Source organism: Bradyrhizobium sp. B025, assembly GCF_042257955.1.
GTDB lineage: Bacteria > Pseudomonadota > Alphaproteobacteria > Rhizobiales > Xanthobacteraceae > Bradyrhizobium > Bradyrhizobium diazoefficiens.
Genome location: NZ_CP170150.1, coordinates 8,702,010 through 8,756,377 on the forward strand (window position 1 = coordinate 8,702,010; position 54,368 = coordinate 8,756,377).

Annotated in this window: 58 protein-coding genes and 1 pseudogene (2 of these 59 cut by a window edge); 33 read left to right on the top strand and 26 right to left on the bottom strand. The window is 65.1% G+C overall.

Features of this window, described 5'->3' with window-relative positions; all coding sequences use genetic code 11:
• From sucD to ACE10W_RS41185, 7 genes are all read right to left on the bottom strand, one after another.
• Positions 1-605, bottom strand: partial view of a succinate--CoA ligase subunit alpha gene (gene sucD, locus ACE10W_RS41155; protein WP_011083285.1) — the 5' portion only. It extends 280 nt beyond the left edge of the window; 605 of the gene's 885 nt are visible here — the first part of the coding sequence; its start codon is at positions 603-605; its stop codon lies beyond the left edge, outside the window.
• Positions 606-639: 34 nt separating this feature from the next.
• Positions 640-1,119: a DUF1579 domain-containing protein gene (locus tag ACE10W_RS41160; protein ID WP_011083286.1), complete on the bottom strand. Its 480-nt coding sequence runs from the start codon at positions 1,117-1,119 to the stop codon at positions 640-642.
• 4 nt (positions 1,120-1,123) lie between these two features.
• Entirely contained in the window at positions 1,124-2,320 is a 1,197-nt protein-coding gene (gene sucC / locus ACE10W_RS41165; RefSeq protein WP_011083287.1) for an ADP-forming succinate--CoA ligase subunit beta, read from the bottom strand.
• A 224-nt stretch (positions 2,321-2,544) separates the two neighbouring features.
• Positions 2,545-3,513 carry a malate dehydrogenase gene (gene mdh, locus ACE10W_RS41170; protein ID WP_008145224.1) on the bottom strand — a complete coding sequence of 323 codons (969 nt, stop codon included), beginning with the start codon at positions 3,511-3,513 and terminating at the stop codon, positions 2,545-2,547.
• Between the two features lie 262 nt (positions 3,514-3,775).
• Positions 3,776-4,960, bottom strand: coding sequence for a cell division protein ZapE (zapE, locus tag ACE10W_RS41175; protein ID WP_304549626.1), 1,185 nt, complete (start codon positions 4,958-4,960; stop codon positions 3,776-3,778).
• Positions 4,961-5,062: 102 nt separating this feature from the next.
• Entirely contained in the window at positions 5,063-5,599 is a 537-nt protein-coding gene (gene thpR, locus ACE10W_RS41180; protein ID WP_011083289.1) for an RNA 2',3'-cyclic phosphodiesterase, read from the bottom strand.
• 174 nt (positions 5,600-5,773) lie between these two features.
• Positions 5,774-6,418, bottom strand: coding sequence for an arylesterase (locus tag ACE10W_RS41185; protein ID WP_304549628.1), 645 nt, complete (start codon positions 6,416-6,418; stop codon positions 5,774-5,776).
• 55 nt (positions 6,419-6,473) lie between these two features.
• Between ACE10W_RS41185 and ACE10W_RS41190 the strand changes: the two genes are divergently transcribed.
• The 4 genes from ACE10W_RS41190 (at position 6,474) to ACE10W_RS41205 (ending at position 11,585) form a co-directional block, all read left to right on the top strand.
• Positions 6,474-7,196, top strand: coding sequence for an ABC transporter ATP-binding protein (locus tag ACE10W_RS41190; protein ID WP_011083291.1), 723 nt, complete (start codon positions 6,474-6,476; stop codon positions 7,194-7,196).
• Complete coding sequence (locus ACE10W_RS41195) at positions 7,193-9,763, top strand: ABC transporter permease (RefSeq protein WP_304549630.1); 2,571 nt, start codon at positions 7,193-7,195, stop codon at positions 9,761-9,763. The genes ACE10W_RS41190 and ACE10W_RS41195 overlap by 4 nt, the downstream gene beginning before the upstream one ends.
• Before the next feature lie 270 nt (positions 9,764-10,033).
• Positions 10,034-10,825 (top strand): Bax inhibitor-1/YccA family protein, encoded by a 792-nt coding sequence (locus tag ACE10W_RS41200; protein ID WP_028174871.1) that lies wholly within the window; start codon positions 10,034-10,036, stop codon positions 10,823-10,825.
• Positions 10,826-11,054: 229 nt separating this feature from the next.
• Positions 11,055-11,585, top strand: a complete 531-nt coding sequence (locus ACE10W_RS41205) for a GNAT family N-acetyltransferase (RefSeq protein ID WP_060909709.1) — start codon at positions 11,055-11,057, stop codon at positions 11,583-11,585.
• Between the two features lie 125 nt (positions 11,586-11,710).
• Here ACE10W_RS41205 and ACE10W_RS41210 read toward each other — a convergent pair whose 3' ends face one another.
• The 3 genes from ACE10W_RS41210 to acnA all read right to left on the bottom strand — a co-directional run bounded on the left by ACE10W_RS41210 (position 11,711) and on the right by acnA (position 16,547).
• Positions 11,711-12,082, bottom strand: coding sequence for a DUF2794 domain-containing protein (locus ACE10W_RS41210; protein ID WP_011083295.1), 372 nt, complete (start codon positions 12,080-12,082; stop codon positions 11,711-11,713).
• Positions 12,083-12,829: 747 nt separating this feature from the next.
• Positions 12,830-13,606: a thioredoxin family protein gene (locus ACE10W_RS41215; protein WP_011083296.1), complete on the bottom strand. Its 777-nt coding sequence runs from the start codon at positions 13,604-13,606 to the stop codon at positions 12,830-12,832.
• A gap of 220 nt (positions 13,607-13,826) precedes the next feature.
• On the bottom strand, positions 13,827-16,547 hold the full coding sequence (gene acnA / locus ACE10W_RS41220; protein ID WP_011083297.1) for an aconitate hydratase AcnA: 2,721 nt from the start codon (positions 16,545-16,547) through the stop codon (positions 13,827-13,829).
• A gap of 242 nt (positions 16,548-16,789) precedes the next feature.
• Here acnA and ccmA point away from each other — a divergent pair, with 242 nt between their 5' ends.
• The 5 genes from ccmA (at position 16,790) to ACE10W_RS41245 (ending at position 20,017) form a co-directional block, all read left to right on the top strand.
• Positions 16,790-17,392, top strand: coding sequence for a heme ABC exporter ATP-binding protein CcmA (ccmA, locus tag ACE10W_RS41225; RefSeq protein WP_028174874.1), 603 nt, complete (start codon positions 16,790-16,792; stop codon positions 17,390-17,392).
• Between the two features lie 310 nt (positions 17,393-17,702).
• Positions 17,703-18,371, top strand: a complete 669-nt coding sequence (ccmB, locus tag ACE10W_RS41230; protein WP_011083299.1) for a heme exporter protein CcmB — start codon at positions 17,703-17,705, stop codon at positions 18,369-18,371.
• Positions 18,372-18,462: 91 nt separating this feature from the next.
• On the top strand, positions 18,463-19,254 hold the full coding sequence (locus tag ACE10W_RS41235) for a heme ABC transporter permease (protein WP_304549635.1): 792 nt from the start codon (positions 18,463-18,465) through the stop codon (positions 19,252-19,254).
• Positions 19,251-19,436 carry a heme exporter protein CcmD gene (ccmD, locus tag ACE10W_RS41240; protein WP_304549637.1) on the top strand — a complete coding sequence of 62 codons (186 nt, stop codon included), beginning with the start codon at positions 19,251-19,253 and terminating at the stop codon, positions 19,434-19,436. The genes ACE10W_RS41235 and ccmD overlap by 4 nt, the downstream gene beginning before the upstream one ends.
• Positions 19,433-20,017, top strand: coding sequence for a DsbE family thiol:disulfide interchange protein (locus ACE10W_RS41245; RefSeq protein WP_011083302.1), 585 nt, complete (start codon positions 19,433-19,435; stop codon positions 20,015-20,017). Before ccmD ends, ACE10W_RS41245 begins: the two co-directional genes overlap by 4 nt.
• A 113-nt stretch (positions 20,018-20,130) precedes the next feature.
• On the opposite strand, the gene ACE10W_RS41250 is transcribed toward ACE10W_RS41245, so the two are convergent.
• Positions 20,131-20,733 carry a septation protein A gene (locus tag ACE10W_RS41250; RefSeq protein ID WP_011083303.1) on the bottom strand — a complete coding sequence of 201 codons (603 nt, stop codon included), beginning with the start codon at positions 20,731-20,733 and terminating at the stop codon, positions 20,131-20,133.
• A 2-nt stretch (positions 20,734-20,735) separates the two neighbouring features.
• Positions 20,736-21,683, bottom strand: a complete 948-nt coding sequence (ftsY, locus tag ACE10W_RS41255; RefSeq protein ID WP_271554585.1) for a signal recognition particle-docking protein FtsY — start codon at positions 21,681-21,683, stop codon at positions 20,736-20,738.
• 222 nt (positions 21,684-21,905) lie between these two features.
• On the opposite strand from ftsY, the gene ACE10W_RS41260 reads away from it, so the two are divergent.
• Together ACE10W_RS41260 and ACE10W_RS41265 are read left to right on the top strand one after the other, a co-directional pair.
• A complete protein-coding gene (locus ACE10W_RS41260) occupies positions 21,906-22,607 on the top strand; it encodes an RluA family pseudouridine synthase (protein WP_028174878.1) in 702 nt (233 codons plus the stop codon).
• Between the two features lie 163 nt (positions 22,608-22,770).
• Positions 22,771-23,880: a DUF2336 domain-containing protein gene (locus tag ACE10W_RS41265; protein ID WP_304549639.1), complete on the top strand. Its 1,110-nt coding sequence runs from the start codon at positions 22,771-22,773 to the stop codon at positions 23,878-23,880.
• A gap of 172 nt (positions 23,881-24,052) precedes the next feature.
• On the opposite strand, the gene mtaB is transcribed toward ACE10W_RS41265, so the two are convergent.
• Both mtaB and dapF read right to left on the bottom strand, forming a co-directional pair.
• Positions 24,053-25,306, bottom strand: a complete 1,254-nt coding sequence (gene mtaB, locus ACE10W_RS41270) for a tRNA (N(6)-L-threonylcarbamoyladenosine(37)-C(2))-methylthiotransferase MtaB (RefSeq protein ID WP_271554587.1) — start codon at positions 25,304-25,306, stop codon at positions 24,053-24,055.
• Positions 25,306-26,181: a diaminopimelate epimerase gene (gene dapF, locus ACE10W_RS41275; RefSeq protein WP_060909701.1), complete on the bottom strand. Its 876-nt coding sequence runs from the start codon at positions 26,179-26,181 to the stop codon at positions 25,306-25,308. The genes mtaB and dapF overlap by 1 nt, the downstream gene beginning before the upstream one ends.
• Positions 26,182-26,416: 235 nt before the next feature.
• Here dapF and ACE10W_RS41280 point away from each other — a divergent pair, with 235 nt between their 5' ends.
• Both ACE10W_RS41280 and ACE10W_RS41285 read left to right on the top strand, forming a co-directional pair.
• Complete coding sequence (locus ACE10W_RS41280) at positions 26,417-27,178, top strand: GyrI-like domain-containing protein (protein WP_271554589.1); 762 nt, start codon at positions 26,417-26,419, stop codon at positions 27,176-27,178.
• 5 nt (positions 27,179-27,183) lie between these two features.
• Positions 27,184-27,885 carry an SIMPL domain-containing protein gene (locus ACE10W_RS41285; protein ID WP_038965070.1) on the top strand — a complete coding sequence of 234 codons (702 nt, stop codon included), beginning with the start codon at positions 27,184-27,186 and terminating at the stop codon, positions 27,883-27,885.
• Positions 27,886-28,108: 223 nt separating this feature from the next.
• Here the strand turns inward: ACE10W_RS41285 and ACE10W_RS41290 are convergent, their stop codons facing one another.
• Positions 28,109-29,173, bottom strand: a complete 1,065-nt coding sequence (locus tag ACE10W_RS41290; protein WP_304549640.1) for an MBL fold metallo-hydrolase — start codon at positions 29,171-29,173, stop codon at positions 28,109-28,111.
• 392 nt (positions 29,174-29,565) lie between these two features.
• Here ACE10W_RS41290 and ffh point away from each other — a divergent pair, with 392 nt between their 5' ends.
• From ffh to rimM, 3 genes are all read left to right on the top strand, one after another.
• Positions 29,566-31,113 (top strand): signal recognition particle protein, encoded by a 1,548-nt coding sequence (gene ffh, locus ACE10W_RS41295; RefSeq protein WP_028174885.1) that lies wholly within the window; start codon positions 29,566-29,568, stop codon positions 31,111-31,113.
• Between the two features lie 85 nt (positions 31,114-31,198).
• Entirely contained in the window at positions 31,199-31,531 is a 333-nt protein-coding gene (rpsP, locus tag ACE10W_RS41300) for a 30S ribosomal protein S16 (protein WP_011083313.1), read from the top strand.
• Between the two features lie 9 nt (positions 31,532-31,540).
• A complete protein-coding gene (gene rimM / locus ACE10W_RS41305; RefSeq protein WP_304549641.1) occupies positions 31,541-32,062 on the top strand; it encodes a ribosome maturation factor RimM in 522 nt (173 codons plus the stop codon).
• Between the two features lie 6 nt (positions 32,063-32,068).
• Here the strand turns inward: rimM and ACE10W_RS41310 are convergent, their stop codons facing one another.
• Complete coding sequence (locus ACE10W_RS41310) at positions 32,069-32,980, bottom strand: LysR substrate-binding domain-containing protein (protein ID WP_038965078.1); 912 nt, start codon at positions 32,978-32,980, stop codon at positions 32,069-32,071.
• 124 nt (positions 32,981-33,104) lie between these two features.
• On the opposite strand from ACE10W_RS41310, the gene ACE10W_RS41315 reads away from it, so the two are divergent.
• From ACE10W_RS41315 to ACE10W_RS41335, 5 genes are all read left to right on the top strand, one after another.
• Entirely contained in the window at positions 33,105-34,328 is a 1,224-nt protein-coding gene (locus tag ACE10W_RS41315; RefSeq protein ID WP_304549642.1) for an MFS transporter, read from the top strand.
• A 48-nt stretch (positions 34,329-34,376) separates the two neighbouring features.
• Positions 34,377-35,144 carry a tRNA (guanosine(37)-N1)-methyltransferase TrmD gene (gene trmD, locus ACE10W_RS41320; protein ID WP_011083317.1) on the top strand — a complete coding sequence of 256 codons (768 nt, stop codon included), beginning with the start codon at positions 34,377-34,379 and terminating at the stop codon, positions 35,142-35,144.
• A gap of 110 nt (positions 35,145-35,254) precedes the next feature.
• Positions 35,255-35,635, top strand: coding sequence for a 50S ribosomal protein L19 (gene rplS / locus ACE10W_RS41325; protein WP_011083318.1), 381 nt, complete (start codon positions 35,255-35,257; stop codon positions 35,633-35,635).
• A gap of 328 nt (positions 35,636-35,963) precedes the next feature.
• Positions 35,964-37,370: a 3-isopropylmalate dehydratase large subunit gene (gene leuC, locus ACE10W_RS41330; protein ID WP_304549643.1), complete on the top strand. Its 1,407-nt coding sequence runs from the start codon at positions 35,964-35,966 to the stop codon at positions 37,368-37,370.
• A gap of 94 nt (positions 37,371-37,464) precedes the next feature.
• Positions 37,465-37,674, top strand: a complete 210-nt coding sequence (locus tag ACE10W_RS41335; protein WP_028174890.1) for a hypothetical protein — start codon at positions 37,465-37,467, stop codon at positions 37,672-37,674.
• A gap of 128 nt (positions 37,675-37,802) precedes the next feature.
• Here the strand turns inward: ACE10W_RS41335 and ACE10W_RS41340 are convergent, their stop codons facing one another.
• Positions 37,803-38,336 (bottom strand): hypothetical protein, encoded by a 534-nt coding sequence (locus tag ACE10W_RS41340; RefSeq protein ID WP_304549644.1) that lies wholly within the window; start codon positions 38,334-38,336, stop codon positions 37,803-37,805.
• Between the two features lie 186 nt (positions 38,337-38,522).
• On the opposite strand from ACE10W_RS41340, the gene ACE10W_RS41345 reads away from it, so the two are divergent.
• Entirely contained in the window at positions 38,523-38,822 is a 300-nt protein-coding gene (locus ACE10W_RS41345) for a DUF1330 domain-containing protein (RefSeq protein ID WP_038965080.1), read from the top strand.
• 4 nt (positions 38,823-38,826) lie between these two features.
• On the opposite strand, the gene ACE10W_RS41350 is transcribed toward ACE10W_RS41345, so the two are convergent.
• A complete protein-coding gene (locus ACE10W_RS41350) occupies positions 38,827-39,108 on the bottom strand; it encodes a hypothetical protein (RefSeq protein WP_304549645.1) in 282 nt (93 codons plus the stop codon).
• A 226-nt stretch (positions 39,109-39,334) separates the two neighbouring features.
• On the opposite strand from ACE10W_RS41350, the gene ACE10W_RS41355 reads away from it, so the two are divergent.
• Complete coding sequence (locus tag ACE10W_RS41355; RefSeq protein ID WP_304549646.1) at positions 39,335-39,544, top strand: hypothetical protein; 210 nt, start codon at positions 39,335-39,337, stop codon at positions 39,542-39,544.
• A gap of 8 nt (positions 39,545-39,552) precedes the next feature.
• Here ACE10W_RS41355 and ACE10W_RS41360 read toward each other — a convergent pair whose 3' ends face one another.
• Entirely contained in the window at positions 39,553-39,843 is a 291-nt protein-coding gene (locus ACE10W_RS41360) for a hypothetical protein (protein ID WP_304549647.1), read from the bottom strand.
• Positions 39,844-40,005: 162 nt separating this feature from the next.
• On the opposite strand from ACE10W_RS41360, the gene ACE10W_RS41365 reads away from it, so the two are divergent.
• Together ACE10W_RS41365 and ACE10W_RS41370 are read left to right on the top strand one after the other, a co-directional pair.
• Positions 40,006-40,404: a metallopeptidase family protein gene (locus ACE10W_RS41365; RefSeq protein WP_304549648.1), complete on the top strand. Its 399-nt coding sequence runs from the start codon at positions 40,006-40,008 to the stop codon at positions 40,402-40,404.
• Positions 40,405-40,466: 62 nt separating this feature from the next.
• On the top strand, positions 40,467-40,661 hold the full coding sequence (locus ACE10W_RS41370; RefSeq protein ID WP_039186418.1) for a hypothetical protein: 195 nt from the start codon (positions 40,467-40,469) through the stop codon (positions 40,659-40,661).
• Here the strand turns inward: ACE10W_RS41370 and ACE10W_RS41375 are convergent.
• Positions 40,653-41,447: a helix-turn-helix transcriptional regulator gene (locus tag ACE10W_RS41375; protein WP_304549649.1), complete on the bottom strand. Its 795-nt coding sequence runs from the start codon at positions 41,445-41,447 to the stop codon at positions 40,653-40,655. The two genes, ACE10W_RS41370 and ACE10W_RS41375, sit on opposite strands and share 9 nt — an antisense overlap.
• A 101-nt stretch (positions 41,448-41,548) precedes the next feature.
• On the opposite strand from ACE10W_RS41375, the pseudogene ACE10W_RS41380 reads away from it, so the two are divergent.
• From ACE10W_RS41380 to ACE10W_RS41395, 4 genes and pseudogenes are all read left to right on the top strand, one after another.
• Positions 41,549-42,117: pseudogene (locus ACE10W_RS41380) on the top strand (pyridoxamine 5'-phosphate oxidase family protein).
• Positions 42,118-42,203: 86 nt separating this feature from the next.
• Positions 42,204-42,809, top strand: coding sequence for a 3-isopropylmalate dehydratase small subunit (gene leuD, locus ACE10W_RS41385; protein WP_011083326.1), 606 nt, complete (start codon positions 42,204-42,206; stop codon positions 42,807-42,809).
• 78 nt (positions 42,810-42,887) lie between these two features.
• Positions 42,888-43,673, top strand: a complete 786-nt coding sequence (locus tag ACE10W_RS41390; protein WP_304549650.1) for a hypothetical protein — start codon at positions 42,888-42,890, stop codon at positions 43,671-43,673.
• Between the two features lie 240 nt (positions 43,674-43,913).
• Positions 43,914-44,333 (top strand): hypothetical protein, encoded by a 420-nt coding sequence (locus tag ACE10W_RS41395; protein WP_304549651.1) that lies wholly within the window; start codon positions 43,914-43,916, stop codon positions 44,331-44,333.
• Between the two features lie 49 nt (positions 44,334-44,382).
• Here the strand turns inward: ACE10W_RS41395 and ACE10W_RS41400 are convergent, their stop codons facing one another.
• On the bottom strand, positions 44,383-46,098 hold the full coding sequence (locus ACE10W_RS41400; RefSeq protein WP_304549652.1) for a caspase family protein: 1,716 nt from the start codon (positions 46,096-46,098) through the stop codon (positions 44,383-44,385).
• 67 nt (positions 46,099-46,165) lie between these two features.
• Complete coding sequence (locus ACE10W_RS41405; RefSeq protein ID WP_028174903.1) at positions 46,166-47,047, bottom strand: CoA ester lyase; 882 nt, start codon at positions 47,045-47,047, stop codon at positions 46,166-46,168.
• A gap of 111 nt (positions 47,048-47,158) precedes the next feature.
• Here ACE10W_RS41405 and ACE10W_RS41410 point away from each other — a divergent pair, with 111 nt between their 5' ends.
• Positions 47,159-47,803, top strand: coding sequence for a carbonic anhydrase (locus ACE10W_RS41410; protein ID WP_060909692.1), 645 nt, complete (start codon positions 47,159-47,161; stop codon positions 47,801-47,803).
• A gap of 239 nt (positions 47,804-48,042) precedes the next feature.
• Here ACE10W_RS41410 and ACE10W_RS41415 read toward each other — a convergent pair whose 3' ends face one another.
• A complete protein-coding gene (locus ACE10W_RS41415; protein ID WP_011083332.1) occupies positions 48,043-49,077 on the bottom strand; it encodes an aspartate-semialdehyde dehydrogenase in 1,035 nt (344 codons plus the stop codon).
• Positions 49,078-49,193: 116 nt separating this feature from the next.
• Between ACE10W_RS41415 and ACE10W_RS41420 the strand changes: the two genes are divergently transcribed.
• Entirely contained in the window at positions 49,194-49,973 is a 780-nt protein-coding gene (locus ACE10W_RS41420) for a hypothetical protein (RefSeq protein WP_304549654.1), read from the top strand.
• Between the two features lie 156 nt (positions 49,974-50,129).
• On the top strand, positions 50,130-50,516 hold the full coding sequence (locus ACE10W_RS41425) for a hypothetical protein (protein WP_028174905.1): 387 nt from the start codon (positions 50,130-50,132) through the stop codon (positions 50,514-50,516).
• Positions 50,517-50,636: 120 nt separating this feature from the next.
• Here the strand turns inward: ACE10W_RS41425 and leuB are convergent, their stop codons facing one another.
• Positions 50,637-51,749 carry a 3-isopropylmalate dehydrogenase gene (leuB, locus tag ACE10W_RS41430; protein ID WP_011083334.1) on the bottom strand — a complete coding sequence of 371 codons (1,113 nt, stop codon included), beginning with the start codon at positions 51,747-51,749 and terminating at the stop codon, positions 50,637-50,639.
• A gap of 240 nt (positions 51,750-51,989) precedes the next feature.
• On the opposite strand from leuB, the gene ACE10W_RS41435 reads away from it, so the two are divergent.
• Complete coding sequence (locus ACE10W_RS41435) at positions 51,990-53,192, top strand: YbfB/YjiJ family MFS transporter (RefSeq protein WP_304549656.1); 1,203 nt, start codon at positions 51,990-51,992, stop codon at positions 53,190-53,192.
• A 124-nt stretch (positions 53,193-53,316) separates the two neighbouring features.
• Here ACE10W_RS41435 and ACE10W_RS41440 read toward each other — a convergent pair whose 3' ends face one another.
• Complete coding sequence (locus tag ACE10W_RS41440; protein ID WP_028174907.1) at positions 53,317-54,099, bottom strand: molybdopterin-binding protein; 783 nt, start codon at positions 54,097-54,099, stop codon at positions 53,317-53,319.
• A gap of 12 nt (positions 54,100-54,111) precedes the next feature.
• Positions 54,112-54,368, bottom strand: the final stretch of a protein-coding gene (locus ACE10W_RS41445; RefSeq protein ID WP_304549657.1) for a cytochrome b/b6 domain-containing protein. It continues 373 nt past the right edge of the window; 257 of the gene's 630 nt are visible here — the last part of the coding sequence; its start codon lies off the right edge, out of view; it ends in the stop codon at positions 54,112-54,114.

Here is a 54,368-nt window from a genome sequence, read left to right on the forward strand (position 1 = left end):
TCCGTCTTGGGGTCGGCGAGCAGCATTTCCAGCACGTCGATGAACTCGGTTCCCTTGACCGGGTCGCCGCCGATGCCGACCGCGGTGGTCTGGCCGAGGCCTTCCTGCGAGGTCTGGAACACGGCTTCATAGGTCAGCGTGCCGGAGCGGGAGACGATGCCGACGCTGCCGGTCTTGAAGATGTTGGCCGGCATGATGCCGATCTTGCATTCGCCGGCGGTCATGACGCCCGGGCAGTTCGGCCCGATCAGGCGGGACTTGGAACCGGCCAGCGAGCGCTTCACGCGGACCATGTCGATGACCGGAATGCCTTCGGTGATGCAGACGATCAGCGGGATCTCGGCGTCGATGGCTTCGCAGATCGCATCGGCCGCGCCCGGCGGCGGCACGTAGATCACCGACGCGTCCGCGCCGGTCTTCTCACGCGCGTCGCGCACGGTGTCGAACACCGGCAGGCCCAGATGCGTCGAACCGCCTTTGCCCGGCGAAGTGCCGCCGACCATCTTGGTGCCGTAGGCAATCGCGGCCTCCGAATGGAAGGTGCCGTTCTTGCCGGTGAAGCCCTGGCAGATGACCTTGGTGTTCTTGTCGATCAGGATGGACATGAGGTCTGCTTTCGCGAAACTAACGAGTGAGAGGTCAGTGGATGCGGCGGTAGACGCCGGTGAGCACGTCAGCCCAGCCTTCCGCGTCCGGCGAGAACTGGATCTTCAACGAGTAGGAATTGTCGTCGATGATCTCGTAGACGTGGCGCGCATTGCCGCGGAGCGAGCCGCGCACCAGCGTCAGGGTCTTGCCGACCCACCCGCCGGAGGCGGGCGAAGGCGGCGTGTAGCCGAGCGAGTCGTACCAGAACAATTTGTAGGTCCGGTCCTCGCGGTCGAAGGTGAAGATGCCGTGGGTGGCGAAGATCTGCTTGCCGTCGCGCATCTGCACCGAGTCCTGGATCAGGTAGAACCCGTTGAGATCCATGCGCGCGACGGTGTGCGAGGTGGCCGGCCCGCCCGCCGTCCAGCGCGACGGGAAGACCACCTCTTCGCCATCCCATTCGCCGGCGAACGCGGCGAGACGCGCGTGCTCTGCAAGCGGAGATGATGCGGCGAGATGGTCCTGGGCCATGGCGTTAGCCTCCCTTGACGGCCTTCACGATCTTCTGCGCGGCGTCGTCGAGATTGTCGGCCGGCACCACGTTCAGACCGGATTCAAGGATGATCTTCTTGCCGAGCTCGACATTGGTGCCTTCGAGGCGAACCACCAGCGGCACGCTGAGGCCGACCTCGCGCACGGCGGCCGTGACGCCCTCGGCGATCACGTCGCACTTCATGATGCCGCCGAAGATGTTGACCAGGATGCCTTTCACGTTGGGATCGGCGGTGATGATCTTGAACGCGGCCGCGACCTTCTCCTTGCTGGCGCTGCCGCCGACGTCGAGGAAGTTCGCCGGCGCCATGCCGTAGAGCTTGATGATGTCCATCGTCGCCATCGCGAGACCGGCGCCGTTGACCATGCAGCCGATGTTGCCGTCGAGGGTGACGTAGTTGAGGTCGTACTTGGACGCCTCGATTTCCTTGGCGTCTTCCTCGGTCTCGTCGCGCAGCGCGAGCACCTCGGGATGACGGAACAGCGCGTTGTCGTCGAACGACACCTTGGCGTCGAGCACGCGGAGCTGACCCTGCTTGGTCACGACCAGCGGGTTGATCTCCAGCATCGACATGTCCTTGGCGACGAATGCCGCGTAGAGCTGCGCGGTGAGCTTCTCGGCCTGCTTGGCGAGATCGCCCGAGAGCTTCAGCGCGTTGGCGACGGTGCGGCCGTGATGGCCCATGATGCCGGTCGCGGGATCGACCGAGAAGGTGACGATCTTTTCGGGCGTGTTGTGCGCGACGTCCTCGATGTTGACGCCGCCTTCGGTCGATACGACGAACGAGACGCGCGAAGTCTCGCGGTCGACCAGCAGCGAGAGATAGAACTCCTTGTCGATGTCGGAGCCGTCCTCGATGTAGAGGCGGTTGACCTGCTTGCCGGCAGGGCCGGTCTGGATCGTCACGAGCGTCGCGCCGAGCATCTGCTTGGCGAATTCGGAGACCTCGGCGGCCGACTTGGCGATGCGGACACCGCCCTTGTCGCCGGCGGAGGCTTCCTTGAACTTGCCCTTGCCGCGGCCACCGGCATGGATCTGGCTCTTTACCACATAGACCGGACCAGGTAGCGCCTTGGCGGCGGCCTCCGCGTCTGCGGCTTTAAGGACCGGCACGCCCTTGGAGATTGGAACGCCGAACTCGCCCAGCAGCGCTTTGGCCTGATATTCATGGATATTCATATGGTCGCTCCCTGAATCCGCGGGCGGTGACCTCGTAGGCCCACCTCAGTCTTGTGGCTGGCATACCATATACCACAGGAACTGCAACCCGGATTCTTTGACATCGAGATCTTTGGACTGCTGAGCCGGAACCCGCCAGGCCTTCAACAAGAGTTGCTGCCGGGCCCCAGAAGTGAAACCGCCGAAGACCGGTTTTCCGATCTTCGGCGGGATTTGTTTGCGCCTTAGCGGCCGAGAAGATCGGGGGCGATCTTCTTGCAGGCGTCGACCAGGCCCTGCACCGCGCCGACCGACTTGTCGAAGGCCTCGCGGTCCTTGCCGGCGAGCTCGATCTCGACGACGCGCTCGACACCCTTGGAGCCGATCACGACGGGCACGCCGACATACATGTCCTTCACGCCGTATTCGCCGTTGAGGTAGGCGGCGCTGGGCAGCACGCGCTTCTTGTCACGCAGATAGCTCTCGGCCATCGCGATCGCGGAAGCGGCCGGGGCGTAGAAGGCCGAGCCGGTCTTGAGCAAATTGACGATCTCGGCGCCGCCGTTGCGGGTGCGGTCGACGATCTCGTCGAGGCGCGCCTGCGAGGTCCAGCCCATCTTGACGAGGTCAGGCAGCGGGATGCCGGCGACGGTGGAGTACTTCACCAGCGGCACCATGGTGTCGCCGTGGCCGCCGAGCACGAAGGCGGTGACGTCTTCAACGGAGACGTTGAATTCGTCGGCCAGGAAGTAGCGGAAGCGCGCCGAGTCCAGCACGCCGGCCATGCCAACGACCTTCTTGTGCGGCAGGCCCGAGGCCTTCTGGAGCGCCCACACCATGGCGTCGAGCGGGTTGGTGATGCAGATGACGAAGGCGTCGGGGGCATACTTCTTGATGCCGGCGCCGACCTGCTCCATGACCTTGAGGTTGATGGAGAGGAGATCGTCGCGGCTCATGCCGGGCTTGCGCGGGACGCCGGCGGTGACGATGCAGACCTTGGCGTTGTCGAGCGCCTCGTAGGAGTTCGCGCCGGTGTAGTGGGCGTCGAAGCCGTCGACCGGGGAGGACTGCGCAATGTCGAGCGCCTTGCCCTGCGGCACGCCCTCGGCGATGTCGAACATCACGACGTCGCCCAGTTCTTTCAGGCCGATGAGGTGAGCCAGCGTTCCGCCGATCTGACCGGAGCCAATCAAAGCAATCTTGTCGCGCGCCATGTGAACCTGTCCTTTAGACACGTAAGGAGGGGAAAACTGACAGGGTGGTTATCCCTTTCGCTTCGCCCGTTCAAGTCGGTGGATGCCCAATTGTCGGGCTTGCCGAGATCGCAGCCAGCATACCCCCGTCCGTCATTCCGGGATGCGCCGACAGGCGCAGGCCCGGAATCCATCGGGCTGCAGAGTTAGTGGCGCGATGGATTCCGGGCTCGCGACTTTGTCGCGCCCCGGAATGACGGCGGAGAAAATGGTGAAATAGGACTTAAGTCTCCACCAGGCCCTTGGTGGAGCCGCTGGCGGTGGAATCCTTGCGGCCGTGAGGCAGCGCCAGATAGGATTCCGAGCTCATTTCGATCAGCCGCGAGGCGGTCCGCTTGAACTCGTTGGCCTCGTTGCCCTCATCGGCGAGGTACAGCGAGATCGGGTTGGCGTCGGCCGAGGCCATCAGCTTCACGGCATTGTCATAGAGCGTATCGATCAGCGTGATGAAGCGCTTGGCGGCGTTGCGCTGGGAGAAGTCCATCACTGGAATATGGTCGACCAGGATGGTGTGATAGTCGTGCGCGAGCCTGAGGTAATCCGATGCGCCGAGCGGCTTCTCGCAGAGATCGGCGAACGAGAACCGCGCCACGCCATGGGCCGAGCACGGCACGTGCAGGATGCGGCCCTTGATCAAAATATCGCGCGACTTGCATTTGGCGCTGCCGCTCATCCGCGACCAGGCGCGGTCGAGGGCTGCGTCCGCATCGCCATCCGCCGGCGTCAGCCACATCGGCACGCCCTGAAGCTTCTCCAGCCGGAAGTCGGTGCGCGCATCGAGCCGCGCCACGTCCATGTGGTCGGTGATCTGCTTGATGAAGGGCAGGAACAGCGAACGGTTGAGGCCGCCCTTGTAGAGATCGTCGGGCGCGACGTTGGAGGTTGCGACCACCACGGTGCCGAGCTCGAACAGCTTTGCGAACAGGCGGCCGAGGATCATGGCGTCCGCGATGTCGGTGACGTGGAATTCGTCGAAGCAGAGCAGCCAGCTCTCCTCGAAGATCGCGTTCGCGGTCAGCGCGATGACGTCGCCGTCGGCGATCTCGCCGCGCGCGATGCTCTGGCGATAGTCGTAGATGCGCTCGTGCACATCGGCCATGAATTCGTGGAAATGCGCGCGGTGCTTGTGCTCGACCGAGGAGTGCTGGAAGAACAGGTCCATCAGCATGGTCTTGCCGCGGCCGACCTCGCCATGGATGTAGAGCCCGTGCGGCGCCTCGTCCTTGTCACTGCTGAACAGACGGCTGAGCAGGCCCTGCTTGCGCTGCGGCTTGTAGCTGCCGAGCCGCTGGTCGAGCGCCGCATAGGCTTCGGCGACTTCGGCCTGCGCGGCATCGGGCTCGATCGCGCCGTCGGCGATCTGGGCCTGATAGGCCTCGCGGAATGGGGAACTGGGGGTCGAGAGCATGGCTCTTTACCGCCAGAGACGGACGGAAATTGCAAGCCGTGAATTGGTGTCAGGGGTATGCGAATTTCCTCACTCTCCCCGCAGGCGGGGAGAGGTAAAGACCTACTCACACAGCTCGTAGGCGTCCTCGACCACATACGGTCCGCCGCCGGTCGATGCACGGGACGAGAACAAGACAAAACGTTCGGCCATGAACGCCTTGCTCGGGAAGTAGCCGCGCAGCGACAGATAGTCGGCGACGTCACGGTCGGTGGCGTCGTGCAGTCGCGCCAGCGTGACGTGCGGGATGAACTTGCGTCCCTCCGGATTAAGGCCGATCCGCTGCATCATCCGCTCGAGCTCGGCCTGCAATTCGATCAGCGGCTTGCTCGGCGCGATGGTGGCGACCACCGCGCGCGGCTTGCGGCCGCCGAAGCTCGTCAGCCCCTGCACCTTCACCTCGAACGGTTTGCGGTTGACGCGAAACAGCATCGAGGCGATCTCGTTGGCGGAGACGCCGTCGATATCGCCGATGAAGCGCAAGGTGACGTGATAATTTTCGGGATCGATCCAGCGGGCGCCGGGAAGGCCGCCCCTCAAGTTGGAAAGCGTCTGGCCGATCTCGGCCGGAATTTCCAGACCAGTGAACAAACGCGGCATCGTTTCGCACTCCCGATGCTTGGGTACGGTCCCTTGAAGCAGGACCTTATCCAAATTAGAGCCGGCGACGAATCACCGGTACCCTGATTCCTATCGCAGTTGTGTGACTCTGCGAAGCATCGCGCGGGCCACCCCGGGAAAACCCTGGGAATTAGGGTTAGCGTTGCCTGCTTTTCAACGGCGTTGCTCGCTTATGTTGCGCAGGAATGCCTCCACCGTGGGCATCATGTTGCCGACGATGATGTCGACGCCCGCCGCGGTCGGATGGATGCCGTCAGCCTGGTTGAGCTTGGCGTCGGCCGCAACGCCGTCGAGAAAGAACGGATAGAGCGGCACATCGAATTGTTTCGCAAGATCCGGATAAATCGAATTGAATCGGGCGGCGTAGTCGGCGCCGTAATTCGGCGGCGCCAGCATGCCGCACAGCATCACCGGAATCCTGCGCGCCTTCAGCCGCTGGACGATGTCGGTCAGCGCGGTGCGCGTCAGGCCGGGATCGATGCCGCGCAGCGCGTCGTTGGCGCCGAGCTCGACGATCACCCCCTCGGTTCCCTCAGGGACCGACCAGTCGAGCCGGTCGCGGCCGCCGGAGGCGGTGTCGCCGGACACCCCGGCATTGGTCATGTCAACCTCTATGCCTTTGGCCTGCAAGGATTTTTGAAGTTTCGTGGGGAATGCCTCCTGGGCCGGGAGGCCGAGGCCGGCGCTCAGGGAATCGCCGAGGACCACCAGCTTGAGCGGTTTGGCGGCCGGCTGGGCCTGTGCCGACGCATTTGTCGCAATTGTCATCACGGCGAGCACCAACACGGCTATGTGCATGAACAATCCGTAACGCCTCTCGACCGCGCTATCGGAGTTGCCATATGACCGGACCATGGACACTCGCATCGAATCCTCTTCGCTCGCCGGCACCACGCCGGACACCATCGCTATCTCCAACGTCAATCTCTCATTGGGTACGGGCGCGGCACGCGTTCACATCCTCAAGGATATCAGCTTGCGGGTCGCCTCGGGCGAGACGATTGGCCTGATCGGCCCGTCAGGCTCGGGCAAATCCACGCTGCTGATGGTGATGGCGGGGCTGGAGCGTCCTGATAGCGGAGAGGTGGTGGTGAACGGCACGCCTTTCAATGCCCTCGACGAGGACGCGCTCGCCCGCTTCCGCGGCCGCCAGGTCGGCATCGTCTTCCAGTCCTTCCATCTGATCCCGACCATGACGGCGCTGGAGAACGTCGCCGTGCCGCTCGAGCTTGCCGGCAATCCCGACGCCGCGAAACGCGCGGCGCAGGAGCTGCAATCGGTCGGGCTCGGCGACCGCCTGCATCATTATCCGACGCAGCTTTCCGGCGGCGAGCAGCAGCGCGTCGCGCTCGCGCGCGCGCTGGCGCCCGATCCCGCGATCCTCGTCGCCGACGAGCCGACCGGCAATCTCGACGAGGCGACGGGAAAACAGATCGTCGACCTGCTCTTCACCAAGCATGCCGAGCGCGGCATGACCTTGGTGCTGGTCACGCACGATTCCTCGCTCGCGCATCGCTGCGATCGCGTCATCCGCCTGCGCTCCGGCCGCATCGACACGCAGTCTGCGCCGGCATGAGCGCCGCGGCCCAACCGTTCGTGCGGCCCAACGCCGCCGCGTTGTCGCTCCGCTACGCCTTACGCGAATTGCGCGGGGGCCTGCGCGGCTTCTACGTCTTCATCGCCTGCATCGCGCTCGGCGTGATGGCGATTGCCGGCGTCGGCTCGGTGTCGGCGAGCCTCTCCGACGGTCTCGCCCGCGAAGGCCGCACGCTGCTCGGCGGCGACGTCTCCTTCGTGCTGTTCCAGCGCGAGGCCAAGCCCGAGGAAGTCGCCTTCCTGCGTTCGCGCGGCACCGTCTCGACCGCCGCGACCCTGCGCGGCATGGCGCGCTCGGCCGACGGCCAGCTCGCGCTGGTCGAGATGAAGGCGGTCGACGACACCTATCCGATGCTCGGCCAATTGACGCTGGCGCCACAGCTGCCGATGTCCGACATCCTTGCGGAGCGTGACGGCGCGTTCGGCGCGGCTGCCGATCCGACGCTGCTGGCGCGGCTCTCGCTCAAGACCGGCGACCGCGTCACCATCGGCTCGGCCACCTTCCAGATCCGCAGCACGGTCGAAGCCGAGCCCGACAAGCTCGCCGGCGGCATCGGCTTCGGCCCGCGCTTCCTGATCAGCGAGGCGGGCCTGCGGGCCACCGGCCTGATCCAGCCCGGCAGCCTGGTGCGCTGGGTCTACCGGGTGAAGCTGCCCGATACCGCCAACAACGAGCGCGCGACCGACGCCTTCATCGCCGATGCGCGCAACGCCGCGCCGCAGGCCGGCTGGGAAGTCCGCAGCCGCTCCAACGCCTCGCCGCAGCTCGAGCGCAACATCAGCCGCTTCACGCAGTTCCTGACGCTGGTCGGCCTCGCCGCGCTGCTGGTCGGCGGCGTCGGCGTCGCCAACGCGGTGAAGAGCCATATCGACCGGAAGCTCGAGGTGATCGCGGCCTTCAAGGCCGTCGGCGCCACGGGCCGCGACGTGTTCGGCATCTATCTCGCCCAGGTCATCCTGCTGGCCGCGATCGGGTCCGTGATCGGGCTCGCGCTCGGCGCCGCCATGCCCTTCGCCATCGTCGGTCTGTTCGGCAAGTTGCTGCCGCTGCCGGTGGTGCCGGCCGTGCATGCCGACGAGCTCGCGCTGTCCTTCGTCTACGGCCTCTTGACCGCGCTCGCCTTCGGCCTGTGGCCGCTCGGACGGGTGCACGACGTGCCGGTCGCCGCACTGTTCCGCGACACCATCAGCTCCGAATGGCACCGGCCGCGCTGGAGCTATCTCGTGTTCATGGGCGTCGTGATCGCCCTGCTCGTCGCGGTCGTGATCGGCCTGTCCTTCGACAAGCGCATCGCGGCGGTGTTCGTGGCCTCCTCGGTCGTCGTGTTCGCGCTGCTGCGCGGCATCGCCGCCCTGCTGATGACGATCGCGCGGCGGATGCCGCGGACGCGGCTGCCGATGCTGCGGCTCGCGATCGCCAACATCCACCGGCCGGGCGCGCTGACGCCCTCGGTCGTGCTGTCGCTCGGCCTCGGGCTCGCCGTGCTCGTCACCATCACCCAGATCGACGGCAATCTGCGCCGGCAGTTCCTCGCGGCCCTGCCGGACCAGGCGCCGTCGTTCTTCTTCATCGACATTCCGAGCACGCAGGCCGCGCAGTTCGACGGCTATCTGCGCCAGATCGCGCCCGGCGCCAAGGTCGAGGACGTGCCGATGCTGCGCGGGCGCATCGTCGCCGCACGCGGCGTCCGCGCCGAAGAGCTCAAGCCGACGACCGATTCCGAGTGGGTGCTGCAAAGCGACCGCGGCCTCACCTATACCGGCGAGCTGCCGAAGGGCTCCAAGGTGGTCGAGGGCGAGTGGTGGAGCGCCGACTATTCCGGCCCGCCGCTGGTCTCGATGGAGAAGAAGATCGCCGACGGGCTCGGCCTCAAGCTCGGCGACGAGGTCGTGGTCAACGTGCTCGGCCGCGACATCCCGGCGAAGATCAGCAATCTGCGCAACATCGACTGGCAAGGCCTCGGCATCAATTTCGTCCTGGTGTTCTCGCCGAACGCCTTCAAGGGCGCGCCGCATACCCATATCGCGACGCTGACGGAAGCCGGCAGCAATGCCGAAGGCGACGGCAGGATCATCAAGCAGGTGGCCGACACCTACCCGATGGTGACGAGCGTGCGCGTGCGCGAGGTGATGGAGACGGTCGGCTCGGTCGTGACCAATCTTGCGCTGGCGATCCGCGGCGCCAGCGCCGTGACCCTGATCTCGGCGATCCTGGTGCTGGGCGGGGCGCTCGCGGCCGGCCATCGCCACCGGGTCTACGATGCGGTGATCCTGAAGACGCTGGGCGCGACGCGGTTGCGGCTGCTCGGCGCCTATGCGCTCGAATACCTCCTGATCGGGCTTGCAACCGCGGTCTTCGGCGTGATCGCCGGCAGCATCGCCGCCTGGATGATCGTGACGCGGCTGATGACGCTCAGCTTCGTCTGGCAGGCCGGCAGCGCGGCCGGCGTGGTCGTGGCCGCCCTGGTCGTCACTGTCGGGCTCGGGCTCGCCGGCACGCTCCTGGCGTTGAACAAAAAGCCCGCCACGGTGTTGCGGAATTTGTGACAAAAGGTAGCGGGCCGCCGCGCGGGTGCGGAAACGCACGATTCTTGCGATTAACCACGTCCGCTCGCCAGGATTGCCGGCGAGGGCGACATTCGGCCGCGCGTGGACGGTTGCAGCGAATGTGTTAGTTTCCCACATATCCAATGGGTTCGGACCCCCGATTGTTAGCCAAAATTTAGTCGGCAGACATCGGTATCCGAGATAGAGTTTGACGAACCGGCGGCATGGCGACCCTCATGCCGGATCCGGCCAACCAACGGGAATTCGACCATGTCGGACCTAGACCGTAACTACGCTTCTCCTTTCGGCAGGGCCGCCGGGCGTGTTGACGCCGCGACGGTCGATGCCGGCCTGCGCGCCTACATGCTGCGCATCTACAACTACATGAGCATTGGCCTCGCCATCACGGGCCTTGCCGCACTCGGCGTCTACATGGCCGCCGTGACCGACGTTCCGACCCCGGAAGCCGTCCGCGTCGGCAAGCTGTTCCTGACGCCGTTCGGCTATGCGATGTTCGTCAGCCCCCTGAAGTGGCTGTTCATGCTCGCGCCGCTCGCCATGGTGTTCGTGATCTCGGCAGGCATCAACCGTCTGGCGCCCTCGACCGCCCAGATCCTGTTCTGGGTGTTCTCGGCGCTGATGGGCATCTCGCTGTCGTCGATCTTCCTGGTGTTCACGCACACCTCGATCGTGCGGGTGTTCTTCATCACCGCGGCGACCTTCGGTGCGCTCAGCCTCTACGGCTACACCACCAAGCGTGATCTGACCGGGATGGGCTCGTTCCTCTTCATGGGCCTGATCGGCATCATCATCGCGAGCCTGGTGAACCTGTTCCTGGCGAGCTCGATGCTGCAGTTCATCGTGTCGGTGGTCGGCGTGCTGGTGTTCGCGGGCCTCACCGCCTGGGATACCCAGCGGCTGAAGAACGACTACATCTACGGCTACGCTGCGGCCGGCGGTGACATCGCAGAGCGTGCGGCCATCACCGGCGCGCTGTCGCTGTACCTGAACTTCATCAACCTGTTCACGCTGCTCCTGCAGCTCCTCGGCCAGCGCGATTAAGCGATCGGCGAGAGAGTGGACGACACGAACCCCGGCCGAGAGGCCGGGGTTTTTGTTTGAGCCGGGTGCCTCCACGAACACCGTCATTGCGAGCGCAGCGAAGCAATCCAGAGTGCTTCCGCGGATGCATTTCTGGATTGCTTCGTCGCAAGGGCTCCTCGCAATGACGGAGTATATGGAAACGATGTTGCCTCTTCCGGCCGCCGCGGGAAGGCTCTAATCTTCCCCCATGTCCGCACCTGAAATCAGGCCCACCCTTGAGGCCGACCTCCCCACCATCACCGCCATCTACCAGCAGGCCGTCCGCGAGGGCACGGCGACGTTCGAGCTGGAGCCGCCGGATCTTGCCGAGATGACGCGGCGCTACCGCGCGCTGGTCGACGGCGGCTATCCCTATTTCGTCGCCATCCTCGACGGCCGCGTTGCCGGCTACGCCTATGCCGGCGCCTACCGGCCGCGGCCGGCCTATCGCTTCACGGTCGAGAACTCGATCTATCTCGACCCCTCCTTCCACCGCCGCGGCGTCGGCTCGTTGCTGCTGGAGCGGCTGATCGCCGAGTGCGAGGCGCGCGGCTTCCGCCAGATGATCGCGGTGATCGGCGATTCCGCCAATGCCGGCTCGATCGGCGTGCACACCAAGGGCGGCTTCAGGATGATCGGCACGCATCCCAATGTCGGGCTGAAATTCGGCCGCTGGCTCGACACGGTGATGATGCAGCGCGAGCTCGGCGAGGGCGCCAGCACGGTGCCGGGGAAGTAAGCGTTTCTTCATCGTCATTCCGGGGCGCGACGAAGTCGCGAGCCCGGAATCCATAACCACAGGCCAGGGTTATGGATTCCGGGCCTGCGCCTATCGGCGCATCCCGGAATGACGAGAGGAGTTTGCTACACCACGGCCAGCTTGCGATCGATCACCAGCAGCACGCGCTCGAGCTCGTGGCCGCGGCGCAGGATCAGGCCGGTCGCCGAGATCACGCTGTACATGCCCTGCTTGCGCGCGAGGCGCGGGTCCTTCTCGATGCGATAGATCGGCACTTCCGAGGCACGGCGATAGACCGAGAACACCGCACGGTCCTTCAGGAAGTCGATGGCATAGTCGCGCCACTCGCCGTCGGCGACCATGCGGCCGTAGAGATTGAGAATTCGGCGCAGCTCGAGCCGGTTGAAGGTCACCTGGTTCGGCTGCGCATTCGCAGCGGGGGGACGCGCCGCCGCGCGCTGCTCGCTCGGATCGGCATCCTCCGACGTCAGACTCATGGAGCGCCTCCTGATCGCACGGCATGATCGCGTCCGCGAAAACCGTCCCCGGAACCGCGGATCATGACAATCGCATGATTGCGCCAACCGTTCCCCACCGCAAGGGGCTCTCGAGGGCTGTTTGAAGAGCTCTCGGTGCAACCCATTGAACCGGGGGCGAATCGGAACACACGCAACGGTGGAACTCTGTCGCGACGAACCGTCACGGGATCGTTAGCAGGAATCATAGTATCGCCGCTTTTCCGCCCAGCGCCTGCCGCCCTGCACTGCGAAAAGAGCTGTGTGCGTTGACCCGGTCCTTTCGGTTCCGGATTCCTCAGCCCCCAGCCCCCCGGGGTCGACGGGATCGGGTCTGTACGCGCGACAAGGAGGGCCAACGCGAGTTGGTCCTTTTTTGTTTGCGTCGGGATGTTTCTTCCCCCGCTGTCATTCCGGGACGCGCGAAGCGCGGGCCCGGAATCCATCAATCCAAGGTTCCCAGTTGAGAAATGGATTCCGGGCTCGCGCCAAAGAGGCGCGCCCCGGAATGACGAGGGACAAGATTTTTCCGACACGATCTTGCGTACGCTCTCTCCCTCATCCTTCGCGCGGCGTCCCGAAGGATCGAGGCCCGAGCGGCATCAGCGGGGCCTTTCATGGTTCTCGCGGCGATGCGCAGCATCGTCCGCCGCGCGCGCAAGGGGCGCGCTCCTCACCATGAGGAGATAGAGCCAGACCGCGCATCAGGAAGAATGCGAAGCGTGCGCGTCAGTGCAGCGACGTGTATGCCGCGCCCAGCATCGGGCCGGGTTTCTCGCGGCTGCCGTCCTGGACATAGACCACCGCGCCATCGACGCCGTCGCGCGTGAGGTTCTCGATCGGCACCGTCCAGCTTTCCGGACGACCGTTCCAGTCGCCGACCTTGAGCAGGTTGCGCACCACGTTGTGATAGGTGATCTGCTGTCCGCGATTTTCGCCTTTGGCGATCGCGATCGGCACTGACTTCGCAATCGAGCAGATCCAGACTTCGCCGTGCGAGATCGCCGGCTCCTTGCTCGCGGCCACCGACACGTTGATCTGCTTGCCCGAGAGCGACATCGTCACCGGCACGCTCATCACGCCCATGCCTTTGTCGGTCTTGCCGATCGCACTCTCGATGCCGGCACGATCACTGCCGACGACATGCGTCGAGCCGTTCACCACGACCTGCGGGGTGTAGACCTCGCGGTCGCCGCGCATGCGCGAATAAGCGCGCTGCCGCGCCGAGAAGCGCGAATCCGCCAGCGTGTCCTTCCAGCCGAGATAATCCCAATAATCGATCGGCATGCTCAGCGCGATGATCGAGGGATCGCTGGAGAGATCGCCGATGATCTTGTCGGCGGGCGGGCAGGAGGAGCAGCCCTGCGAGGTGAAGAGCTCAACCACGGCGCGGGGATCAGCCTCAGCGGGACGGATGACGGCGACGATCGCACAGATGCCGAGTGCTCCCGACCAGAAGGCACCGGACCAACGTGAAATCAGATGAGAAGCCGTCATTGCTGTCATGTCGAACGCCGCACACCGTTGCTCGTGGGAAGGGAAATCTTATCGCCTGATGGTCACCGTAGTCTTACGGGCACGGCACATTCGACCGTCCAGGGCGGAGTTTCCGCCGGGCGGGCCCATCCGAAGCATGCCGCAAACGCGCGAAGGCGGCCTTGTGATAGGCCGCCTTCGTTTAACCTTCTACTCACTTCGCAGTGAGCCACCGTTCACAAATCCGCGCTTAAGCCGCGAGCTTGCGCAGCACGTAGTGCAGGATGCCGCCGTTCCGGTAGTAGTCGAGCTCGTCCAGCGTATCGATGCGGCAAAGCAGCGAAACGCGCTGCAACGAACCGTCGCCGGAGACGATCTCCGCGGTCAGCTTCTGGCGCGGCTTCAGATCGCCGACGAGACCACGCAGCGTGACCTTCTCGTCGCCCTTCAGGCCGAGCGACGACCAGGAGGTGCCTTCCTCGAAGGTCAGCGGCAGCACGCCCATACCGACAAGATTGGAGCGATGGATGCGCTCAAAGCTCTGGCAGATCACCGCGCGCACGCCGAGCAGGCGCGTGCCCTTTGCAGCCCAGTCGCGCGAGGAGCCGTTGCCGTATTCGGCGCCGGCGAACACCACCAGCGGCACCTGCTCCTGCTGGTACTTCATCGCGGCGTCGTAGATCGACATCTGCTCGCCGTCGGGCCAGTGCTTGGTGAGGCCGCCTTCCGGGATGTTGCCGTCGGCGCCCTTGAGCATGAAGTTCTTGATGCGGATGTTGGCGAAGGTGCCGCGCATCATCACTTCATGGTTGCCGCGCCGGGTGCCGTACTGGTTGAAGTCGGCGGGACGCACCTGGTGCTCGCTGAGATACTTGCCCGCGGGCGAGGTGAGCTTGATCGAACCGGCCGGCGAGATGTGGTCGGTGGTGATCTTGTCGCCGAACATGGCGAGGATGCGCGCCTCGACGATGTCGGTGACCGGCTCCGGCTCCTTCTTCATGCCTTCGAAGTAGGGCGGGTTCTGCACGTAGGTCGAGCTCATGTTCCAGCGATAGGTCTCGCTCTCGACGGTCTTGATCTTGCGCCAGTTGGTGTCGCCCTTGAACACGTCGGCATACTTCTTCTTGAAGATCGACGCGGTCACGAACTTCTTCATGAAGGCGTTGATCTCCTTCGACGTCGGCCAGATGTCCTTGAGGTACACCGGCTTGCCGTCCTTGCCTTCACCGAGCGGCTCGACGGCGAGGTTCTTGGTCACGCTACCCGCGAGCGCGTGAGCGACGACCAGCGGCGGCGAGGCCAGATAGTTCGCCTGCACGTCCGGCGAGACGCGGCCTTCGAAGTTGCGGTTACCGGAGAGCACGGCGGCGGCAACGATGCCGTTGTCGTTGATCGACTTCGAGATCTCCTCCGGCAGCGGACCGGAATTGCCGATGCAGGTGGTGCAGCCGAAGCCGACCAGGTTGAAGCCGACCTTGTCGAGGTGGGCCTGGAGGCCGGAATCGGCGAGATAGGCCGCGACCACCTGGCTGCCCGGGGCAAGCGAGGTCTTCACCCACGGCTTGGCCTTGAGGCCCTTCGCCGCGGCATTGCGGGCCAGGAGCCCGGCGCCGATCAGCACGCTCGGGTTCGAGGTGTTGGTGCAGGAGGTGATCGCCGCGATCACGACGTCGCCATGGCCGATCTCGTACTTCTTGCCTTCGACGGCAAAGCGCTTCGCCGGCTCTTCGGTCTTCTTGTACTCATTGGCGAGCGCGACCGAGAAGCCTTCCGCGACCGACGGCAGCGCGATGCGGCCTTCGGGACGCTTCGGACCGGCCATCGACGGCACGACGTCGGCGAGGTCGAGCGTCAGCGTTTCCGTGAACACCGGATCGGCCGACTTGGCGGTGCGGAACAGCCCCTGCGCCTTGGCATAGGCCTGCACCAGCGCAACGCGCGGTGCGGCGCGGCCGGAGGTCTTGAGGTAGTCGATCGCCGCGGCGTCGACCGGGAAGAAGCCGCAGGTCGCGCCATATTCGGGCGCCATGTTGGCGATGGTCGCCTTGTCGGCGACGGAGAGATGATCGAGGCCGGGGCCGAAGAACTCGACGAACTTGCCGACGACGCCGAGCTTGCGCAGCATCTGCGTCACGGTCAGCACGAGGTCGGTCGCGGTGACGCCTTCCTTCATCGCGCCCTTCAGCTTGAAGCCGACGACGTTAGGCAGCAGCATCGACAGCGGCTGGCCGAGCATGCAGGCTTCCGCCTCGATACCGCCGACGCCCCAGCCGAGCACGGCGAGACCGTTGACCATCGTGGTGTGGGAATCGGTGCCGACCAGCGAGTCGGGATAGGCGACCTCGAAGGTGCCGGTCTTCTTGCCGACCGTCATCTTCTCCTTCTTGGTCCAGACCGTCTGGGAGAGATATTCGAGATTGACCTGGTGGCAGATGCCGGTGCCGGGCGGCACGACGGAGAAGTTCGAGAACGCCGCCTGGCCCCACTTCAGGAACTCGTAGCGCTCCTGGTTCTGCTTGTATTCCTCGGTGACGTTCTTGGCGAAGGCCTTGTTGTCGCCGAAGAAGTTCACGATCACGGAATGGTCGATGACGAGATCGACCGGCACCAGCGGGTTGATCTTCTCGGCATCGCCGCCGAGCTTCTGCATCGCGTTGCGCATCGCGGCGAGATCGACCACCGCGGGCACGCCGGTGAAGTCCTGCATCAGCACGCGCGCCGGGCGGAACGCGATCTCGTGCTCCAGCGACTTCTTGCGCAGCCATTTGGACACCGCGACGATGTCCGCCTTCTTGACCGAGCGGCCGTCCTCATTGCGCAGGAGGTTCTCGAGCAGGACCTTCATCGAATAGGGGAGTTTCGAAATTCCCTTCAGACCATTCTTCTCGGCCGTGGGCAGGCTGTAATAGACATAGGTCTTGGCGCCGACCTTGAGGGTCTTTTTGCATTTGAAGCTGTCGAGCGAGGTCATGTAGGAAATCCCAATTGTTAGTTATACCCGGCAAGGGGTATTTTAACACCGTCAGCGAGTCCGGCTGGGTCGCTTGCAGGGGCAGGTTGAGTTGCTGCATCAAGTAGTTCCGGGCTTATAGAAGCTTTCTAACCGCGCCGCCACAGCCACAAACGTGCCGCAGCAATCCGCGAGCCAAAAATTCCCATGCGCTACCCCAAGTTTTCCTGAGGCCTGGTTTGAACGGGTTGATACGAGGCAAGATGCAGCTTTCCGGACGTGGGGTGATCTGTGTGCGGGGCGGCCGCGAGGTGTTTGCCGGGCTCGATTTCGAGGCCGTCTCCGGCGAGGCCGTGGCGGTCGTCGGCCGCAACGGGTCGGGCAAGACCTCGCTGCTGCGGCTGATCGCGGGGCTGCTCATTCCGGCTGGCGGGACGATCGCGCTCGATGGCGGCGATGCCGAGCTGACATTGCCTGAGCAATGCCACTATCTCGGCCATCGCGACGCCCTGAAGCCGGCACTGAGCGTGGCGGAAAATCTGTCATTCTGGGCTGATTTTCTGGGCGGCGAGCGACTTGATGCCCACGAGAGCCTCGCCACGGTCGGGCTCGACCACGCCACCCACCTGCCGGCAGCGTTCCTGTCGGCCGGCCAGCGCCGCCGGCTCTCGCTGGCCCGGCTGCTGACGGTGCGCCGCCCGATCTGGCTCCTGGATGAGCCGACCACGGCGCTGGACGTCGCCGGCCAGGACATGTTCGGCGGCCTGATGCGCGACCATCTCGCCCGCGGCGGCCTGATCATCGCGGCGACCCACATGGCGCTGGGGATCGAATCACGCGAGCTGCGGATCGGGGGTGTGGCATGATTCTGACCGACCCTCAGCTTTTCGAGCGGCAAAGCTCCGCTCTACCCGTTCCCTCCCCCCCTGTGGGGGAGGGTCAGGGAGGGGGGTGCCACACAGGGACCCTCTCGATCTGCCGAAGTCCTTCCCTGAACCCAAGCACACCTTTTCCGGGGCCACCCCTCTCCCATAGCCGAAGCTTCGCTTCGGCGTCTCTTAAGAGGACGGCCGCCGGAGGCGGCCTACGCCTCCCCCGCAAGGGGGGAGGGAGCGCAGATTGCCTGTGGCGCGAGTCGGGCTCTTACGATCGTCTCGAAGCCGAAAAGGCAGCCCCATGACCGCCCTGTCCGCCCTCATCCGCCGGGATATCCGGATCGCGCTCCGCGTTGGCGGCGGGGCGCTGATCGGCGTGCTGTTCTTCCTGACCGTGGTGGTGCTGATGCCGTTCGCGGTGGGGCCGGACCTCGCGTTGCTGTCGCGGCTGGGGCCGGCCATTCTCTGGCTCGGCGCCCTGCTGGCGAGCCTGCTGACGCTGGACCGGCTGTTCATGGCCGACCATGAGGACGGCTCGCTCGACCTGATCACGATGAGCCGGACGCCGCTGGAACTCGCCTGCGCGGCGAAAGCGCTGGCGCATTGGCTGGCGGCGGGCCTGCCGCTGATTGTCGCAACCCCCGTGCTCGGGCTCTTGCTGAACCTCGACATGGTAGCGACCGGCGCGGTGGCCCTGACGCTGCTCGCGGGCACGCCGGCCCTGACCTTTACCGGCATGATCGGCGCCGCGCTGGCGGTGACGCTGCATCGCGGCGGGCTTTTGATGGCGGTTCTGGTGCTGCCGCTGTCGATCCCGGTGCTGATCTTCGGGGTCGCGGCCTCCCAGGCCGTGATCGTCGGTCCCATGTCGTTCGGCGCACCGTTCTCGATCCTGTGCGCGCTGTCGCTGGTCAGCCTCGTGATCGGCCCCTTCGCCGCGGCGGCGAGCCTGCGGCATGGTCTCGACTGAGATGAGCTCGACCGACCTTGACCCCGATCAACTTTCGCTGCCCGCTTTTATGCTGATTGCGTGAGTGCTGACCTGTGATTATCAGAATACCATGACGCTGATCGACCTCGCCAACCCGACACGGTTCCTCGCGCTGACGGCGCGGGTGTTGCCGTGGCTTGCGGCCGCGACCGTCATCCTGCTCGCGATCGGCCTCTACCAATCCGCGCTAGCGCCCGACGACTACCAGCAGGGCGCGACCGTGAAGATCATGTTCATCCACGTGCCCAACGCCTGGCTGTCGATGTTCGTGTGGGGCGTGATGAGCGTCGCCTCGTTGGGCACGCTGGTGTGGCGGCATCCGCTCGCCGACGTCGCCGCGAAGGCGGCAGCTCCCATCGGCGCCGCCTTCACCTTCCTCGCGCTGCTGACCGGTTCGCTGTGGGGCCGGCCGATGTGGGGCACCTATTGGGAATGGGACGCTCGCCTGACCTCGGTGCTGATTCTGTTCCTGATGTATCTCGGCCTGATGGCGCTGTGGCGCGCGGTCGACGATCCCTCGCGCGCGGCGCGCGCTGCCGCGGTGCTGACGCTGGTCGGCGCGATCAACCTGCCCATCATCAAGTTCTCGGTCGACTGGTGGAACACGCTGCACCAGCCGGCCTCGGTGATGCGCATGGGCGGTTCGTCGCTCGACAAATCGTTCCTGATTCCGCTGCTGGTGATGGCGATCGCGTTCACCCTGCTGTTCGTCACGCTGCACCTGGCGGCGATGCGCAACGAGATCCTGCGCCGCCGTGTCCGCTCGCTGCAGATGATGCAGGCGAGCCGCATGGCGTTTTCGAGCGAAATGGGCGCCGGTTCGCGTCAAAACAACGCGTCAAACGAAGTCGGGGCCGCATGATCATGTCGCTCGGTCCCTATGCCTCCTTCATCGTGACGTCCTATGCCGCAGCCGCGCTCGTGGTCGCGATCCTGATCGGCTGGATCGCGACCGACTATCACAGCCAGACCCGCCGCCTGCGCGACCTCGACCGCAGCGGCATCACCCGCCGCTCGGGGCGCAGCGCGATGGATCGGCCATGAGCGAGCAGTCGACTTCCGCGAACCCGCAGCGCCGCACCTTCCTGATGGTGCTGCCGCTGATCGCCTTCATCGGCCTGGCGCTGCTGTTTTGGTTCCGGCTCGGCAGCGGCGATCCTTCGCGGATTCCCTCCGCGCTGATCGGACGGCCGGCGCCGCAGACCGCCCTGCCGCCGCTCGAGGGATTGCAGGCCGACAACGTCCAGGTGCCGGGTCTCGATCCCGCCGCGTTCAAGGGCAAGGTCAGCCTTGTCAACGTCTGGGCCTCCTGGTGCGTACCCTGCCATGACGAGGCGCCGCTTCTGACCGAGCTGGGGAAAGACAAGCGCTTCCAGCTCGTCGGCATCAACTACAAGGACGCGGCCGACAACGCCCGCCGCTTCCTCGGCCGCTACGGCAACCCGTTCGGCCGCGTCGGCGTGGATGCCAACGGCCGCGCCTCGATCGAATGGGGCGTCTATGGCGTGCCGGAGACCTTCGTCGTCGGACGTGAGGGCACCATCGTCTACAAGCTGGTCGGCCCGATTACGCCGGATAATCTGCGGAGCGTGCTGCTGCCGCAGATGGAGAAGGCGCTGAAGTAGTTACTGTCATTCCGGGGCGGCTCGCAGAGCCGAACTATGGTGCGCACTTGCGCACCTGAGAATCTCGAGATTCCGGGTTCACGCTTCGCGTGCCCCGGAATGACATTAAACAGTCACCCCTTCCTCACATCCCCCGCATCCGCCTCGCTCGCTTCCAGCGAGACCGGCTCGAGGTGATAGCGCTTGGTCAGCGGCATCTGGGCGATGGCGAAGATCATCGTGATCGGCGTCACGCCGAACACCTTGAAGTTCACCCAGAAATCCGTGCTCTGGGTGCGCCAGACAATCTCGTTCAGCACCGCCATGCCGGCGAAGAACAGCGCCCAGCGCAGCGTCAGGATGCGCCAGCCCTGCGGCGTGAGGTTGAACATCTGGTCGAACATCACGGCGATGAAGGAGCGGCCGAACAGCAGGCCGCCGCCGAGGATGGCGGCGAACAGGCCGTAGATGATGGTCGGCTTGACCTTGATGAAGGTCTCGTCGTGCAGCACCAGCGTCAGCGTGCCGAACACCAGCACGATCACGCCCGTCACGATCGCCATGATCGGGATATGGCGCGTCACCACATAGGAGGCGATCATCGCCGCGACGATCGCGACCATGAAGGCGCCGGTCGCGGCGAACAGATTGAACTTCGCATTCACGAAGAAGAAGACGAGCAGCGGACCGAGTTCGGTCGCAAGCTTGAACAGCGGATGCGGCTGGGTCTTGTCCATTCTCAGCTTTCGATTCCGGCGATCGCACGGGCGAAATCGCGCGCGGTGAAGGGCGCGAGATCGTCGACGCCCTCGCCGACGCCGATGAAATGCACCGGCAGTTTGAATTTCTCCGCGAGCGCCACCAGGATGCCGCCACGCGCAGTGCCGTCGAGCTTGGTCATCACGAGGCCGGTGACGCCCGCCGTGCGATGGAAGGCCTCGACCTGCGACAGCGCGTTCTGGCCGACGGTGGCGTCGAGCACGAGCAGCACCGCATGCGGCGCGGTGTCGTCCACCTTGCGGATGACGCGCACGACCTTTTCGAGCTCGTTCATCAGCTCGGCCTTGTTCTGAAGCCGCCCGGCGGTGTCGATCAGGAGCACGTCGGTCTTCTGCTCCTTCGCCGCCGTCAGCGCGTTGAAGGCGAGGCTCGCCGAGTCGGAGCCTTGCGTGCCCGCGATGACCGGTGTTTTCGTACGCTCACCCCAGACCTTGAGCTGCTCAATCGCCGCTGCGCGAAAAGTGTCGCCGGCGGCCAGCATCACCTTCCGGCCTTCGGACGCGAATTTTTGCGAGAGCTTGCCGATAGTGGTGGTCTTGCCGGAGCCATTGACGCCAACGACGAGGATGACGAACGGCTTCCTGGCCGTATCAATCTCGAGCGGCTTTGCCACCGGCGCCAGCACCTTCTCGACCTCGGTCGCAACGACGTCCTTGACCTCGTCCGCCGAGATCGCCTTGTCGTAGCGCCCGGTGCCGACGGCGTCGGCGATGCGCACCGCGACGGATGTGCCGAGATCGGCGCGCAGCAGCACGTCCTCGATGTCGTCGAGCATGGCGCGGTCGAGCTTGCGCTTGGTGACGAGGTCGGCGACCGCGGTCCCGAGCGAGGACGAGGTGCGCTTCAGCCCGTTGGACAGGCGGCGCCACCAGCTCAGCTTGGGGGGATCTGACGTGGTATCGTTCATGATGCTCGTGCCGACGATTTGAAGTTCCTACTCTCTTGCCGCAAGTCCGGTTAGGAACTTCAAATCGAAGAGCGGCACGAGAAAATATTGTTGCCAGTGCGGCCCTGGATTTGGCATTCGCTTCACATTTCGCGGCAGCCGCTGAGCGAATGCCAAATCCACCGCACTGGTGTGTTAGCCGTTCCGGCTCCCAAACGAAAGTCTTGACCGAAAGTCCTGCAATTGCTCGATGTTCCCGAATTGACCGCCGACGAAATCCTGGGCCGCGTGCTCCATCGCGACGGATTGATGCTGGTCATCGACAAGCCGGCCGGTCTGCCGGTGCATCGCGGCCCCAAGGGCGGCGCCAATCTGGAGGCATCCTTCGACGCGCTCCGTTTCGGCCTGCCGCGGCCGCCGGTGCTGGCCCACCGGCTGGACAAGGACACCTCCGGTTGCCTCATCCTCGGCCGCCATCGCAAGGCGACCGCCTCGCTCGGCCTGCTGTTCAAGCACGGCAAGATCGGCAAGACCTACTGGACCGTGGTCGAAGGCGGGCCCGCCGAGGACGAAGGCACCATCGATATGCCGCTCGGCCGGCTCAATGCCGAGCGCGGCTGGTGGCAGAAGCCCGATCCCGAAGGCCAGAAGGCGATCACCAACTGGAAGGTGATGGGCCGGGGTGACGGTTTCACCTGGCTCGCCATGGAACCGGTGACGGGGCGGACCCATCAATTGCGGGTGCATTCGGCCGCGACCGGCTGGCCGATCTTCGGCGATAACATTTACGGCAACGGCCCGCGCTTCGGCGAGCCGAAGCTGCACCTGCACTCCCGCGAGATCGTAGTGCCGATCTCCCGGAACAAGGAGCCGGTCCGCGTGGTGGCCCCGGCCCCGCCGCACATGCATGAGAAGCTTCGGGCCTGCGGGTGGAATGGGGAGTAGGTGCCGTTCACCTCTCCCGCTAGCGGGAGAGGGAGCGCAGCGCCGCCGCGGCAGCACTTCGTTCTCCTCGGCCATGGTTTACGAAACGTTCAGGGCTCGCCTCTAATGATAGCGGTCGCTTAGAACAAGCTTCCGTCAATCCGCTCAGGACGAGCCGCGCGTCATGTCCAAGGCCGAGCTATCGATCATCGACGAGGTCGAATCCGCACTTCGGATTGGCTCGGCGGAAAAGGGCCTGGAGACGGCCCGCCGCGTCACCGACCTGTTCCTGTCCTCCGCCGGCAGTTTTGACGACGAGCAGATCGCGCTGTTCGACGAGGTGCTCGAGCGCCTGATCGGCACCATCGAGCTTCGCGCCATCGCCGACATGGGCGCACGCGTGGCGCTGGCCGAGATCAGCGCACAGCTGGCGCCGATCGCACAGGCGCCGCCCTCCGTCATCCGCCGCCTTGCCAACAGTGACGAGATCCGCATCGCCGGACCCGTGCTCCAGGAATCCGCGCGCCTCGACGACGGCGAGCTGGTGAAGATCGCATCATCCAAGGGCGAACCGCATCTGCTCGCGGTCGCCGGGCGCTGGTGGCTGAAGGAGATCGTCACCGACGCGCTGCTGGCGCGCCGCTATCCCAGTGTCAGCCGGCGGCTTGCCGCCAATCCGGGCGCACGCGTCTCCGGAAACGGATTTGCCGTCATCGTCGGACAGGCGGAGAGTGATCCGGAGCTCGCCGTCAGCGTCGGCGTCCGCGTCGATCTGCCATCGGAGCTGCGCCGCCAGTTGCTGCGCTCGGCGACGGACACGGTTCGCACCCGCCTGCTGTCGCGCGCGCCGCCGCATCTGTTCGAGGAAATCCAGAGCGCGATCGCCGCCGTTACCGCCGGCGTCACGCGCGAGATGTCCGGTGTCCGCGATTTCGAAGGCGCCAAGCGCGCCATCGCAGGTCTCAAGGCATCCGGCCAGCTCAACGAGGCGACGCTGTTCAGCTTTGCCAAGCAGCGGCGCTATGAAGAAACCGTCGCGGCGCTGGCGGTGTTGTCGCAATCCACCGTCGAGGTGATTCGCCCGCTGATGCAGAGCCTGCGCGAGGACGGCCTGCTGGTGCCGTGCAAGGCGGCGCAGCTCAGCTGGGAAACCACCGCCGCCGTGCTCGAAAGCCGCTTCGCCACCGGCGCGATGAAGCCGGCGGATCTTGCGAGAGCGCAGGGGCATTACGCACGAATGACGCCGGAGAACGCGCGGCGCACGCTGCGGTTCTGGCAGGTGCGGGCGTCGTAGCGGAGCGGGTTTGAGGCGCGCTGCGGGCCACGCCCTCCGCTGTCGTCCTGGCGAAAGCCAGGACCCATAACCACCGAATTCAATTTGGCGAAGACTGGTGGTTGGCAATCCCGTGCAACAACTTCTCCCTGGGGTAATGGGTCCTGGCTTTCGCCAGGACGACGACGGCAAATTACGTGGTCAACCGCTCACCATCGCTGCCGACGATCATCCGCGGCACCACGCTCCCCACGCGCGCGCCCGCGATCGCCACCGGCAGATAGTGCTCCGTGCGGCCCTGGCTCTCACTTTCGATCAGCACATCGCGCGTTGCGCCAATTTCGGCTTGCAGCCTCTGACGCAATGCTGCCTCTCCAGCCGCACGCAGCCGCCGCGCGCGTTCCTTGATCTCAGGCCCCGCAACCTGCGGCATCCGTGCGGCGGGCGTGCCGGGGCGCGGGGAATAGGGGAAGACGTGCAGGAAGGTCAGGCCGCATTCCTCGACCAGATCGAGCGAGCGGGAAAACATCGCCTCGGTCTCGGTCGGAAAGCCCGCGATGATGTCGGCGCCGAAGGCGACGTCCGGGCGCAGGCGCCGCACCTGGTCGCAGAAGGCGATCGCATCGCCCCGCAAATGCCGCCGCTTCATGCGCTTCAAGATCATGTCGTCGCCCGACTGCAGCGACAGATGCAGATGCGGCATCAGCCGCGCATCGTCGGCGATCGCGTCGAGCAGATCGTTGTCCGCCTCGATCGAATCGATCGAGGAGATGCGCAGGCGCTTCAGCTCCGGCACATGCCGCAGGATCTGCTTCGTCAGCATGCCGAGCTTCGGCGCACCCGGCAGGTCGGCGCCATAGCTGGTGAGGTCGACGCCGGTCAGCACGATCTCGGCATGGCCGCGCTCCGCCAGCGCCCGCACCTGCTCGACCACGGCGCCCATCGGCACCGAGCGCGAATTGCCGCGGCCGAACGGGATGATGCAGAAGGTGCAGCGATGGTCGCAGCCGTTCTGCACCTGCACGAACACGCGCGGCAGACCGCTTGCGAAGCCGTCGATGAGATGCGGCGCCATCTCCTTCACCGCCATGATGTCGCTGACGGCAATCTTCTCCCTGGCGCCGATGTCGAAGGCATCGCGCGCCTCGCGCCAGGCATCGCTGCGCATCTTGTCGTCATTGCCGACGACGCGATCGACCTCGGCCATATCGGCGAACATCCGGCTTTGCGTCTGTGCGGCGCAGCCGGTGACGACGATGCGCGCCCCCGGCCGCTCGCGCTTCAGCTTGCGGATCGACTGCCGCGCCTGCGCCACCGCCTCGTTGGTGACGGCGCAGCTGTTGATGACGATGGTGTCTACGAGACCTGCGCCTTCGGCTTTGCTGCGGATCACCTCGGCCTCGAAGGCGTTGAGGCGGCAGCCGAAGGTGACGATATCGACGGACATTATCCGACCGGCGCGAACAGCGCCGGATCGAAATTGCCCTCATATTCGAAGGTCGCGGTGCCCGTCATCAGCACGTGGTCGTCGCGCTCGCGCCATTCGATGCCGAGCTTGCCGCCGGGCAGCGTGATCTCGACGTTGCGATTGGCGCGCTTCAGGCGTGCTGCGGCGACGGCCGTCGCGCAGGCCGCCGACCCGCATGCCCTGGTGAGGCCGGCGCCACGCTCCCAGGTGCGGATCGTGATGTGGTCGCGGTCGACGATATGAGCGAGCGTGATGTTGGCGCGCTCGGGGAAGATCGGATGGTTTTCCAGCAGCGGACCAAAGCGCGCGAGGTCATAGGCGTTGACGTCGTCGACCCAGAAGATCGCGTGCGGGTTGCCCATGCTCACCACTGAGGGCGAATGCAGGATCGGATTGTCGATCGGCCCGATCTGCAATTCGATGTAGCGGGTGTCGCGAAACTCTTCCGCCAGCGGAATGTCCTGCCAGCCGAACTTGGGCACGCCCATGTCGACGGTATAGAGATCGGGCGCCGGGCCCTGCCAGGCATTGAGCAGGCCGGCGGCCGTCTCGAACGTCGCCGTTGCCTGCCCGGTCTTCTCGAAGATGCGCCGCACCACGCAGCGCATGCCGTTGCCGCAGGCGCCGGCTTCGGAGCCGTCATTGTTGTAGATGCTGATGAAGGCTTCGGTGCCGTCGAGCCGCGGCTTCTGAAGCACCATGAGCTGATCGTAGGGCACGCCGCCCTGCGCGGACGCCACCGCGCGGGCATCGTCCGGCGTCACCTTTGCCGTGGAATCGCGCATGTCGACAACGACGATCTCGTTGCCGATGCCGTTCATCTTGGCAAATGCGTGGTTGGCCAGCGCGCTCATGAAATTTCCTGAATTTCGCCTGCCTTATATGGCGATCCTTGGCCGCTTGGCCAGTGATTTGCCGCCGGGCGCCAGGACGTTCGCCATGACGCATCTGTCATGGGACGAATTCGGCGCTCGCGTGTTAGAACGGCGCGGTTCGCGCGAACCGGGACGCGCGGCCGGGTTAAGGCCTTGGTGAGTAAGGTCTTGATGAATTAGGGCCTTGCTGGACCAAGGCCTTGGGGAGAATAAAATGAACACTTTTCGTCGTCTCGCTCTGGCCGCGCTGATCCCGGCAGCGGCCTTGTCGCTTGGGCTATCCGCCGCTCTGGCGCAGAGCCCGAGCCCGGCGCCCGCTGCCTCGGCGAGCCCCTCGCCGGCCCCGTCGGCCTCGCCCGCCCCGGCTGCAAGTGCCTCGCCCGCCCCCGTGGCAACGCCCTCGCCTGCTGCGAGCGCCTCGCCGGCTCCCGCAGCATCGCCCGCGCCCGCAGCCAGCACCTCGCCCAGCCCGACGGCCCCGGCTGTCGCCGCCACCCCCGCCCCGGTCCAGACCGCCGATCCCTTTGGCCTCGAGACCACGCTCGAGTCCAAGAAGGTCGTGATGGTCAAGGGCACCGCCAATTGGGACTCGGCCTTCGACACGTTGGTCGATGCCTTCAAGGCGCTGAACACGCTCTTGGACAAGCAGGGCATCAAGCACGCCGGCAATTCGATGATCGTCTATACCTCGACCGACGACACCGGCTTCACCTTCCTCGCCGAGATTCCGGTCGAGCAGGATCCCAAGAACCTGCCCAAGGACATGAGCGTCGGCAAATCGCCTGAAGGCAAGGCGCTGAAATTCGTCCATCGCGGCTCCTACGACAACATGGACAACACCTACGAGGCGATCACCAATCACCTCGACGACAAGAGACTGGAAGCCAAGGACACCTTTATCGAGGAGTACCTCACCGATCCCCTGAAGACGGCGGAGGACAAGCTCGTGATCAATGTTTTCGTGCCACTGAAGTGAGACCGATGAAAAAGCCTGCCGTACTCGCCGCCGTTTTCGCTGCCACGCTGCTGGCAACGCCCGTGCTCGCCGACGATTTTCCCTCCGCGATCTCGGTGAGCGGCGAGGCCACCGTTTCAGTGGCGCCCGATCTTGCGCAGATCGACGCGGGCGTCGCCAATGACGCCAAGACGGCGAAGGAAGCCTCCGACGCCAACAACGCCGCGATGGGCAAGGTGCTGCTGGCGTTGAAGGGGGCCGGGATCGCCGAGAAGGATTACCAGACCTCACGGCTGTCGCTGCAGCCGCAATACGGCCAGAACAAATCCACCGGCGCCTCGCCCGTGGTCGGCTTCCGCGCCTCCAATCGCGTCACCGTCAAGATTCGCGATGTGACCAAGATCGCCGGCATCATCGACACGCTGGTCAGCGCCGGCGCCAACGATATCGGCAACATCTCGTTCGAGGTGACGCAGGCGTCAAAACTGCTCGACGACGCCCGCGAGCAGGCGGTGGCGGATGCCCGCCGCAAGGCCGAGATCTACGCCAAGGCCACCGGCGTCACGCTGGGTGCACCGCTCAGCGTCTCCGAAGGCGGCGCGCCGGTGCCGTTGTTCAAGGCGCGAATGGCCACGGCACCGATGGCCGCACCCGCCGCCGTCGCACCGGGCGAGGAGACGCTGTCGGTGACGGTGAATGTGAGCTGGGCGATCAAGCAGGGGCAGTAGACGTAGCGCCGTAAGAGGCACACTGCTCGCTACAAATACAACTGTCGTCCCGGCGAAGGCCGGGACCCATACCGCGTGATCTTTCGGTAGGCGCAGGTCGCCGTTCCGCGGGAAGACTGAAAACGACGAGTCTTCGTCAAACATCTTGCTGTGGGTATGGGTCCCGGGCTCGCGACTTCGTCGCGCCCCGGGACGACGAGCTGTATGGGTGGCGACAGCGGAGCTAAATCTCCACCACCTGCCCCGGCTTCATCGCAACGAACCGCTGCTGCGGAATCTGCGCGGCATCCAGCGCCTCGACCAGCGCTTTCGCAGGTGCGTCGATCGCCTCGTCCGTCAGCTGGAAAGTGCCGTGATGATGCCCGAGCGCGTCCTGCGCGCCGCAATCGAGCAGCGCCTTCACGGCATCTTCCGGATTCATGTGCTGGTCGCGCATGAACCAGCGCGGCTCGTAGGCGCCGATCGGGAGGATCGCCAGGCGTAACGGCCCGTGCTTCTCCGCGACGCGGCGGAAATGTCTGCCATCGCCATAGCCGGAATCGCAGACGACGTAGATTTTCCCGGCCGGCGTCTCCAACACAAAACTCGCCCACAGCGCCTTGTTGCGATCGAACAGGCCGCGCGCCGTCCAGTGCCTCGTCGGGACCAGATGCACCGCGATGCCGCCGCCGAGCTCGACGCGGTCGTGCCAGTCGAACGCCTCGGCCTTGATCGACGAGTCGGTGCTGCGCATCGTCACGTCATTGCCGAGCGGCGTGACCACCCGCGGAGCAAAATTCTTGGCGAGGCGCGACAGCGTCGCGATGTCGAGATGATCGTAGTGCCCGTGCGAGACCAGCACGACGTCGATCTTCGGCAGCTTCTCGAAGGCGATGCCGGGATCGTTGTGCCGCTTCGGGCCGGCAAAGCCGACGGGCGACACCCGCGAGGACCAGACGGGATCAACGAGGATGTTGAGGCCGCCGGCCTGGATCAGCCAGCTGGCGTGACCGACGAAGGAGAGCCGCGCCTTGCCGCCGTCGACGCGCTCCGGCGGGGTGTCGGCATGGGGGCTCGGAGCCCAATCCGGCCAGGTCGCCCGCTGCCGCTTGCCGCTGAACTGCCAGCGCAGCACCTCGCGAAGCGGTTTCGGCGGCGCGCCGTCGGGATCGAAGAAGTGCAGGCCGTTGAAATGGTCGGAGGCGGGACCGTCATAGGTCTTCATGCTAGATATCCAGAGGGAGGGGACGCCGACCAGCGCACCGGCTCCGGCAAGCAGTCCGAAAAGGCGGCGGCGGGCGACCGGCACCGGCACGATTCTAGGGATGGTCGGGACGGCAAGACATCACCGCCTATATGGGCGGGGCCGCCAGAAAAGGAACCCATCGCCAAAAGAGTCATAATTTCAGAGCCTTGCCCCACCAGGGGCGTTCCGGCGCCCTATCTTTCCTTGACTTTTTGGCGGGAGCGGCGTTTAACCCCGCCACTTTCTCGGAAAGGCTTTCTTTTCGACCCGCCGACTGGCCCTGGAGGCCAGAGGTCAACGCCCGACAGCGCTATGCGCCCTCGGGCGCAAAGGTGTTTGGAAGATCGCTTCCTGGCTGCAGGCCACGGACCGAGAACTGGTCATCCCCCGCGAAGGCGGGGCATGACAGAGGTGAATGCGGCAACCCTGCGCAAGCAGGACAAGGGACAACGGCATTGTTCGACAATCTGTCGGAACGGCTTGGCGGCATCCTCGATCGTCTGACGGGGCGCGGGGCGCTGACCGAAAAGGACGTCGACGCCGCGATGCGCGAGGTGCGCCGCGCGCTGCTGGAGGCCGACGTTGCGCTCGAAGTCGTGCGCAGCTTCACCGAACGCGTCCGCGAGCAGGCGATCGGCGCCACCGTCGTCAAGTCGGTGACCCCCGGCCAGATGGTGGTCAAGATCGTCCATGACGAGCTGATCAACACGCTCGGCGCCGAAGGCCAAACCATCGACATCAATTCCGTGCCGCCGGTGCCGATCATGATGGTCGGCCTGCAGGGCTCCGGTAAAACCACCACCACCGCGAAGCTCGCCCGCCGCATGGTCCAGCGCGACAAGCGCAAGGTGCTGATGGCCTCGCTCGACGTCTATCGCCCGGCGGCGATGGAGCAGCTGGCCGTGCTCGGCCGCGATCTCGACATTCCGACCCTGCCGATCGTGGCGGGACAGCAGCCGGCGCAGATCGCAAAGCGCGCGCTGGAAGCCGGCAAGCTCGGCGGCTACGACGTCGTACTGCTCGACACCGCCGGCCGCACCACGCTCGACGAAGACATGATGGCGGAAGCCGCAGCCATCAAGGCTGCCGCGAATCCGCATGAAGTGCTGCTGGTCGCGGACTCGCTCACCGGCCAGGACGCCGTCAATCTTGCCCGCGCCTTCGACGAGCGCGTCGGCCTCACCGGCATCGTGCTGACCCGCGTGGACGGCGACGGCCGCGGCGGCGCCGCGCTGTCGATGCGTGCCGTCACCGGCAAGCCGATCAAGCTGATCGGCACCGGTGAAAAGACCGACGCGCTGGAGGACTTCCATCCCGACCGTATCGCCGGCCGCATCCTCGGCATGGGCGACGTGGTGTCGCTGGTCGAACGTGCCGCCGCCAACATCGACGCCGAAAAGGCCGCGCGCACCGCCGAGCGCATGCGCAAGGGTCAGTTCGACCTCAACGACATGCGCGAGCAGCTGTCGCAGATGGCCAATATGGGCGGCATCAGCGGCCTGATGGGCATGATGCCCGGCATCTCCAAGATGAAGAACCAGATCGCGGCCGCCGGGATCGACGACAAGATCTTGAAGCGCCAGGTCGCGATCATCGATTCCATGACGCGCGACGAGCGCCGTCATCCCGACCTGCTCAAGGCCAGCCGCAAGAAGCGCATCGCCGCAGGCAGCGGCCAGAGCGTCGAGCACGTCAACAAGCTGCTCAAGATGCACCGGAACATGGCCGACGTGATGAAGGCCATGGGCTCGGGCAAGCGCGGCCCGCTCGCTGGCATCGCCCAGGCGATGGGCTTTGGCGGCGGCATGAAGATGCCTTCGCCCGAAGAGATGAAGGCGATGCAGGAGAAGATGCAAAGCGGCGGCGGACAAGGCCTGCCGAATTTGCCGAAGGATTTGCCGCCCGGTCTTCGCACCGGCCTGCCGAACCTTCCTGGACTGACCGGGCTGAGCGGCAAGCCGACGCTGCCGGGCCTCGGCGGTTTCCCGGGCAAGAAGAAATGAGGAATTCGTCGCACGGGATCGCATCGGTCTCGCGCAACGCGGAATACCAATCAACCGAACAAAACGTACTTTGAAGGAGAACTGAATGTCCGTCGTTATCCGCCTCGCCCGCGCAGGCACCAAGAAGCGTCCCGTCTATCACGTCGTCGTCGCCGACTCGCGCTTTCCGCGCGATGGCCGCTTCATCGAGCGTCTCGGCTACTTCAACCCGCTGCTGCCGAAGGACAACGAGGCGCGCCTCAAGCTCGACATGGAGAAGGTGAAGGCCTGGGTCGCCAAGGGCGCGCAGCCGTCGGACCGCGTGTCGCGTTTCCTCGACGCCGCCGGCGTCAAGAAGCGCGAAGCGCGCAACAACCCGCAGAAGGCCGTGCCGCGCAAGGAGCGCAAGGCGCAGGCCGAAGCTGCCGCGAAGGGTTAAGGCCAGACCATGTCGGCGCTGGTCTGCGTCGCGCGGATCGGCGCCGCGCATGGTGTGCGCGGTGCGGTCAAATTGTGGACCTTCACCGAAGATCCCTTCGCCATCAAGCGCTACGGTCCGCTTCTGTCCAAGGACGGCAAGCGCCAGTTCGAGGTCGCGCAAGCGCGCGAGGCGAAGGATCATCTGGTCGCGACGTTCAAGGGCGTCACGACCCGCGATGAGGCCGAGCGCCTCAACGGCATCGAGCTCTACGTCGCGCGCGAAAAGCTGCCCGCGACCGACGAGGACGAATATTACCACACCGACCTGATCGGACTCGCCGCCGTCACCACGGACGGCGAGCCGCTCGGCCGCGTGCTCGCGATCCACAATTTCGGCGCCGGCGACATCATCGAGATCGCGCCGCCGAAGGGCACGTCCCTGCTGCTGCCGTTCTCCAACGCGGTGGTGCCGGAGGTCGATGTCGCCGGCGGCCGCGTCGTGGTCGCCCTGCCGCAGGAGATCGCGAGCGATGAGGCTGAAGAGCGCTAACCGCGCTCAGACTGTCTGGCGGCCCTGCTGCTCGAGCCAGTCGCAGAACACCGCGCGATGCGGATCGTCGTCGCGCCCTTCGGGAAAGTAAGCAAAATAGCTGCGGGCCGGCAGGCTGATGTTCGGAAACGGCGTCACCAGACGGCCGGCCGCGAGATCGTCGGCGATCAGTGCCGTCGGTCCCATGGCGACGCCGAGGCCGTCGAGCGCCGCCTGAAGCGTCAGATAGAAATGATCGAAGGTCAGCGACGCCGCGCCCTCCAGCGCGGACTCGCCTGCATCGGTCAGCCAGTCGCGCCACAGCCGCGGCATCGAGGTGACGTGCAGCAGCGTATGCCGGCTGAGATCCGCAACCTCGGTCAGCGGCAGCTTCGCGAGCAGAGCGGGACTGCACACCGGCAGCCGCTGCTCCGACAACAGGAAGCGCGACGCAAAGCCGTGAAAGGTGTCGGGGCCGCCGCGGATCACCACGTCGAACAGCTCGGGCAAGGCATCCACGGGATCGTTCGACGTCGACAGCCGCACCTCGATATCGGGATGCTCGGCACGAAACCTTGTCATGCGCGGCAACAGCCAGCGCAGGCTGAATGTCGCTAGCGCGTTGACGCGCAGCACCGCGGCCGGCGCCTCGCCGCGACGCTTGCGATGCTGCTGCACGGCGGCCGAGACCCGATCGAGCGCGGGCGCGAACTCCGCGAGCAGCGCGGCGCCAGCCGGCGTCAGCACCACCCGCCGCACGGATCGCCGGAACAGCGCCGGCGGCCCGAGCCAGGTCTCGAGCAGGCGGATCTGCTGGCTGACCGCGCCATGGGTCACGCCAAGCTCGCCGGCCGCCTCCTTGAAGCTGCCAAGCCGGGCCGCCGCCTCGAAGGCACGGACAGCGTTCAGGGGCGGCAGGCTGCGGCGAGGAACGAACATGGCCATACAATAGAATTTCTAGCGCATGATCCGATTATTACTGGTTTGTGACGGATTCTTGAAGGCCGCATAGTGGAGGCCAAGGCACTTACATAGCTTCGTCTTTCGACTGCTTTGTTAGATCGTGGCAATTCTCCCCTCAGGTTTTCTATCGCAATCGCAAACGGCCCCTCCCGGCGAGGAGACGCTGAGCAAGCCGCGCCGCACCCTGGCGGCGACCGGCATCAACCACGCCCTGCACGATGGCTACACCGACCTGATCTATGTGCTGCTGCCGGTCTGGCAGGCCGAATTCGCGCTCAGCTACGGGCTACTGGCGGTGATGCGCGGGCTCTATTCCGGCGCCATGGCCGGGCTGCAAATCCCGGTCGGCCGCCTCGCCGAGCGGATCGACGGCAAGATCCTGCTCGCGCTCGGCACGCTGCTCGCCGCGCTCGGCTATGTCCTGGCCGGACTGTCCGGCGGCGTCATGGGACTGGGCCTTGCGCTCCTCATATCCGGCGCGGGTTCGAGCACGCAGCATCCGCTCGCCTCGGCCGCAGTGTCGCGCGCCTATGGCAACGCGGCGCGCGGACCGCTCGGCATCTATAATTTCAGCGGCGATCTCGGCAAGGCGGCACTCCCGGCCCTGACCGCGGTGCTGCTGGTGATCATGTCGTGGCGGCACGCGCTGCTTCTGGTCGCACTGATGGGCCTAGTCGTTGCGCTCTGCCTCGCGGTGCTGATGCCGGCTGTCGGCAAGGGGTTTGCGCACAAATCAGCGGTCACGACGCAAGGCACGCATGCCGGCCGCGGCGGCTTCTCCTGGCTGCTCGCGATCGGGATTCTCGACAGTGCGGTGCGGATGGGCTTCCTCACCTTCCTGCCGTTCCTGCTGCGCGACAAGGGCGCCTCGCTGCCGACGAGCGGCTTTGCGCTGGCGATGGTCTTCATCGGCGGCGCCGCCGGCAAATTCACCTGCGGCTGGCTCGGCGAACGCGTCGGCACGATCCGCACCGTGCTTCTCACCGAGGGCGGCACCGCCGCGCTGATCCTCGCGGTGCTCGCATTGCCGCTGATCCCGGCGATCATCGTGCTGCCGCTGCTCGGCGTGATGCTCAACGGCACGTCCTCGGTTCTCTACGGCACGGTCCCCGAGCTCACATCGCCCCATCGCACCGAGCGCGCCTTCGCGCTGTTCTACACCGGCACGATCGGATCGGGCGCCATCGCGCCGGTGCTCTACGGCCTGCTCGGCGACGCCGTCGGTCCGACGCTGGCAACCGCGGCGACGGCCGTCACGGCGCTTGCGATCTGCCCGCTCGCGCTGGTGCTGGCATCGCATCTGCCGAATGACCGGCGAGCCTGAGGAATCCGAGGCCTCGACCTGTCGGCCGCAATGCCCTAACCAGCGGCGATGACGACTTCCTCACCCTGGCGCGCGACGGTGCTGACGCTGTTTCCGGAGATGTTTCCGGGGCCGCTCGGCGTGAGCCTGGCCGGCCGCGCGCTGGCCTCCGGGCTCTGGCAGCTCGAGGCGCGGGATATTCGCGCTTCGGCAACCGACCGCCACCGCAGCGTGGACGACACCCCGGCCGGCGGCGGTCCGGGCATGGTGCTGCGGGCGGATGTTCTGGCGGCCGCCATCGACGCGGCGGAGATCGGCCAAGGTTCTTCAAAGGAACGCCCCCGCCTGCTGATGAGCCCGCGGGGTCGGCCATTGACCCAGGCTCGCGTCGTGGAGCTCGCCCGGGGCCCCGGCCCCCTGATCGTCTGCGGGCGGTTCGAGGGGATCGACCAGCGGGTGATCGACGGGCGGGGCCTGGAGGAGGTCTCGATCGGCGATTACGTGCTCTCCGGGGGCGAAATCGCGGCCCTGGCGCTGATTGACGCCTGCGTCCGGCTGCTGCCGGGCGTGATGGGCAAGGAAGCCTCGGGAACCGAGGAAAGCTTCTCCGACGGCCTGCTCGAATACCCCCAATATACCCGCCCGCAGCTGTTCGAAGGGGTTCCGATCCCCGAGATCCTGACCTCCGGCGACCACGCCAAGGTCGCGGCCTGGCGGCGGGCCGAAGCCGAGGCTCTGACGGCGGCCCGGCGGCCCGATTTATGGGCCCAGATCCCGGTCAAGGCTCCGAATCGGGCCGGTCGCCAAAAAACGCCAAAAAACAAGACAGACGGGTGACAAACGCTCCGGCTTGCCTTATAGCAGCGGCCAAATCCGCAATGGCTGGATAGACGAATTTTGCGCAGCCCCCGTTTGAAAAGGCTGGGCGCGCCGATGGAGATTTACCCATGAACCTGATCAAGCAGCTCGAACAAGAGCAATTCGACAAGCTGTCCGCCGGCAAGGACATTCCGGAATTCGGTCCCGGCGACACCGTGATCGTCAACGTGAAGGTCGTCGAAGGCGACCGCACCCGCGTGCAGGCCTATGAAGGCGTCTGCATCGGCCGTTCCGGCGGTGGCCTCAACGAGAGCTTCACCGTGCGCAAGATTTCGTACGGCGAGGGCGTCGAGCGCGTGTTCCCGGTGATGTCGCCGATGATCGACTCGATCAAGGTCGTGCGCCGCGGCAAGGTGCGTCGCGCCAAGCTCTATTACCTCCGCAACCTTCGCGGCAAGTCGGCCCGCATCGTCGAGAAGCAGGACCGCCAGGCTGCCGTCGGCGAGTAAAGCTCCGCCCACCAGGCAAGTTTCGAAGAGCGCGGGGCCGAACGCCCCGCGCTTTTTTGTTGCGTCAGCCGTGCGCGTCAAAGCCCTCGCGCTTCCAAATCTCCCTGCTATATATTCTTGGAATGTTTCCAGATCTGACCAGTCTCGCCCCCGTCAAGCACATCGTCATCGACGATCGCTCGCGGCTGCCTGGCCGGTTCTTCGGACGCTTCGCGACCTCGGCAACGTCAGAGCTTACGCGCGCAGCCTAAAAGCTGCGCCGACGATTTTGTTGCCCGCGCGCCATCCGCGCATATCCGCTGACACAACATTCCCGGAGCTCAAGCTCATGTCCAAGCCGACCACCCTGTACGACAAGATCTGGAACGACCATCTGGTGCACGAAGCCGACGACGGCACCTGCCTGCTCTATATCGACCGCCATCTGGTGCACGAGGTGACCTCGCCGCAGGCGTTCGAAGGCCTGCGCGCGACCGGACGCAAGGTCCACGCGCCCGAGAAGACGCTCGCCGTCGTCGACCACAACGTGCCGACCACCGACCGCACCAAGCCGAATCCGGATCCGGAGAGCATCGAGCAGATCAAGGCGCTGGCCGACAATGCCAGGGAATTCGGCATCGAATATTACAACGAGTTCGACAAGCGCCAGGGCATCGTCCACGTCATCGGCCCCGAGCAGGGCTTCACTCTGCCCGGCACCACCATCGTCTGCGGTGACAGCCACACCTCGACGCATGGCGCGTTCGGCGCGCTCGCGCACGGCATCGGCACCTCTGAGGTCGAGCACGTACTGGCGACGCAGACGCTGATCCAGAAGAAGGCCAAGAACATGCGCGTCACCGTCGACGGCAAATTGCCTGACGGCGTGACCGGCAAGGACATCATCCTCGCCATCATCGGCGAGATCGGCACCGCGGGCGGCACCGGCTACGTGCTGGAATACGCCGGCGACGCGATCCGCGCGCTCAGCATGGAAGGCCGCATGACGGTCTGCAACATGTCGATCGAAGGCGGCGCCCGCGCCGGCCTCGTCGCGCCCGACCAGAAAGCCTACGACTTCCTGCGTGACCGCCCCAAGGCGCCGAAGGGCGCGGCCTGGGACGCGGCGATGCGCTATTGGGAGAAGCTGCGCTCCGACGACGGCGCGCATTTCGACCACGAGCTGCGCCTCGACGCTGCAAAGCTGCCGCCGATCGTGACCTGGGGCACCTCGCCGGAGGACGTCATCTCGGTGACCGGCATCGTCCCCGACCCCGACAAGATCGCGGACGAGGCCAAGCGTCTCTCCAAGCACCGCGCCTTGAAGTACATGGGCCTGACGGCGGGGACGAAGATCACCGACATCAAGCTCGATCGCGTCTTCATCGGCTCCTGCACCAACGGCCGCATCGAGGATCTGCGCGCCGCCGCCAAGATCGCGGAAGGCAAGCAGGTCTCCGCCAGCGTCAACGCCATGGTGGTGCCGGGCTCCGGCATCGTGAAGGAGCAGGCCGAGGCCGAGGGTCTGGACAAGATCTTCATCAAGGCCGGCTTCGAATGGCGCGAGCCGGGCTGCTCGATGTGCCTTGCCATGAACCCGGACAAGCTGAAGCCGGAAGAGCGCTGCGCCTCGACCTCGAACCGCAATTTCGAGGGCCGCCAGGGCTTCAAGGGCCGCACGCATCTGGTGTCGCCGGCGATGGCGGCGGCAGCTGCGATCGCGGGTCACTTCGTCGACGTCAGGGAGTGGCGCTAAGCCGCTCCCCGCAATTTGAGCTAAAGCGGCAAACCGCCGTTAATCGCCAGCGCCGACACTGCGTCCTCGCGACGACTTCGCGAGGACACGCCTGATGGCCAACAAGCCTGAATATGTCGATCTGATCAGCGAGGCGACCCGCCAGCACCGGCGGCGCGCGACACCCTTGCGCATCGTCGCCAAGCCGGAGGTCGAGGAGACCTCAAAGCTCAGCCGCTGGCCGCCGGCGATGTTCAAGCAGTGGAAGCTCGAGAACCTGATGCGGTGGAAAGCTTCGTCGTGGAAGCTGAAGGATTGGCTCTGAATCAAAGAGCGCCACTATCCGCAGTCATTCCGGGGCGCCCATAGGGCGAACCCGGAATCTCGAGATTCCGGGTCTGGCGCTGACGCGCCATCCCGGAATGACGGCGCTAATTTCAGGCGTTACTCACATCACCAATAGCGGTACGGATAGTGCCAGCGATGCCAATGGTGCCAGCGGCAGATGCGGCGCGGGCCGTAATAGGTCCAGATGATCCGGCAGCGGCGCGGATAGTGGTAGTAGGGATAGTAGCCGCCGTAATAATAGCGCCGGTGGAAGTGGCGATAGCCGTAGTGCGGGCGATAGATTCCGTAGCGATGATAGCCGCCATAGTGGTGGATTCCGCCGTAGCGAATGCTGCCGCCGTGAAAGGCCGGCGCGGCACGGAAGCCGCCGCCATGGAAGCCGCCAAAATGTCCTCCGCCACCGCGGAAGCCACCGCCGCCGCCGTGAAAATGTCCGCCACCACCATGTCCGCCGCCGCCGTGGCGAACCTGCGTAACGAGGTCGTCGCTTGCGGCCTTCGCTGCCGGCAACGCCGCCGGATTGATTGGAGTCATCGCCTCGGCGCGGCGCGCCGTCCCAGCCGACAGCATCAGCGTGGCAACGGCCGCCAGCCCGAGCAAGCGTATCGAGCCTGTCCCAACACCCAGAATCCTCAGCATCGAATTCTCCTGAACCTGGACAGCGGCATTGCGGCGCAGCGCCTCGCGCCACCGCTGCTCATTTGGCTGTTCATTCGCGGTCGCTCCCAAGATTAAATTAGGGACAGCGACGTGAACGCGTCATGAATGAACGATGTTGCGGGCAACGCGCCACGGCGCAGTGCCGCGATGGGAGGAATTCTTGCAATGACTGTCTACGCGATCGCGCAATTGAAGATGACGGACCGCGCGGCCTATGACCGCTACCAGGCGCGGTTCTTCGATGTGTTCAGGAAGTACAGCGGGCGGCTTCTCGCCGCCGACGAACAGCCCCGCGTGCTCGAAGGCACCTGGCCCTATGACAAACTTGTCATGATGTCGTTTCCCGACGAAGCCGCGTTTGTTGCCTTCTCCAACTCAGCCGACTACGAGGACATCTCGCGCGATCGCAAGGCGGGCGCGCAGGCGACCGTGCTGCTGGTGAAGGGATTTGCGCCTGCCGGCTAGCGCGTCACCACCACGGTCCGAAACCGAGCACGAAGGGAGCGGGCACACCGTAGGGATAGGGACGGTAGTAGACAGGCCGCGCGTAGTAGCGCGGATCACGGGACGCAGAGTGCCGCGCAATGTCGTCATGTCGCGCCTGTCGTCGCGCATCAAAAACTGCGATCCCCGCCGAGGCATCCGGCTTCGTCATTCTCTGCACCGCGGAAGCGCGAGGCATGGCGGCGGCGAGCCCAACGATAACGGCCAATGCAATCCATCGCGTCATGACGACCTCCGCGCCCAGCATGCGGGCTTCGTTCTTGCGGTGCACGCGCTGACCAGGCGTTACGACACAAGGATTAGGGCCGGACCCTAGAGCCTTGAGACTGAATAGGCTATGGATGAACGCGCCCCGGACATGAATGCAGAGGGCGCGACAAGTTCCTGAGTCCCGGCGCAACATTTCAGGCGCTGCCAAAACCGGCCGTCAGCGACGAACGTATCTTCTGGTCGAGCGAATGCAGGAGATGGTCATGCCGAATTCCAGCGGATTGCGGATATCTCGCCTCGTGATCGCAGCGAGCCTTGCACTCGGTGCGAGCTCGGCGATTGCCGCGCAGGGACCGGGCGTCGATGCCGGCGCGGCAAGCCCGCTGACTCAGCTCGTGATGACGATCCTGGTCTATGGCGCGTCCGCAGCTGTCGTCGGCGCCGGCCTGATCGGCGCGCTCCGCGGGCATTGAAGGGGGCGTCAGCCTCGGCGCCAGTAGCAGCTCATATGCGGCACGATCACCGTGCCGCCGGGCCGGTATTCCTGCACATAGGTCGCGTTGCACTCGCGGACCGCATCGGGACCGGGATTGTAGCGCGGATAGACGCCGTCCGGGCTGTAATAGGGCGTGACACGCAGGCGCGCCGGAGGGCGCCTGCGTGGCGGCGGCGCGTCGGGCGAGACGGCCTGGGCCAGTCGGATTTCAGGGGCGGCCGTCTGCGTCTGGGCATTGGCTCCGCCGCCGACAAAAAAAGTCGAAAACAACCCCATGCACAGTAGAACCGGTACCGCTGTTCCCGCCCGCATCACATCACCACTGACCTGAGCCAACCCCTTGATGCGCCGTACGCTCCTCGTTTTCGCGCGCGGCGTCAACGCCCCGATCCTATAAAGCGGGATGCATCGCTACGGAACCCGCGCTATGAGGGTCTCATGTGGACGGAATTGAAAGCGCCCTCGCTGGCCGAGATGGAAGCGATGGCCCATGACGTGTTCGAGCGCCTGCCGGCGGAGTTTCGCGGGCTGTGCGAGGGCGTGATCATCCGCGTCGACGACTTCCCAACCGAGGAGGTCCTGGACGAGATGGAATGCGAGAGCGAGTTCGACCTGCTCGGCCTGTTCCAGGGCGTCGGCCTGCCCCAGCAGAGTTTTGGCGACGTGGCGCGGCTGCCCAACATGGTCTGGCTCTACCGCCGGCCGATCCTGGACTACTGGGCCGAGCACGACGAGAGCCTCGGCCATATCGTCCGCCACGTCCTGATCCACGAAATCGGCCACCATTTTGGTCTTTCGGACGACGATATGGCGGCAATCGAGGCTCAGGCGGAGTAGGACGCGGGTTTATCAAGGCCCGGCGCAGCGACAAGCAGGCAATGTCTCAAAAGGGAGGGCACATGGCCAAACCACCTCTTAGGCTGGCACCGGACTTAGAGTGGTCCGATATGGTGGCAGGCTATGCCGTTGAGGAATTGATCGCCGGGCAGCTAGTCACTCGGGAGCAAGCAGACTTTGCTCAGCGGATCATCGCGCAGCAGATTCACATTTTTCTCGTATCAGGCTCTCGCCCAACTGACGAAACTTCAAACTGAGATACGACCGACAAGCATCGTCAGTCGATAGTCGGACCAGCCCGCGAGCGACAGCGACACCTGCTGATAGTGCAGCAGCCCCATGGTCGGATGAGCGAACGCACGCTCGCCGCCTTCGCGTGCCAAAACCCCCTGCGTCTCCCAGCAGCGTTCGAAGTCGGCGCTTCCAACTCGCAATTCCTCGACGAGCCGGCGAATGTCCGGATCGTCGGAATAGGCTGTGACGGCGGCGCGGAATTCCGCGACGACGCGTTGCGCGCGCGAGGTCCAGTCGAGGATCAATGTTCGCGCCTCGGGCCTGAGGAAGATGTAGCGCAGCAGATTTTTTTCACCGTCAGCGTCGAGCCATCCGGCAAACAGAACCGACGCTTTCGCATTCCAACGACGCGCGCCCCATGTGCGATCGAGAATGTAGGCCGGACCGTCGATCGCATCGACGCAGGCCAGCACCTCCTCCGGCGGATCGTCGCTGTGGCCGGGACGCTCGGGATCGCGCCTGCCCCCAACTTCGAACAGATAGCTGCGCTCGGCGCGTGACAGGCGCAATCCGCGCGCGAGGCGCGCAAGTGTCGACGCCGAGACGGAGACATCGCGACCCTGCTCAATCCACGTGTACCAGGTGACGCTCAATCCGCAGAGCTGAGCGACCTCCTCGCGCCGGAGGCCGGGCGTGCGCCGCCGTGCTCCGGTGGCGAGGCCGAATTCTGCCGGAGACTGGCGCTCCCGGAGCGCGCGCAGGAACGCGCTGAGCGAAAGAGCTGGAGCGATCGGGTCTGGTCCTTTCATGGTGGTTTTTATACCAGCATAAATAATATTCTTAAACGGGTATAAAAAGCATGCTTAGCTCTTTTCCGGTGGCGGCGTTGCTGCGGAAAGGACCAGCGGGCATGGGCAGGCAATTCACTGGGATCGAACCCGAGCACAGGGCTTTCATCGAACGGCAGAAGATATTCTTCGTCGCGAGCGCCCCGCCAAAGGGGCGCATCAACGTGTCTCCCAAGGGCCTGTCGTCGTTCCGGGTGCTGGGAGAGAGCGACGTTGCCTATCTCGACTGCACCGGCAGCGGCAGCGAGACCCGCGCGCACCTGAGCGCCTCCGAGGACAAGCGGCTGACCATCATGTTTTGCGCCTTCGACGGCCCCCCGATGATCCTGCGGCTCTATGGCGAGGGTCGATCGCTCATGCGCGGCACGCCGGAATATTCCGATCTCGTTTCGGAGTTCGAGGACATCGCCGGGGCGCGCCAGATCGTCCGCCTCTCAGTGACCTGGTGCAGACGTCGTGCGGCATGGGCGTGCCCCTGTTCGACTACAAGCAGGAACGCGGCAGCCTGATCCGCTACTGGACGGCGCAGGGCGTCAGCAACTTACGAAAATACTGGGGCCTGAAGAACATGAAGAGCATCGACGGCCTGCCGACCGGCTTTGTCCCCGACAGCATGGCTCCGCCAGTCTGACAGACCAAGATTGCCGAATCCGGCCTAGGATTCGTGCGGCAACCGGGCTAAATAGCCCTCCCCTGACGACAAACCGGGAAGCCAAGATGGACAAGTTCACCACGCTGGAAGGCGTCGCGGCGCCGCTGAAGATCATCAATGTCGACACCGACATGATCATTCCGAAGCAGTACCTCAAGACCATCAAGCGCACCGGCCTTGGCAAGGGGCTCTTCTCCGAGCAGCGCTACAAGGACGACGGCAGCGAGAACCCTGATTTCGTCCTCAACCAGCCCGCCTATCGCAACACCAAGGTGCTGGTCGCCGGCGACAATTTCGGCTGCGGCTCGAGCCGCGAGCACGCGCCGTGGGCGCTGCTCGACTTCGGCATCCGCTGCGTGATCTCGACCTCGTTCGGCGACATCTTCTACAACAACTGCTTCAAGAACGGCATCCTGCCGATCCGCGTGTCGCAGGAAGACCTCGACAAGCTGTTCGACGACGCCGAGCGTGGCGCCAACGCGACGCTGACGATCGACCTGCCGAACCAGGAGATCCGCGGCCCTGACGGCGGCAAGGTCAAGTTCGAGATCGACCCGTTCCGCAAGCACTGCCTGATTAACGGCCTCGACGACATCGGTCTCACGATGGAGAAGAAGGCCTCGATCGACACCTACGAGGACAAGCTCAAGCGCGAACGCGCCTGGGCGTGATCTCGACATCCGGTTCAAGCCCCGGTGCGACAAGCGCCGGGGCTTTTTCTTTGCCCTGCTTATCACTATAGCTCGCGCATGCTGCCCGACATCGTCACCTTCTGGCACGGCCCGATGGACGCCCTGCGCCAGACCTGTCTGCGCTCGCAGCTTGCGGCCGGCCACAAGGTCACGGTCTACAGTTTCGACACCATTCCCGGCCTGCCGGCAGGCATCGAGAATGCCGAGGCCGAAGCGATCCTCCCGCACGCATTCTCAGAGCGCTTGCGGCCGCCGCAGCCGGACGGCAGCTGGCGCGACTGGACCACGCTTCAGTTCAGCGATTTCTTCCGCATGAAGCTGATGGCGAAGGGCCTCGGCCTCTGGCTCGATGCCGACGTATTGCTCTTGAAGCCCGTCGTGATCGACCCGGCAAAGCCCTATTTCGCCTGGGAGCGGCCGCGCCAGCTCGGCAATTCCGTGATCTATCTGCCGGCGGAGCACGGCATCGTCGCCGCCTTCGAGGAATTGATGGAGCAGGAAGAGCTGACGCCGAACTGGCTGTCGGTGCGCCATCGCATCACCTTCATGATGCGCCGCCTGCGCGGCAGCTCGAACCGCCTCTCCGATATTCGCGTTGCGATCTTCGGGCCGGCCGCGCTGACCGCGCTCGCGCGCCGCACGGGTGAATTGCAGAACGCGCTGCCGAAGCAGTCGTTCTACGCCGTGCATGCCGAGCCAAAATTGTTCTTCGATCCCTCGAGCTATCTCGGCCTCGTCACCAACCCCGAGATCATCGGCCTGCACATCTCGCCCAAGGGACGCGGTAGCGAAAAACCGATCCCGGGCAGCCTGTATGCCTGGGCGACGGAGCGGTTCGGCTAGCTGTCGCAGGAAGTGCGCTCCCTCTCCCGCTTGCGGGAAAAGGTGGGGAAGAGGGTGTCTCCGCAGGCGAGCCCCCCAAGAGGAGAAAGCCCTCACCCGGCGCTTCGCGCCGACCTCTCCCGCAAGCGGGAGAGGTTGACCACCTCGCAGCCCGCTCTTCCTGTTTGATCCAGCGCAACGCGCTCCTGCATCATTGTGCCTAATCTGATTCCAATTTCACGACCCCAAGAGGAGCCTCGCATGAGCACCGCAAGCAGGCCTTATCCCATCGTTCAGGATCTCATCGACTCCTTTGCGAGCTGGCTGAAGCATCGCCGCGAGATGAACGAAATGCGGCAGCTCGATCGCGCCGATTTCGACCGGATCGCGAGCGATCTCAGGATCGCGCCGGATGATCTCGAAGAGCTGGTCCGCCATGGCAAGCACGCCGCCGACGAGCTGCCGAAGATGCTGGAGCAGCTCGGCATCAGCGCGGAAGGGCTCGGACGCGCACAGCCGCTACTGCTGCGCGACATGGAGCGGGTCTGCTCGCTCTGCGGTCACAAGGGACAGTGCGACCGCGATCTCGCCGACGGCACCGCCGCGGAGAACTATCACGGTTATTGCGGCAATGCCGCGACGCTGGAATCGCTCGAGCGCGCAGACGTGGCGACGCATTGAGCGGTCGTCCGCACCGATCGATGCCCTGGCGACGGACGCGTCGCCGGCGCTAGATCACACCGGTTCGCGCGCAAGCCTCGCGCCGGGCAAATCCCTTCACGAGCTTCCTGCAGGCGCGATAACGCTCTTCCATGCTCGCGCCGCCGACGCTCGCCGGAGCGTGCGGCTCGGCAGTGCTCTCCTTTCTGACGGGATGCGGCTGCGAGGTCTTTTCGCTCTTGGTTGAAGGCTCGACATCCTCCGGCACCGGCACAAGCTGCCAGACCGGACGAAGCTCTATGCTCGCCGTCTCGGATGGCTTCTCCTTCCTGAAGGAAGAGAGGGCCAGAACGTTCTTCTCCATCCTGACCGTAACTGGCGTCCCGGTGATCGAGAATTTGTTGTCCGTAATGTACTCTGCGAACGATTGATACCCGGCCTCGTCTTTGACCCACGATGCCTTTGTCGGCGGCCCCCAGAGATAGTACCCCTTGGCCAATCCCGTGGCGGACACCTCGGTAACGATCAGCATGGCATAGCGTCCCTTGCCATTCGTCCACCCACGCTTGTTGGACCACACGCCAACAAATTTGGAATCGGATTTGGGCTGGACGTCGTGACCGGACGAGATCGTGAAGCTCGGCAGCTTGAGCTGCTGCGCGGCCGCGATGGCAGCAACTTTCTGGTTATCCTCGGGCGCAAAAACGTTTCGGACGACGGCTTTCGTATCTGGTCCCTGGCGCCAGCTCGCATCCGATGCCGGAGAGGCGGTGAGGGACGGCACGGCCGCCACTTCGCTGGCCTTGAGATCCTTGATCCGCTGGCGAGCCTCTGCAGCATGGCCGCTGCGCGGATATCTTGCCAGAAACTCCTCAAACAGGCCCGCCACGGTCGACGTCTGGATCGCCAGCCAAAACTTCTCGTCCTCTGCGGGAGCCGCGGCCGCCGGCGGTGATGCGGCTGGCGCCTGAGCGCTCGCGGCAGGCGCCTTCAGGTAGATCTCCTCCTTCGACAGGGAGCCGTACACGAAGGGCTGCTGTTCGCGTTTGGTCGCCGCCATCACGTCGTCGCGGACCCGGCGAAACAGAAACGATATCTCGAGGCCCGGTGTTTCAATGTGGCGAAGCAACGACGCGGTAAAGGGGCTGTTCCGGCCATCGCCGTCACTCGCCGTGGTGCCGTCGCGGGCGGCGTAGGCAATCAGAACATTGTCGGAGGGCTCAGTCGGCGCGAGCCCACGAGCTACGGCCCGGGTGGCGATCGACCGCTTCATCTTCGCTGCGAACGGATTGTTGCGGCACGCGTCGAGAATGACTAGGCCCAGCTTCCGGGCCTTCGAGACCTGAAGGCTCACGGAGCGCAGGCTGATGGCCTCGCTCTCGATGTCGGTGTCGCTGTGCAGCTCTGCGCTAACCGGAATCAGCCAGTTCTCGCCGCTGACCTCCATGCCGTGCCCCGCGTAGAACACCACGGCGAGATCGGCTCCCTCGGCAGCCCGGCCGAACTCGACGACGGCCTTCCTCATCTCTTGCGCGTTGGCGTTCTTGACCTGAGTAATCTTGAAATCGAGACGCTCGAGGGCGCGGCCGATGTCGGCCGCATCGCGCGTCGGGTTCGGCAACTCAGGCACTTTCTCATAGGCGCCGTTGCCGATGACGAGCGCAACCCGGGCCTGCTGTGCAAGCGCTGGCGAGACGAAGGAGAGTGACGAGGCGAGGAGGACGGCGACCCAAAAAATGCGCATCAAATACTTGCCCGGATCAAATATCGGGCGCGAGCGTAGCATTGTCCGTCACCACCGCAACGGGAAAAGCTGCGGTCGCTTAGGGACGACTTGAATGCGACCGGGTCGCTCAGCCCTTGCTCATCGCGGCGATCGCGTCCGCGATCTCGATGGTACGCTTGGCCATGTCGGCGTGGAGCCGCTCGACCATCGCACCGTCGAGGCGGATCGCGCCGCGCGAGACGTTCTCGGGCAATTCGAACGCCGCGATGATTTTTCGCGCGCGCGCGACTTCTTCTTCCGGCGGCGTGAAGATCGCGTTGCAGGCTTCGATCTGCGAGGGGTGGATCAGCGTCTTGCCGTCGAAGCCGAGGTCGCGGCCCTGCGCGCATTCGGTGGCGAAACCGTCGGAATTGTTGATGTCGCTGTAGGGGCCGTCGAGGATTTCGAGGCCGTGGGCGCGCGTCGCCAGGATGCAGTGGGTGATCATCGGGATCATCGCGGCGCGGCCGGGCAGCATCTTGATGCGCGTCTCGCGCGAGATGTCGTTCGGGCCGAACACGAAACCGGAGAGGCGGCTCGTTGGATTGCGCCCGGCGGCGGCCAGCTCCTCGGCATGGAGCACGGCGCGCGCGGTCTCGATCATGGCCCAGACCTTCACGGTCGGCGCGGCGCCGAGCTCGGCGAGGCGGCGGCCGATCGCGTCGAGATCTTCGACGCTTGAAACTTTTGGAACCAGGATGCCGTCAGGCGATGCCTTGGCCGCCATCGCGACGTCATCGGCCCACCAGGGCGTATCGAGACCGTTGGTCCGGATCAGGATCTCGCGCTTGCCGAACCCCTTGGCCGCGATCGCGGCGGCGATTCCGTCGCGTGCCGCTGCCTTAGCGTCAGGGGCGACGGAATCCTCGAGATCGAGGATCAGGCCGTCGGCGGCCAGATTCCGCGCCTTCTCCAGCGCGCGGGGGTTCGAGCCGGGCATGAACAGATGGCTGCGGCGCGGGCGGGTCATGCGAATGGTCCTTCCGGTTTCCTCGTATCTCGTCTGACCTGAGCCGATAGCATCTGGCATGCCTATTCGAAAGGCTTGTTCGCCCCTGCGGCATATGGTTAGGCATAGGCCATGGTCACATTCCCGAAGCATTTGCTGGAAGGCTACCAAGCCTTCGCCACCCAGCGGCTGCCGACCGAGCAGAGCCGCTACCGTGAACTGTCGGTGAAGGGGCAGTTCCCGGAAGTGATGGTGATCGGCTGCTGCGACAGCCGCGTCTCGCCCGAGGTGATCTTCGACGTCGGCCCGGGTGAATTGTTCGTCGTCCGCAACATCGCCAACCTGGTGCCGGTGTATCAGCCCGACGGCAACGCGCACGGCGTCTCGGCCGCGCTCGAATATGCCGTGACGGTGCTGAAGGTGAAGCACATCGTGGTGCTCGGGCACGCGCAATGCGGCGGCATCCGCGCCTTCGTCGACAAGATCGAGCCGCTCACCCCCGGCGACTTCATCGGCAAATGGATGCAGATGTTCATCAAGCCCGGCGAAGTGGTCGAGCAGCGCGACCACGAATCGATGGCGCAATTCGTCGAGCGCATCGAAAAGGCCGCGGTGTTCCGCAGCCTGGAAAACCTGATGACCTTCCCGTTCGTGCAGAAGGCGGTCGATGCCGGCCAGATGCAGACCCACGGCGCCTATTTCGGCGTCGCCGAGGGATCGCTGTTCGTGCTGGACAAGGTCGCGAAGGAATTCCGCAGCGTCAAGGACGCGGCGTAGTCGATCTCGTAAACTGGCGCATCAAACGAGATCGTCGTCTCGGACAAGCGGAGCTCTTGGCAACGCGCAGCGTTGTCCAGAGCGGAGCGCCGATCCGGGACCCATAGCCACAGGAAGTTGTTTGGCGAAGACTCGTTGTTGCCAGCTCGCGCAACAATGCGGGCCGGTGGTTATGGGTCCCGGATCTGCGCGCGCTTTTGGCGCGCTTGTCCGGGACGACGAGAGGCGTGGGCGAAGGCTTACGCCGCCTTCTTCTTCGCGCTGATCAGCTTGCGGTTGATCAGCACTTCGGCGATCTGGATCGCGTTGAGCGCGGCGCCCTTGCGCAAATTGTCGGACACGCACCACAGCACGAGGCCGTTCTCCACCGTCGCGTCCTCGCGGATGCGGCTGATATAGGTCGCGTCCTCGCCGGCGGCTTCATACGGCGTGGCGTAGCCGCCGGGCTCATGCTTGTCGATGACGAGGCAGCCCGGCGCTGTGCGCAGGATGTTGCGCGCTTCGTCGGCGCTGATCGGGTTCTCGAACTCGATGTTGACGGCCTCGGAGTGGCCGACGAAGACAGGCACGCGCACGCAGGTCGCGGAGAGCTTGATCTTGGGATCAAGAATCTTCTTGGTCTCCATCATCATCTTCCACTCTTCCTTGGTGTAGCCGTCCTCCATGAAGACGTCGATCTGGGGAATGATGTTGAAGGCGATGCGCGCGGGAAACTTCTTATTGACGATCTCGCTGTTGGTGTAGACGGCCTTGGTCTGCGAGAACAATTCGTCCATCGCATCCTTGCCGGCGCCCGACACCGATTGATAGGTGGAGACCACGACGCGCTTGATTGTCGCCTTGTCGTGCAGCGGCTTCAGCGCGACCACGAGCTGCGCCGTCGAGCAGTTCGGGTTGGCGATGATGTTCTTCGTCTTGAAGCCTGCGGCCGCATCCGCGTTCACCTCGGGCACGATCAGCGGCACGTCCGGGTCCATGCGCCAGGCCGAGGAATTGTCGATCACGACCGTGCCGGCGGCGCCGATCTTCGGCGACCATTCCTTCGACACCGAGCCGCCCGCCGACATCAGGCAGATGTCGACGTCGGAGAAGTCGTAGTGCTCGAGCGCTTTGACCTTCAGGGTGCGGTCGCCATAGGAGACCTCGACGCCGACGCTGCGGCGTGACGCGAGGGCCACGACCTCGTCCGCGGGGAATTTGCGCTCATCGAGGATGTTGAGCATTTCCCGTCCGACATTGCCGGTCGCGCCGACGACTGCGACTTTGTAACCCATCGTTCACTCTCCGATGAAAAAGCCCGTTCCCGAAGCTGACGCTTAAACAGGAAGAGCAGCGCTTCTATGCGAGAACCGGCCTCAAGACAACGTTGGACCATGCCCGAAGGCCGTGGATGCAGTCGCCTGAGGCCAGCACGGCCGCAACTCCCACCCAGATCCATCTGGCGCTCGCCAATTTCGCCGACGAGGTCGTCGGCACGCTGGCGCGCCTGTTCGCCTATGTGGGGACGCTGGTGCTGTTTGCCATCCTGGGCCTTGCGGCCTTGGGTCAGCTCCCGAGCCTGCGCGACGACGATCCGGCGCTGAAGCCGGGCTGGAGCGTGGCCGACCACTCGCATCCGGCCTTCGCCATCAGCCGGCTAAATTCATCAGATAAAACAGCCACTTATACCATCATACGACATCCCGAAGGTGGCCGCCGGGACGTGATGCGCTGGACTGGCGAGGCAGACCGGCCCGTCGCCGAGCTCGATATTTACCGGGAAGGCGGCGAATTCGACGTGGCGCGCCCGGCCACAGCAGACCTGGCCGTCCAGATGGGACTTGGTGCGGCCGCCCCGATCGAGCAGGCCGGCCTGATCGACACGAAATTCGGCCCGGTCGCCCTGTTCCGGCCGACCGGCACGGCGCAGGCGTGCCTTGGCTATCTCAAGCGCAGCGAGGAGCCGGCGCTCCAGATCTCCGGCTTCTCCTGCCAGGGCGATACGCTGCCCGCCCAGCGCGCGGCCATCGCCTGCACGCTGAACCGGCTGACGCTGCTCACCTCGGGCAACGAGCCGAAGCTGGCGGAATTGTTCGCCCGTGCCGAGCTCAAGCGCAGGGGTTGCGACCCCCAGGGCTCGCCGGACTGGCTGCTGGGCGCCGCGAACGCGCAATTGCGCGGGGCGCTTTGATCGGCATCAAGCTCAAGTGGCTGGTATTCATGCAACTTTTGCCGGCGCGCACGATTATTCCGCCCTGGTGTGACCCAATAGACCTAGTTGCGGCCACCCCGACCGGGCTAGTATGGGTCGAAATCGACTGGCGGCTTGCCGCCTGAAGGGGACGTGATGAGCTCGAAATTTTCTGCCGCGAACAAATTGGCGACGTTGCTTGCGGCGGGCGCCGCGATTGCCATGGTCTTCGCGGCACCGGCTTCGGCCGACACCAGGACCAAGCAGCGCTATGACGATCGCGGCCGGCCCGTTTACGGCCCGAGCGGCCCCAACACGGTCTATCAGCAGGGACGCACCCGCATCTATGTGAGCAAGCGCTCCTGGCTCGACGGCGGCACCGAGGTCAATCCGGGCGATCGCAAGTTCTCCGACTACGCCTTCCCGCCGGCGGTGGGCTATCCGTCCTTCGCCCGCGAGAACCTCAACCGCCCGATCGATCGCCAGCCGCTGTCCCCGCCGTCCGATGTCGGCGGCTATCCGCAGAACTTCCCGCTGTACTGAGGCGGACGCAGCAGGCACCGAATCAAATGGCCGGGCTCACGCCCGGCCATTTTTGTTTTCTCGCACCGTCATTCCGGGATGGTGCGCAAGCACCAGACGCGGAATGACGGCACTTGCCGCTTACGCGTGCAGCTTCTGCAACTCCTTCAGGATCGCTTCGCCCATCTGCGTGGTCGAGGCGGCCGTGGTGCCTTCCGACTTGATGTCGGCGGTGCGCAGGCCGCTGGCCAGCACGGCGGCGATCGCGGCATCGACCTTGTCGGCGAGCGCGCCCATGTCGAAGGAGTAGCGCAGCGCCATGCCGAACGACGAGATCATCGCGATCGGATTGGCGAGACCCTTGCCGGCGATGTCGGGCGCCGAGCCGTGCACGGGCTCGTACAGCGCCTTGCGCTTCTTGCTCTTGACGTCGACCTCGCCGAGCGAGGCCGAGGGCAGCATGCCAAGCGAGCCGGTCAGCATCGCCGCGATGTCGGACAGCATGTCGCCGAACAGATTGTCCGTGACGATGACGTCGAACTGCTTCGGCCACTTCACCAGCATCATGCCGCCGGAATCGGCGAGCTGATGCTCGAGCGTGACGTCGGGATATTCGCGCTTGTGGACCTGGGTCACGACCTCGTTCCAAAGCACGCCCGATTTCATGACGTTGCGCTTCTCCATCGACGTCACCTTGTTCTTGCGCTTCTTGGCAAGGTCGAAGGCGACGCGGGCGATGCGCTCGATCTCATAGGTGTCGTAGACCTGGGTATCGATGGCGCGCTTCTGGCCGTTGCCGAGATCGGTGATGGTCTTGGGCTCGCCGAAATAGACGCCGCCGGTGAGCTCGCGCACGATCATGATGTCGAGGCCCTCGACCGCCTCGCGCTTCAGGCTCGAGGCATCGGCCAGCGCGGGGTAGCACACCGCGGGGCGGAGATTGGCGAACAGGCCGAGATCCTTGCGCAGGCGCAGCAGGCCGGCTTCGGGACGCACCTCGTAGGGAACGGCATCCCACTTGGGACCACCGACCGCGCCGAAGATGATGGCGTCGGCGGCAAGCGCCTTGGCCATGTCGCCCTCGGAGATCGACACCTTGTGCGCGTCATAGGCGGAGCCGCCGACGAGGCCGGTGTCGGTCTCGAATTTGGCGATCCCGGCCGAATTGAGCCAGTCGATCAGCCGCTTCACCTCGCCCATCACCTCGGGGCCGATACCGTCGCCGGGGAGCAGCAGCAGTTTGTGGGTCGCCATGGTCGTTTCCTTCTCGATCCTCTCTCGTCATTCCGGGACGCGCCTCTTGGCGCGGGCGGGGAATCCATAACCACCAGCCGGGGTTATGGATTCCGGGCTCGCCCGCTTCGCGTGCGCCCCGGAATGACGGCCGGCCGGAGTGCTAGAGCGGCGTTGCGCGCTTGGCAAGACACCATTGCCGCGCCGCGGCTGTGCAAGACCGGCAGGGCCTGCCACAGTGCGGGACGCCGGAGTACCCCCTTGCACGCGCCTGACCGCCCCCCGCCCGACGCGCACCCCGCGCGGCTGATCCTGATCCTGTCGCTGGCAGCGACCGTCGGGCTCGGCATCGGCCGCTTTGCCTATGCGCTGGTGCTGCCCGACATGCGGGAGACCCTCGGCTGGTCCTACTCGGCGGCCGGTTTCATGAACACCATCAACGCCGTCGGCTACCTCGTGGGCGCACTGGTGGCGTCCAGGCTGATCCAGCGCATCGGCTGGTCGGCCGCGATCCGCGGCGGAACCCTCGCCTGCGTCGCCGCCCTCGCCACTTGCGCGCTGACGGGGAATTTCGTCGCGCTGAGCCTCGCACGCCTGGTGCTGGGCCTGGGTGCCGCAGCCGGATTCGTCGCCGGCGGCGCGCTGGCCGCTTCGATCGCGCAGTCGCAGCCCGCGCGGGCGAATTTCCTGCTCAGCCTGTTCTATGCCGGCCCCGGCATCGGCATTCTCGCCTCGGGGCTGATCGCACCGTTCACGCTCCAGCATTTCGGGCCGGGCTCGTGGTGGCTGGTGTGGTGGGCGATGACGCTGCTCTCGGCCGCGATGACCGTCCCGCTGTTCCTGGTCCGCATCGAGAGCCGCGTGCGTTTCACCGAAGGCAGCCACGCCTCGTTCGCGATTCTCCCCGTTCTGATCTATCTCGCCGGCTACTTCCTGTTCGGCGCCGGCTACATCGCCTACATGACCTTCATGATCGCCTATGTGCGCGACGGCGGTGGCGGAGCCGCGGCGCAGGCGGCGTTCTGGAGCCTGATCGGCCTCAGTGCCTTCGTCACGCCGTGGGTCTGGCGCGGCGTCCTCGCGCTCGATCGCGGCGGGCTTGCCACCGCCATCATCCTCGGCACCAACGCGCTCGGCGCAGCCTTGCCGATGCTGGGGCATTCGCCGGCGTGGCTCGCGGTCTCGGCGGTCGTGTTCGGCGTCGCCTTCTTCGCCGTGGTCGGCTCGAACACGGCCTTCGTCCGCTTCAACTATCCGCCCGAGGTATGGCCGACCGCGATCGCGGCGATGACGATCTCGTTCGGCGTCGGCCAGACGCTGGGGCCGATCGTGGTCGGCGCCATCACGGATGCGCTGGGCAGCCTGAGTTACGCGCTGAACGTCTCGGCGGCGCTGCTGGCGTTGGGCGCGGTGGCGGCGCTGTGCCAGCGGAAGGTGGGGCCGGCCCGGCAATCGGTACCGTAGGGTGGGCAAAGCGAAGCGTGCCCACGATCTCTAAAATAACGGGAAGGTGGTGGGCACGGCGCGTTGCGCCTTTGCCCACCCTACGGCAGCACTCGCTTCGCGAGCCCCGGAATGACTGCCTCAATCAGCTCCCGCTGAACGAATTATACCCCTGGTCTTCCCAGTAACCGCCCTTGTAGTCGTTGGTGACTTCCATCGAGACCACGTATTTCGGGTTCTTGAAGCCGAGCTTTGTCGGCACGCGGATCTTCATCGGGAAGCCGTAGGCGCGCGGCAAAATCTCGTTGGCATATTTGAACGTCATCTGGGTCTGCGGATGCAGCGCGCTGCGCATGTCGAGAGGCGAATTGTAGCCGTCCTTGTCGGCGCACTGGAACCAGACATATTTGGCGCGCGTGTCGGCGCCGATCAGCTTGAGGAAATCGCGGAGCGGCGTGCCGGTCCAGCTGCCGATCGCGCTCCAGCCCTCGACGCAGATGTGACGGGTGATCTGCGTGACCTGCGGCAACTTGTAGAGCTCGTCCAGCGTCCAGGACTTCTTGTTGTCGACGAGGCCGCGCACTTCGAGCTTCCAGTCCGCGGCCGAAACCTCCGGCGCGTCGTCGAGATCGTAGTAGGCGTTGAATGGAAACGGCTTCGTGATCGCGCTCTCGGGGAAGGTCGGCGCCAGCGCGTCGGGATTGAAGATGAAGGCCTGCACCGCGTCGTTGAACTTCGAGACCTGCGCCAGCAGCGTATCGGCCGAGGACGAGTCCACGACGTCGCAGCCGGTCAGCAGCGTCAGCGCGCCGAGGCTGGCGCCGCCCGCGATGAAGCGGCGACGGGTAAAATCCGGCATCGTCTTGATGGCGTCCTTGATGAGCAACCGCTTGTCAACGCCGGGGATCAGGAATGAACGCTTGGCCATCGCTATTCTCCCTTATCGCCCGATGATCATCGCGCGCAGGCTCTTCGGCACCAGCAGCGCGAGCAGGACGTGAATGACGAGGAAGGCGCAGATCGCGGCCATGCAGAAGAAGTGCACGTAGCGCGCGGTCGGATAATCGCCGAACAGGGTGACGAGCCAATGCAGCTGCACCGGTTTCCACATCCCGAGCCCGGACAGAACGATGAGAATGCCGACCACGATGATGCCGGCATAGAGCAGGCGCTGCACGTAATTGTAGACGGTGAGAT

What these genes read in the sequence shown, in the direction of transcription:
- mdh (WP_008145224.1), bottom strand. Translation starts at nt 3,513, where the DNA reads ATGGCGCGCGACAAGATTGCTTTGATTGGCTCCGGTCAGATCGGCGGA.
- rimM (WP_304549641.1), top strand. Translation starts at nt 31,541, where the DNA reads ATGTCGGCGCTGGTCTGCGTCGCGCGGATCGGCGCCGCGCATGGTGTG.
- ACE10W_RS41205 (WP_060909709.1), top strand. Translation starts at nt 11,055, where the DNA reads ATGTCCGCACCTGAAATCAGGCCCACCCTTGAGGCCGACCTCCCCACC.
- ACE10W_RS41310 (WP_038965078.1), bottom strand. Translation starts at nt 32,980, where the DNA reads ATGTTCGTTCCTCGCCGCAGCCTGCCGCCCCTGAACGCTGTCCGTGCC.
- ACE10W_RS41280 (WP_271554589.1), top strand. Translation starts at nt 26,417, where the DNA reads ATGAACACTTTTCGTCGTCTCGCTCTGGCCGCGCTGATCCCGGCAGCG.
- ACE10W_RS41160 (WP_011083286.1), bottom strand. Translation starts at nt 1,119, where the DNA reads ATGGCCCAGGACCATCTCGCCGCATCATCTCCGCTTGCAGAGCACGCG.
- trmD (WP_011083317.1), top strand. Translation starts at nt 34,377, where the DNA reads ATGACGACTTCCTCACCCTGGCGCGCGACGGTGCTGACGCTGTTTCCG.
- ACE10W_RS41235 (WP_304549635.1), top strand. Translation starts at nt 18,463, where the DNA reads ATGACGCTGATCGACCTCGCCAACCCGACACGGTTCCTCGCGCTGACG.
- ACE10W_RS41440 (WP_028174907.1), bottom strand. Translation starts at nt 54,099, where the DNA reads ATGGCCAAGCGTTCATTCCTGATCCCCGGCGTTGACAAGCGGTTGCTC.
- ACE10W_RS41185 (WP_304549628.1), bottom strand. Translation starts at nt 6,418, where the DNA reads ATGCACATAGCCGTGTTGGTGCTCGCCGTGATGACAATTGCGACAAAT.
- rplS (WP_011083318.1), top strand. Translation starts at nt 35,255, where the DNA reads ATGAACCTGATCAAGCAGCTCGAACAAGAGCAATTCGACAAGCTGTCC.
- ACE10W_RS41355 (WP_304549646.1), top strand. Translation starts at nt 39,335, where the DNA reads ATGCCGAATTCCAGCGGATTGCGGATATCTCGCCTCGTGATCGCAGCG.
- ccmA (WP_028174874.1), top strand. Translation starts at nt 16,790, where the DNA reads ATGCAGCTTTCCGGACGTGGGGTGATCTGTGTGCGGGGCGGCCGCGAG.
- ACE10W_RS41215 (WP_011083296.1), bottom strand. Translation starts at nt 13,606, where the DNA reads ATGACAGCAATGACGGCTTCTCATCTGATTTCACGTTGGTCCGGTGCC.
- ACE10W_RS41410 (WP_060909692.1), top strand. Translation starts at nt 47,159, where the DNA reads ATGGTCACATTCCCGAAGCATTTGCTGGAAGGCTACCAAGCCTTCGCC.
- thpR (WP_011083289.1), bottom strand. Translation starts at nt 5,599, where the DNA reads ATGCCGCGTTTGTTCACTGGTCTGGAAATTCCGGCCGAGATCGGCCAG.
- dapF (WP_060909701.1), bottom strand. Translation starts at nt 26,181, where the DNA reads ATGAGCGCGCTGGCCAACCACGCATTTGCCAAGATGAACGGCATCGGC.
- ACE10W_RS41200 (WP_028174871.1), top strand. Translation starts at nt 10,034, where the DNA reads ATGTCGGACCTAGACCGTAACTACGCTTCTCCTTTCGGCAGGGCCGCC.
- ACE10W_RS41375 (WP_304549649.1), bottom strand. Translation starts at nt 41,447, where the DNA reads ATGAAAGGACCAGACCCGATCGCTCCAGCTCTTTCGCTCAGCGCGTTC.
- rpsP (WP_011083313.1), top strand. Translation starts at nt 31,199, where the DNA reads ATGTCCGTCGTTATCCGCCTCGCCCGCGCAGGCACCAAGAAGCGTCCC.
- ACE10W_RS41190 (WP_011083291.1), top strand. Translation starts at nt 6,474, where the DNA reads ATGGACACTCGCATCGAATCCTCTTCGCTCGCCGGCACCACGCCGGAC.
- leuC (WP_304549643.1), top strand. Translation starts at nt 35,964, where the DNA reads ATGTCCAAGCCGACCACCCTGTACGACAAGATCTGGAACGACCATCTG.
- ACE10W_RS41210 (WP_011083295.1), bottom strand. Translation starts at nt 12,082, where the DNA reads ATGAGTCTGACGTCGGAGGATGCCGATCCGAGCGAGCAGCGCGCGGCG.
- ACE10W_RS41250 (WP_011083303.1), bottom strand. Translation starts at nt 20,733, where the DNA reads ATGGACAAGACCCAGCCGCATCCGCTGTTCAAGCTTGCGACCGAACTC.
- leuB (WP_011083334.1), bottom strand. Translation starts at nt 51,749, where the DNA reads ATGGCGACCCACAAACTGCTGCTGCTCCCCGGCGACGGTATCGGCCCC.
- acnA (WP_011083297.1), bottom strand. Translation starts at nt 16,547, where the DNA reads ATGACCTCGCTCGACAGCTTCAAATGCAAAAAGACCCTCAAGGTCGGC.
- ACE10W_RS41365 (WP_304549648.1), top strand. Translation starts at nt 40,006, where the DNA reads ATGTGGACGGAATTGAAAGCGCCCTCGCTGGCCGAGATGGAAGCGATG.
- mtaB (WP_271554587.1), bottom strand. Translation starts at nt 25,306, where the DNA reads ATGTCCGTCGATATCGTCACCTTCGGCTGCCGCCTCAACGCCTTCGAG.
- ACE10W_RS41420 (WP_304549654.1), top strand. Translation starts at nt 49,194, where the DNA reads ATGCAGTCGCCTGAGGCCAGCACGGCCGCAACTCCCACCCAGATCCAT.
- ACE10W_RS41245 (WP_011083302.1), top strand. Translation starts at nt 19,433, where the DNA reads ATGAGCGAGCAGTCGACTTCCGCGAACCCGCAGCGCCGCACCTTCCTG.
- ACE10W_RS41345 (WP_038965080.1), top strand. Translation starts at nt 38,523, where the DNA reads ATGACTGTCTACGCGATCGCGCAATTGAAGATGACGGACCGCGCGGCC.
- ACE10W_RS41405 (WP_028174903.1), bottom strand. Translation starts at nt 47,047, where the DNA reads ATGACCCGCCCGCGCCGCAGCCATCTGTTCATGCCCGGCTCGAACCCC.
- ACE10W_RS41340 (WP_304549644.1), bottom strand. Translation starts at nt 38,336, where the DNA reads ATGCTGAGGATTCTGGGTGTTGGGACAGGCTCGATACGCTTGCTCGGG.
- ACE10W_RS41400 (WP_304549652.1), bottom strand. Translation starts at nt 46,098, where the DNA reads ATGCTACGCTCGCGCCCGATATTTGATCCGGGCAAGTATTTGATGCGC.
- ACE10W_RS41395 (WP_304549651.1), top strand. Translation starts at nt 43,914, where the DNA reads ATGAGCACCGCAAGCAGGCCTTATCCCATCGTTCAGGATCTCATCGAC.
- ACE10W_RS41390 (WP_304549650.1), top strand. Translation starts at nt 42,888, where the DNA reads ATGCTGCCCGACATCGTCACCTTCTGGCACGGCCCGATGGACGCCCTG.
- ACE10W_RS41350 (WP_304549645.1), bottom strand. Translation starts at nt 39,108, where the DNA reads ATGCTGGGCGCGGAGGTCGTCATGACGCGATGGATTGCATTGGCCGTT.
- ACE10W_RS41285 (WP_038965070.1), top strand. Translation starts at nt 27,184, where the DNA reads ATGAAAAAGCCTGCCGTACTCGCCGCCGTTTTCGCTGCCACGCTGCTG.
- ACE10W_RS41195 (WP_304549630.1), top strand. Translation starts at nt 7,193, where the DNA reads ATGAGCGCCGCGGCCCAACCGTTCGTGCGGCCCAACGCCGCCGCGTTG.
- ACE10W_RS41425 (WP_028174905.1), top strand. Translation starts at nt 50,130, where the DNA reads ATGAGCTCGAAATTTTCTGCCGCGAACAAATTGGCGACGTTGCTTGCG.
- leuD (WP_011083326.1), top strand. Translation starts at nt 42,204, where the DNA reads ATGGACAAGTTCACCACGCTGGAAGGCGTCGCGGCGCCGCTGAAGATC.
- ACE10W_RS41370 (WP_039186418.1), top strand. Translation starts at nt 40,467, where the DNA reads ATGGCCAAACCACCTCTTAGGCTGGCACCGGACTTAGAGTGGTCCGAT.
- ftsY (WP_271554585.1), bottom strand. Translation starts at nt 21,683, where the DNA reads ATGAACGATACCACGTCAGATCCCCCCAAGCTGAGCTGGTGGCGCCGC.
- sucC (WP_011083287.1), bottom strand. Translation starts at nt 2,320, where the DNA reads ATGAATATCCATGAATATCAGGCCAAAGCGCTGCTGGGCGAGTTCGGC.
- ACE10W_RS41335 (WP_028174890.1), top strand. Translation starts at nt 37,465, where the DNA reads ATGGCCAACAAGCCTGAATATGTCGATCTGATCAGCGAGGCGACCCGC.
- ACE10W_RS41415 (WP_011083332.1), bottom strand. Translation starts at nt 49,077, where the DNA reads ATGGGTTACAAAGTCGCAGTCGTCGGCGCGACCGGCAATGTCGGACGG.
- zapE (WP_304549626.1), bottom strand. Translation starts at nt 4,960, where the DNA reads ATGCTCTCGACCCCCAGTTCCCCATTCCGCGAGGCCTATCAGGCCCAG.
- ACE10W_RS41360 (WP_304549647.1), bottom strand. Translation starts at nt 39,843, where the DNA reads ATGGGGTTGTTTTCGACTTTTTTTGTCGGCGGCGGAGCCAATGCCCAG.
- ccmD (WP_304549637.1), top strand. Translation starts at nt 19,251, where the DNA reads ATGATCATGTCGCTCGGTCCCTATGCCTCCTTCATCGTGACGTCCTAT.
- ACE10W_RS41265 (WP_304549639.1), top strand. Translation starts at nt 22,771, where the DNA reads ATGTCCAAGGCCGAGCTATCGATCATCGACGAGGTCGAATCCGCACTT.
- ccmB (WP_011083299.1), top strand. Translation starts at nt 17,703, where the DNA reads ATGACCGCCCTGTCCGCCCTCATCCGCCGGGATATCCGGATCGCGCTC.